Below are 57,671 nucleotides of genomic sequence, written 5' to 3'. Positions count from 1 at the left end.
AAACGAAACTTTTTAACGGATCTGGAATATGTGACTTTGACTGAAGAGCCCATCGAACTGGATTATCATCCTCCTTTCAAGACAGGCCGCCAAAGCCGTTATTTTGGGGAATATGTTCGCCAGCAAGTTCAGCCCTGGCTGGAAGAAAATGGTTATGATCTTTACAAGGATGGACTGGTAATTTATACCACCATAGACTCAAGGTTACAACGTCATGCCGAACGGGCTGTTAAAACCAAGCTGGATTCGCTGCAAAAGATTTATGAAGATGAATGGACTTCTCCAGGTGGCGAATACATGGATAAATTCTGGAATGAGAATCCACTATTCCTTCGGCAGTTTTTACGGGAAACCGATCGTTACAAAAATGGTTTTTCTCAATACGACACCAAAATTGAAAAAGTCGTTTTTGACTCCCTGTTTGCAGACACTGCTTTTGTAGACTCTGTGAAAAGAGCAAGAACCAAGCTTGAATCAGGTTTTGTGGCGATTGAACCCAGCAACGGTAAAGTATTAGCATGGGTTGGAGGAACGGACTACGGGAATGTCCAATATGATCATGTCTATCAATCCCGACGGCAAGCTGGTTCTACCTTTAAACCATTTGTGTATGCAGTAGCTATTGATAATGGATATAAGCCATATCATAAGTTTTCCAAGTTTCCCGTCACCTTTCGTGACCGGGCTGGCAAAATATGGAATCCTAAAGATGAATCGGTTCATGATGGTCCGATCAATGTATCTTTAAGAGAAGCCCTGGCACGAAGTATGAATAATGTTACCGTTCGTTTGCTTCCGGAAATTGCCGGAGCTCCCGGAACAAATAAACTCTGGGAACTGGACCCTGCTGCCCGCAAAATTAAAGCAATGGCGTCCAATCTTGGTATTGATATGAGTAATACTCCTGCCTACCCTTCCATTGCGTTGGGAACAGCGGAAGTCTCGCTCCTTGAATTAACAAGTGCCTATACTACTTTTGCCAATAAAGGAGTTCATATTGAGCCCATAGCGATTACACGTATTGAGGACAGAGCAGGAAATATTCTAAAGGAATTTTATCCTGATTATACCAAAGAAGTAATCAGCCAGGAAACAGCCTATATCATTACTGATATGTTGCGTGGTGTAATCCGTGGTGGTGAAGATTTCTACGGAACCGGAGTTCGATTAAGAAATGTATATGGTGTTCGACAGGATGTGGCGGGTAAAACAGGGACCACTCAAAACAGTGCTGATAACTGGTTTGTGGCCATGATGCCTCACATTGTAATGGGCGCCTGGGTAGGTGGTGCCGACCGCAGAATTCGTTTCCCTGAAGACACTTATATAGGTCAGGGTGCCCGTTCTGCACTTCCAATTGTCGGAACTTTTATCAACTACGCAACTGCAGATGATGAGGCGTACTGGAAGTATGATGCCTTCGATCCACCGCCGGGATTTGTAATGCCAGAAGACCCTGATAAAACTCAAAATGAGCTGGTTAAAGATAAAGACAAAGGACGTATAGGCTGGTAATCATTACCGGCCTTCATCCAGCCAATGTATAATATTCAGTAAAAATTGCAGGTTCTGCGGAGCCAGGTTTTCGTTATTGAGCCCAAACTTAAATTCCCCTTGTGCATTGGTAATCTTTTGAGCGGTGAACATAGCGGCTTCTCCAAAAACGGCTAACCGTCCCTCCCCATACTCCATTATTGCCCCCTGAGTATATCCTGTAAGGTCTACTGTTTTAGTAGTATCTGAAAACTGCCAGGCTATCTCAGGTTCCAGGCTACGATCTCCTTCTTTGAAAACCATGACTGGCGATGCTTTCGAAGGATACTTAAAGGCCGAACCTGTAAAGGAAGTTACCGAAGTAATTCCATCTGTAACAGCACTCGGCTTCAGCCTGTCATTTTCCAGGCTGAAAATGTCTGGAGTATTTCCCTCTTTATTCAACTGGGCAAACCCATTACTGAATTCGAATCCAAAAGCTTTGGCCAGACTTGAAGCTGCTCCCGGAAATGGCATATGATCGGCTATGAGGAAAAGACGACCTCCTTTATCAACCCAGTCTCTGATAGTGTCAACTTCTTGATCAGAATAAACCGGAGGATTCGGAAGTTGCCAATTGCCAAGATTACTTTTATGAAGCGGATTCACTGTTAGGTAAATATCGCAGGTTTCCAGTTTCTTTTCATCTTCCGCTGGTTCGGGAAAAGCTACTGTTTGATACCCATCTTTTCTAAGTATATAGGCTGTGGGAGCAAATCCTCCATTCAGTGTGTGAAAATTATTATGCGCCGAATCAAAACATATTACAGGTCCTTCGCCTGCCTCATAGTAAGGTGTATCAATATTAATCGTAAAAGAGGTATCGGGTTGTTGCTGAGCCAGGCTGATAAGCGGCATAAGCGCAAAAAACGGAAGGCAGATAAATCTCATGGGAATTATTTATTTAGTTACTACTACCAATATAGTATATATCACAAATAAAAAAGCCGATGTTCCCACCGGCTTCTTAACACTAAATAATAAATGGTGTCAGAATCAGGCTTCTTCTACAGATTCTGCCAACAATGTGAGTTTGTTGTTATTAACTTCAACAAATCCACCGGAGATCGAAAAGTTTGAATCTCCATCATTCTTACGCACCAGTACGTTCCCTTTTTCCAAAGTAGAAACAATAGGCGCGTGATTTGCCTTGACTTCAAAACTGCCCTGTGTTCCAGGTAACTTCACTCCTGTTACTTCTCCCTCAAATAGAGATCCGTTTGGAGTTAAAATTTGTGCATTAAATGTGCTCATGAAAATACCTGATTGATTTAAGCAGCTTCTTCTTTCTCGGCTTCAGCAAGTAACTTCTCGCCTTTCTGAATAGCTTCATTAATATCTCCAACCATGTAGAATGCATTCTCTGGAAGGTGATCAAGTTCACCGTCAAGAATCATCTTGAAGCCTTTCACGGTTTCATCCACCTTCACATACACCCCTGGCTGACCTGTAAACTGCTCGGCCACGTGGAAGTTCTGTGACAAGAAACGCTGAACACGACGGGCACGGTGTACAACCTGCTTGTCTTCATCAGAAAGTTCATCCATACCCAGAATGGCAATAATATCCTGAAGGTCTTTGTAGTTCTGAAGCAGACGCGTTACACGATTGGCAATTTCATAATGCTCTTGTCCCACAACTTTAGGATCCAGAATGGTAGAAGATGAATCCAAAGGATCAACCGCTGGATAAATACCAATCTGTGTTAATGCACGGGAAAGTACCGTTGTTGCATCAAGGTGAGTAAAGGTTGTTGCCGGAGCAGGGTCAGTCAAGTCATCGGCAGGCACATACACAGCCTGAACCGAAGTAATAGATCCGTTTTTGGTAGAAGTAATACGCTCCTGAAGGTCACCCATCTCAGTAGCCAATGTAGGCTGATAACCTACCGCTGAAGGCATCCGTCCCAGAAGTGCAGACACCTCGGAACCGGCCTGGGTAAACCGGAAAATATTATCAATAAAGAGCAGGATGTCCCGGGATACTTCATCACGGAAATACTCGGCTACTGTTAGTCCGGAAAGTGCTACTCGTGCACGGGCTCCCGGAGGTTCGTTCATCTGACCGAATACAAGCGTAGCCTGAGATTCTTTTAATTTCGTTTTATCTACTTTGGAAAGGTCCCAATTCCCTTCTTCCATAGATTCTTTGAATTCATCGCCATAGTTAATAATACCAGACTCGATAAATTCACGGAGAAGGTCATTACCTTCACGCGTACGCTCACCAACTCCGGCAAATACAGAAAGCCCACCGTGCTGCTTCGCAATATTGTTAATCAACTCCTGAATCAGTACGGTTTTACCTACACCGGCACCACCGAACAACCCAATTTTACCACCCTTGGCATACGGGCAAAGCAGGTCAACAACTTTAATGCCTGTTTCAAGCATCTCAGTTGAAGTTGCAAGCTGATCAAAAGCTGGAGCTTGTCGGTGAATAGGATATGAATTCTTTCCTTCCGGAGCATCAATCCCATCAATAGATTCACCCACTACATTAAATAGTCGGCCTCGGATATCTTCTCCCACCGGCATTGAAATAGCTTTTTCGGTATCAACAACTTCCATTCCGCGAACAAGCCCGTCGGTAGAGTCCATCGCGATGGTACGCACACGATTTTCACCAAGGTGTTGAGCTACTTCGAGAGTTAGGGTTGAACCGTCCGTCATTTTAATCTCAAGAGCGTTGAGAACAGCCGGAGTTTTACTTTCAGAAAAATCAACATCAACTACAGGTCCAATTACCTGCGCTACAGTTCCTTTATTCATGTGCTATATCGCGATTTTGTTAGTTTTGCTTTGATGAATTAGTAGCCTTAATTATGCACTACTGCAAAGGCTGGTAAAGATAGGCAGATACATAAAGAGAGGCAATCAAAATTCTTATGAAATGTTTCGCCTCTTACTCACACAAAAATGTGATGCTAAGTTACCGCAAAAGGTTTTAACCTTAGATAGTCTGTTAAACATTAATCATCTGCTATATGAAAATAAATATCTTTCCTTTTCTAATAATCATCCCCACCCTATTTTTTCTTTCCGGTTGTGTAACACCTGAGCCAATCTCTTTATTAAAAGGAACTGAAGAACAACAGCGTTTCTGGCATCAGGGGCAAGAATTCCTGACACAATCTAAAGGTGGGATAACTGTAGAACTTACGTACGATCGCGAAGTTGGCGATTATTACGTTTTTGATATGGGAGTTTATAATGAATCTGAGACTGAGCTTAATGTAGATCCTGAAAAGTATTTTTACAGACCTGTTATGATGCAGAAAGACTCTATGAAAATTGTGAAAGCTGAGAACCCGGAAGAACATTTACTCGAGATTGATAAGAAACTTTCCAGGTTGCAAGCTGAGGAAATAAATCAAAGCATAAGCTCAGCTCTGCTTACTACAGCAGAAATAACTATGTCGGTAGCAGCTGAAGTCAGCGATATGAGTCAGGATAAGAAAAACGAAATGTACAGAGCCCATCAGGAAGACCGTTTTTACAGAAGCTATCAGGCAGCAGAAATAGAATACGACCAGCTTGATACCCAGCAACAGCGAGAATATTGGAAAACTCAAACGCTAAGGAAAACAACTCTCTTACCTGATAATTATATAACGGGTAAAACTTTTTTCAGAAAAACACTAAAAGCTGATGAAGTAATTCTTTACCTGCCTTTAAACGATGAAATATTCTCTTTTAAATACAACCAAAAACTGGTTGAGGTTGAGTAGTCTCTTTTTTTATAAGACAATAATAGCCTGAGATTTTATTAGCGTAAAAATTCAGGATATTTCTTATTCCAACCTCAATGTTGAATAACTAACTTTAATTAAGAAATTGAATCTATGAATATCCTCTTCTTTGCTCTGTCTCTATTTTCTGCCATGTTCACTCCAACAGATTCTATTATGGTTTCTTCAGATGTTGAGGAGGTTACCGTTTTCAGGCAGCAGGCACAGATACAGCGCATAGCTGATGTGAACCTAAAAGCCGGAAAGAATATTATCGTTTTTAAAAAACTCACTTCTGCAATCAATCAAAATAGCATTCAACTTAAAGCAGATGGAAAATTCACCGTACTATCCATCACTCAGAGATATAATTATTTTACCAGTCAGCAAAAGAACCCGGCTATTATTGAACTTGAGAACCAGCGGGATACACTTCAACAACAAATAAACTTTCTGAGTTCTGACCGTAATGTTATACAACGTGAGATTAGGTTGCTGGAAGGCACAACGGCCATCGTTGATAATAATGAACTAACTGCAGCTGAGCTGACACAGTTTCTGGATCTTTACCGTGAACGGGCTACTAAACTTGAGAGAGAGCAAATTACTATTAATCAAAAGATCAATATTAAGCAGAATGAATTAAACAAAATCAGTGCGCAACTAAGAGAATTAAACAGTGGGCAAAGAGAACGTTTTTCTGAAGTGATTGCTGAAGTTAGCTCAGATCAGGACCAAACCTTGACATTTTTCCTTAGTTATTTGGTTCGATCGGCGGGCTGGACTCCGTCTTATGATGTAAGATCGGAAGGCATTTCATCACCAATAAACATACACTACAAGGCAGAGGTCTACCAAAACACAGGAGTGGATTGGGATGATGTAAATCTAACCATAAATTCCGGTAATCCTGCGGCCAATGCGACATTACCCAACATCTCTACTACCTACGTAGATTTTATTGAAACGCTACCCCCACAGGCTAAACAAAGAGCACTAAGTGAAGTTGTGGTAACCGGATATTCAGAAGCTGATGCTCTCATGGAAGCAGAAAGGGCACTGCCTGCCCCACCTCCTGTTGAAGAAATGGAAAGCCAAACTTCATTCAGTTATAAAATAAATACACCATACTCGGTTCCATCAGACGGAAAAGCACATACTGTTGAAATTAAACGAGCAGAAGTTGATACCGATTACTCCTATTCCACCATACCTAAGTATTCTCCCTATGCTTTCCTGATTGGAAAGATGTCGAACTGGGATGATCTTAATTTAATTGCCGGAGAGGCTAACATCTATTTTGAAAACAGTTTTATCGGTACTACCCGAATTAACCCCAATTCTTTTAATGACACTCTTTCCGTTTCACTTGGGCGGGATGAAAGCATCGTAATTGAACGAACTAAGCTCCGGGATTTTGAAGAACGGAATTTCTTTGGAAACAGAGTACGTGAGAAAAATGCCTGGGAAATCAATATCAGAAATACAAAGTCAGAGACAATCACAATAACTATTCAAGACCAGCTTCCTGTTTCCAGAAACGAAGATATTAAGGTAGAAGCTAATCGCATTTCTGGCGGAACCCTGGACAAACAAACAGGTATAGTAACCTGGACAATAACCCTTGCTCCCAAAAGCTCTGAATCCGTGCAATTCGGCTATCAGGTCGAGTATCCCTCAAATCAGCAAATCAGATACTAAAATTCTGCTAAAAGAGTATACTTACATTAGCAACTCCCCTGTTAAAATTTTATCTTTACAAGCTATTGAGCCGCGCCTAAAACCGTGGCTCGTTTTATTGCATCATCCATAGCATGAAGGTGACGGAAATCACCTTTTTTTGTAGCAGGCAACCCCAATTTAAAAACTCGACTCCTTTGGAAACTGAATTATCAGAACGCTCGGTAAGTGTAGACATTCTTATAAACTTTGATGAGAATCAAAAGCTGGATTATGACCAGGCCAATGAACTGGAACCCAGAGAACGTGCACAGGTCCGTGAATACGTTCAGAATATTTTACGCAAGCGCAGCTATTTGGATTTTTTGATTGATGAATTTTCCAGCGTTTCTGTAGCTGAAATGAAGCCCGGATTAAAGAATATACTCCGGTTGGCTATTTATGATATGCTGTTTATGGACAGCACCCCTGATTATGCCGCTATTAATGAAGCTGTCGAAATTGCTAAAATGAAACTCGGTTCTAAAACCGGTGACTTAGTGAATGCCATCATGCGAAATTTACAGCGTGATCGCGAGAAACTTCCTAAACCAGCATTCAAGGATCGCAACAAACTGGTAGCTACTACTTTCTCTCACCCCGAGTGGATGGTAGAACGATGGAGAAAGCGTTTTGGGGAACGTGAAGCCTTCCAGCTTATGCAAGCTAACAACACCAGACCACATTACTATGTGAGAGTTAATACCCTGAGAACCAAGCCGGAAAATTTTGAGCTCCGCCTGGAGAAGATGGATGTAGTAGCAGAACCAAGCAATTGGCTGCCTTACTATTATAAGGTCGAGTCTGTTCAACCTTTTATCGAAAAGGGACTATTGAGTAAAGGAATTTGTCTGGTTCAGGATATTGCAGCCGGATTCGCTCCTACTATTTTGGATCCTCAACCCGGTGAAAAAGTGTTTGACCTTTGTGCTGCCCCTGGTACAAAGTCGATTATGATGGCTGACCTGATGCAGGCAGAAGGCGAAATTCTCTCTGTAGATATTTCTTCTCCAAGATTAGAGAAACTGGCCGAAAGTGCGCTTAACTATGGGGCTGAGAATATAAAAATACGCCGAGGAGATGTACTTGAAGTCTCTCTCGGACTGGCAGATGCCGTTCTTTTAGACGCACCTTGTACAGGTACCGGTGTTCTGAGTAAACGAGCCGACCTGCGCTGGAGACGTGACGAAGAAGGATTAAAAAACGCAGTTGAGCTTCAGGAGCAGTTGCTGGAAGAAGCTGCCAACATGGTGAAGCGTGGTGGACGTTTGGTATACAGCACCTGTTCACTTGAGCCGGAAGAGAATATGGAGCAAATCACCAAGTTCCTTGAAAAGTACGACAACTTTGAACTCGAGCCGCTGGAAGACTACCTGCCGGAAGAAGTACTGGCTGAAGAAGGTAAAGCCTATCAAACATTCCCGCATAAGCATGGATGTGACGGTCACTTTGGTGTACTCCTTAAACGAGTTAAATAATAAGTTTACAAACAATCGCTCCAACGCAGAGCGTGTAGAGCGAGGCTTTATTAATACATTCAACCATAGTAAACTGGTTCCGCACGCTCTGCGTCGGAACCAATTAGTTTAAATAACTGAAGTTTTGAGTAAAGAAATTCCCGCACAATACGACGCCTCTAAAGTTGAGGATAAATGGTATGCCTACTGGATGGAGAATAACTATTTCCATTCTGAACCGGATGAACGAGAATCTTTCACCGTAGTTATCCCTCCTCCCAATGTTACCGGTGTGCTCCATATGGGACACATGCTGAACAATACCATTCAGGACGTTCTGGTTCGCCGCGCCCGAATGCAGGGCTATAACGCCTGCTGGGTTCCCGGAACCGACCATGCCTCCATTGCCACAGAAGCAAAAGTAGTACGCAAACTTCGCTCAAAGGGAATTACCAAAAAAGACCTGTCCCGCGAGGAGTTTCTGGAACATGCCTGGGAATGGACCCATGAGCATGGGGGAATTATCCTTGAGCAATTGAAAAAGCTGGGAGCCAGTTGCGACTGGAATCGTACGGCTTTCACTATGGATGAGGATTATTCGGAAAGCGTGATTGATGTATTTATCGATCTGCATGAGAAAGGTAAAATCTATCGTGGTGAGCGAATGATTAACTGGGACCCTGCTGCCCAAACCACACTGAGTGATGAAGAGGTGATTCATAAAGAAGTGGATTCCAAGCTCTATCACGTTCGGTATAAGATTGTGGGTGAAGATGAGTATGTAACCATCGCTACTACCCGACCAGAAACCATTTTAGGTGATACCGCAGTTTGTGTAAATCCCAATGATAAGCGCTATAAACAACTGCACGGGAAAAAAGTGATTGTGCCTTTGATCAATCGTGAAATTCCCGTTATTCAGGATGATTATGTGGATATGGAATTCGGAACCGGTTGCCTTAAAATCACTCCTGCTCATGATGTTAATGACTATGAAATTGGTCAAAAACACAGCCTTGCAACCATCGACGTGCTGAATGCCGATGGCACCATGAGCGAAGCAGCTCAGCTATACATAGGTGAAGACCGTTTTGACGTTCGCAAGAAAATTGCCAGCGATCTGGAAGAAGCTGGACATCTCTTAGAAGTTGAAAACTATAAAAACAAAGTGGGCTTTTCAGAACGAACTGATGTACCCATTGAGCCCCGCCTGTCACTCCAATGGTGGGTGGATATGGATCAGCTCAGTAAGCCGGCTCTCGAAAACGTGATGGACGATACGGTTGAATTTCATCCCGCAAAGTTCAAAAACTCTTATCGACACTGGATGGAAAACATCCGCGACTGGAACATTAGCCGGCAGCTTTGGTGGGGACATCGCATACCCGTTTATTATTTTGGTGAAGGCCATGATGATTATGTGGTTGCTAAATCTGAAGAAGAAGCCCTTTCTAAAGCCCGGGAAAAATCAGGAAATGCTGGCTTAAAAGCTTCTGACCTTAAGCAGGATGAAGATGTACTGGACACTTGGTTTTCTTCCTGGCTATGGCCCATTTCTGTATTTGATCCGGAGTATATCCGAACTGGTAAAGCCAATAAAGAACTTCAGTACTACTATCCAACCAAAGATCTGGTTACTGCTCCTGAGATTATGTTCCTGTGGGTAGCACGAATGATTGTGTCCGGGTATGAATACATGGATGACAAACCCTTCGACAATGTGTATTACACCGGTATTGTAAGGGATAAAAAAGGTCGAAAGATGAGCAAGAGCCTTGGGAATTCTCCTGATCCACTGGAGCTCATTAAGAAGTACGGAGCCGATGGAATCCGGATGGGAATGCTATTTGCGACTCCGGCCGGTAACGACCTGCCTTTTGATGAAAAACTTTGCGAACAAGGCAGGAACTTCTGTAATAAAATTTGGAATGCCTTCCGTTTCCTCACCTTGAATATGGAAGCTGGAGTGAAATATGAGCCTACACTGGAAATCAACAAAGATGATATTTCAGACCGATGGATGGCGGCCCGCATTCAGCAAACCATTCAGGAAGTTAATAAGGACTTCGACAACTACAAGCTGAACGATGCCCTCAAAAAAGTATATTCCCTGATCTGGGATGACTTCTGTGACTGGTATATCGAATTGGCAAAACCTGAGGTATACGGTGAGAAAATCCCTGTTGATAAACTGAATACCGCACTCGGCTTCTTCGAGCAGCTTATGAAGCTCCTCCATCCTTTCATGCCGTTTATCAGCGAAGAAATTTATCAGCATATTCAGGAAAGAAGTGCAGAAGAAGCGCTCCTCATTTCTGAATGGCCTGAGGCCGATGAATCGAAATTGAATGAAGCTGACATTAAGCTTTTTGGCACCCTGCAACAGATGGTTTCTTCCCTCAGAAATATTCGCTCCGAAGTAAATGTTTCGCCTAAAGAAGAACTTGATGTATTGATCAGTACTAAAGAGCAGTCTACTGCTGAGTCCATTCTGAAAAATAAAATTGTGCTTCAGAAGCTGGAAAGTATTCAGTCATTAACGGTTTCAACTGGTATTGATAAACCAAAAGTTTACTCCTCTTCTATTGTGGATGGAAACGAAATTTTTGTTCCGCTGGATGGACTGGTTGATTTTGAAAAAGAAAGAGAGAGAATTCAGAAAGAGATTGATCGACTCGAAGGATTCCTGTCTGGTATCGAGAAAAAGCTCGCAAATAAAGGGTTTATAAATAATGCCCCCGAAAACGTCGTTGAACTTGAAAAGAAAAAGAAAGCCGATACAGAAGACAGTCTGGCTAAACTGCGTGAGCAGCTAAAAGATTTTGAAGGATAACCACGGCTTTACATTATTAGTGGTTAAAGCATCATTTTTATGAAAACATTTTCACTTCCATCTGAAGAACCTAAAGGAAGGCCTGATTTTCTTTCAGGGCTTAATAAACAGCAGAAGCAGGCCGTCACCCATACCGATGGCCCACTGCTTATTGTAGCTGGTGCCGGTTCCGGAAAAACAAGGGTATTGACTTACCGGATTGCTTATCTCCTTCAGCAGTACAAAGCAGCACCCGAACAAATTCTGGCACTTACCTTTACCAATAAGGCCGCCCGGGAAATGAAAGAAAGGATTCAGAACCTGATTGGTGATAAGGCCAAAAAACTCTGGATGGGCACCTTCCACTCTATCTTCTCCAAGATTTTGCGGTTTGAAGCCGATAAAATAGGGTTTGGTTCTGACTTCACCATTTATGACACCAGTGATTCACAAACGGTTATTAAGCAGATTCTTCAGGAACTGAACTTTGATCCCAAAGAGATCAAGCCAAAAACTATCCATAACAAGATCAGTGACTCCAAAAATCAGCTTATTGAAGCGGACATGTATCAGGATCGCTTTGTGAGCAGCACGCTGGATGACATCACTGCCCGGGTCTATAAAATCTATAACAAGCGTTTGAAGCAGAGTAACGCTATGGATTTCGATGACCTATTGGTGAAGCCTATTCAGCTATTCGAAGAGCACCCGGAAATTCTGGAAAAGTATCAGGACCGTTTTAAGTATATCCTTATTGATGAGTACCAGGATACCAACCATGCACAGTATAAAGTAACCAAGCTCTTAGCCGCCAAGTACGAAAATATCTGTGTGGTGGGTGATGATGCCCAAAGTATTTACTCTTTTCGCGGAGCTGACATCTCTAATATCCTGAACTTTAAGGAAGACTATGAGAACGCCACTCAGGTTCCTCTGGAGCAGAATTATCGTTCTACAAAAGCTATCCTGCAGTGTGCAGATTCTATTATCAAGCAGAATACCAAGCAACTGGACAAAACCCTATGGACCGAGCAGGATTATGGTGAGCGCATCACCGTTCTGGAAAACTTTGACGAACGTGATGAAGCCAATCGTGTAGCCAGCCATATTCAAAATCTGAATATCAAACATGGCTACAAGAACAATGATTTTGCTATTCTGTATCGGACGAATTATCAGTCACGTGTGTTTGAAGAAGCGCTTCGGCGCAAGGATTTAGCTTACCAGTTAGTGGGCGGGCTATCCTTCTATCAGCGTAAAGAAATCAAAGATGTGCTGGCCTATTTGACGCTTCTGGTTAATCCTCATGATGAAACCAACTTGCTTCGAATCATCAATGAACCTTCCCGTGGGATTGGTAATAAATCTATTCAGGACTTGATCAAGCAGGCCCGGGAAGAAAGCAGTTCTATCTGGAATATCATTCAGGACATTGAAGACCTTGACGTCTACAAACCAGCAAAAGCTCGCGTACGTGAGTTTGTGGATATGATTAACCGCCTTAGAAGCAACCTCGAAAACGGCGAAAGTATTATGGACACCGTGAAGGCCATGCTGGAGCAATCGGGTTATATGCGGGCACTGGTTGAAGAAAATTCTCACGAATCGATGATGCGAAGGGATAACATCATTGAACTTCAGAATGCGATCTCTTATTACGAAAAAGGAAAAGAGAAACCCTCTTTAAGTGCTTTCCTTCAGGAGATAAGTCTGATTACCGATACTGACAAGTTTGATGAAGATAAACCTGCCATCACTTTGATGACAGTTCACGCTTCTAAAGGACTTGAATTCCCTTGTGTATTCATTGTTGGACTGGAAGAAAACCTCTTCCCTATGGGCGCCCGGGATAATTTTGATGTGGATATAGAAGAGGAACGACGGTTATTTTACGTGGCTATTACGCGGGCTGAAGAACGTTTATACTTCAGTCATTGCAGAAGCCGTTTTAAATTTGGTGAAGAAATGCGTCAGGGACGTTCCCGCTTTTTGGATGAAGTTGACGCTGGAGTTGTACAGACAGAGACAGGCGCAACCATCACTCAGAAAAAAGATCGGTTCGAAAATAAATCATCAGGCAATTCTGACACAACCATAGAATACGACTGGAAACAATCTCACACAAAGAAAACCTATAAATCCCCCTCCGCTACCATTCATTATGATTATGAAGATGGGGAAGATCCTTTCCAGGTTGGTACCAAGGTAATGCACTCCAAATTTGGCCCGGGAAAGATCATTTCCAGATCAGGATTAGGAACAGATGCCAAAGTTGTTGTATTTTTCAAAAATAGAGGACAAAAAAAGTTAATGCTCAGAGCAGCACCTTTGCAGGTAATTGATTAGTAAATAGCACATTACCCCACGTTAGCTCAATAAAATTATGTACAGTAGGCAGGCTATATTTATATTTCTATTCCTGTGTTTAAGTACCGTTTCCGTGCTTGCACAACCTGTAATCACTCCAAGAAACATGGCTCTCGGAGGTGGTGGAAGTACCTACATTACCGATTATAATGCTAATTTTTATAACCCTGCTAACCTCATGATCAGAGACCGGGAAGGAAACTTCTCAATCGGAGTTGGTATCGGGGGGTTTTTCTTTAATCCTTTTCAGAATTTTGACACTCCAAATCTGCAATATGAAAATGCCCGGGATTATCTGGCTGCCTACGAATCCGGTAATATGACCTCATTTGATTCGAACCGGGATGAAATATTGGATGAGAATTATCCACGTAATGCTTCGCTCTCCAATAACACCACCCGGTACGACGCCACTATTCTTGGCATGAAATGGAAAAGAGAAAATCATTCTTTTTCGCTGGCAATCAGAACACGCACTTCCTCGAACTTTCGTGTTGGCAAGGGTTGGTATTTAAATGAATTTCAGGAAGATAGAGACGGGAATACCGTACTTGATCGAACCTTAATCCACAGATATCAGACATTGCATGAAGTCTCTTTTGGATATGCTGAGTCTTTCCAATTTTTAACAGGGTTAACCCCCCGGCTCGATAATTTCATTATCGGAATTGCTCCAAAAATTGTAGTTAGTGGAAATTACCAGAATGCGGCATGGGAAAATGTTTACGAACAGCAAGAAAATTCCATACAAAGAATTCAGTCTTTTTCCTACGATGCCACCGGGGAATTTGCTTCATCTACCCAAGCATACCTGAACGGTACCAATATTGAAAATGCCAATGCCCGCGCTTTTAATAACGACTATTTCACTTTTGACGGAGTTGGTGCCGGGTTGGATATCGGTGTTACCTATCTGCTCACTCTTGGAAATGATCTTTCTGCCATTCGTCCTGATCAGCAGCCAACCCGAAAATCTCTACGGTTGTCTTTTGCCATGACTGACATTGGCTTTGTTTCTTATAACAACAACGAACTTACGATATCTACTGACCTCGACACTACCAATAATGCTGTAGTGCCGAATACTGTCAGTAATGAAATGTTTACCGGCACCAAAGGGCAGTACATTTCTTTTATTGAACAATATGCTGAAAATAACCCTTTCCTGAATACGAACAGAAACAGAACTTCTTTCTCCTCGCTTTTACCGATGGCCGTTCATGGAGGTGCCTTGCTTGAAATAAACCGATTAAAGCTGATGGGTGATGTAAGTATCGGACTCACAAACAATGCTTTTAATTCAACCCAAATAATTTCCTCTTTTGGAATTGAACTGCGCCCCTTAAAGTTTCTGCCGTTCCGGGGCGGTGTACAGTTTAAGGCTGAACGTCCGGATTTTCTGAGTGTAGGTACAGCTATTGAAACAAAGAACTGGGATTTTTCGGTTGCCGCCCTCTTTACACCCAACTCACTCACAAATCAACCCACAATAACCGGAGTTTCGGTAGCTACCCTTCAGTTCCACTTTTAAAGACTGCCACTTTGCCCTACATTACTGACAGGCAGCGGGTGTTTCTGACGCTTTGTTTTGAGTGAATGATATGGCTTCGTATTTGCATTCTAAACATCAAACGAAAAAACTGCAGATATTTTTATTTATGAAACAGCGCTTTGATTTTTTTGAGAACTTCGACCAGTCTGACGATAATTTTGATGACTTTGAGCAGGCTATACCTCTGATGTCGGAAGAGGAAGAAAAAGAACTGACGGAAGCCGAAATCCCCGATTCCCTACCTATTCTCCCTTTAAAGAACACTGTATTATTTCCTGGGGTTGTTGTGCCTATCACTGTTGGCCGAGACCGTTCTCTGGCTTTGGTTAAAGAAGCCTATGATGGGGACAAAACAATTGGTGTTGTCACACAAAAGAATGAGGACATTGAAGAACCAGAGTACAAGGATCTTCATAAGATTGGAACCGTTGCCCAAATTCTGAAGCTTATTAAAATGCCCGATGGCAGTAAAAGCATCGTAATTCAGGGCAAATCCAATTTTAAGGTTAAAAAATTCACTCAAAGCTCCCCCTACTTTAAGGCAGATGTAGAACCTTACAGTAAAGAAATGGATATCGAAGGACTGGAGCTGGATGCTTCGGTTCGAAACATAAAAGAAACGGCTACCAAGATTATCAACATGTCTCCGAATATTCCTTCTGAGGCATCTATAGCGGTCAACAACATCAACAGCCCTACCTTCCTGTTGAACTTCATTTCTTCCAATTTGAATGTATCCATATCAGATAAGCAGTCACTGCTGGAGATTCGTAAGTTTTCTGAGAATCTTGATAAGGTTATGGAATTCCTCGAGAAGGAAGTTCAGGTGCTGGATATGAGTGAGAAAATCCGTACTAAAGTAAAATCGGATATTGACGATCAGCAGAGGGAGTTCTACCTCCGCCAACAAATGAAGGCGATTCAGGAAGAGCTGGGTGAAGATGCTGAACAACAGGATATCGAAAAGCTTCGGGACAAACTTAACGCTAAAAAACTTCCAGACGAAGCCAGAGAAACTGCTGAAAAAGAATTGCAGCGATTGGAGATGACTCCAAATGCATCCCCTAACTATGGTATAATCTATAGTTATGTGGAATGGATTTTAGATCTACCCTGGGAAGAATTTTCTGAAGACAAGCTTGATCTTGAATACGCCCGTAAAGTGCTGGATGAGGATCATTACGGACTCGAGAAAGTTAAGAAACGTATTGTCGAATACCTGGCTGTGTTAAAGCTAAAACAAGACATGAAAGCCCCTATTCTTTGTTTTTACGGCCCTCCGGGTGTCGGTAAAACCAGTTTAGGTAAATCCATTGCAAGAGCGTTAAATCGAGAATTTGAGCGATTTAGTTTAGGTGGAATTCGTGATGAAGCCGAAGTTAGGGGTCACCGCAGAACCTACATTGGGGCTCTCCCCGGACGAATTATCCGGGCCATGAAGAAAGCCGGGAAAGGAAATCCGGTTATTATGCTGGATGAAATTGATAAAGTTGGTGCCGATTACAGAGGCGACCCTACATCTGCCTTGCTTGAGGTACTTGACCCTGAACAAAATGATACATTTACTGACAATTACCTCGAGCTCGAATATGACCTGTCTAAGGTGATGTTCATTGCTACGGCAAATTCTCTGGATACCATTCCGGCTCCGCTAAAAGATCGTATGGAAATCATCAATATTAGTGGATACACGCTGGAAGAAAAAACACAGATTGCCAAAAAGTATCTGATACCCAAGCAAATTGAAGAAAATGGACTCAAGAAAGAGCAGATTTCTTTCACTGATGAGTCAATAGAGCGTCTCATCGATCAATATACCCGTGAATCCGGGGTACGTAACCTGGAGCGACAAATCGCTGGTTGTTGCCGTGGTGTAGCTGCCAAAATAGCTTCTGGTGAAATCGAAGAATTTGATGTTGAAGCGGATGATGTAGAAGAATTTCTTGGCAAACGAAAATTCTTTAGTGATGCAGCAGAACGAACTACAGTCCCTGGCGTTGCTACCGGGATGGCCTGGACACCATACGGTGGTGATATCTTATTTATCGAGGCCAGCGTGTCGAAAGGTTCGGGCAAACTCAATATCACCGGTCAGCTTGGTGATGTGATGAAAGAATCAGCTATGTTGGCTGTTTCCTATCTGAAAGCACATTCCGAAGAAATTGGTATTCCCGAGGAAGCTTTCAAGTATTGGGATTTACATGTTCACGTACCAGCCGGAGCAGTTCCAAAAGACGGACCCTCTGCCGGAGTATCGCTAATGTCAGCCATTGCTTCTATTTTCACTCAACGTAAAGTGAAAGGCACCATTGCCCTTACCGGCGAGATCACCCTTCGCGGACTTGTTCTGCCTGTTGGTGGAATCAAAGAAAAAGTGCTGGCGGCCAAGCGTGCCGGAATCAAGAAAGTGTTACTTCCAAAGAAAAACGAAAAGGATGTAGCTGAGATCGAAGAAGAAGTACTTGGTGACCTGGAAGTAGAATACCTGGAGCGCATGGATCCATTGCTGGACATCATCCTTGAAGATGAACCCGTACAGGATGCTTCTGATTTCTTTAAAGTAAGTGAAGCCCACAAAGCTTCAGTAACTGGTAAAAATGGTAAGATGCCGGCTAAAGACGTTGACGTAGTTAGTCGAGATGATGACTAGTCAAAACAAATGCTAAACTAATCTTAAAGAGCGGGCATAAACCCGCTCTTTTTTTATTCATATAAAGCAATCCAGCCCATCAAGTGCCATATGAATAAGTAGCCCTAGCCCTGCCACCTGTATCCAATGATTCCACTTCCCCGCTTTTTCCGAAAGCTTTTTAGACTTCAAAAAGAAAGGAACCATGAACATTGACATGTAGAACAATATTGCCCAAACCGTATGTAGAGGGTGAAAACCGATCGAACACCGGTTCGGATCATACACGGTATTCGCTAATAAATGATCCACATCTACGATCATTGTTGCTATCAGAATAAGAAAAGCCGATTTCCACTTCTTACGAAAGAATACCCAAGCAACAATCAGCGGAATAATAAAATGAAGAAGTATGTGCAGCATTAAAAAAGTATATGAGTGAAAACCAAGATAGTGATATACGGGATCTTCATCTTTTGATAAAACCATATTGTTAATCTCTTTTCCTTCCTTATTTTTGTCACATGCAAAAAGGACGAGTCATACAATCTACCGGCAGCTGGTACCATGTGGATACCGGAGATGAGATTATAGAATCACGCCTCCCGGGGCGCTTTCGATTAAGTGAAAAAGAAGTAACCAATCCCATTGCCGTTGGTGACTGGGTTGAGTTTGAGCTTAACGATGACGGAACCGGTAATATTGAGGAGATCCATGACCGGGACAACTACATCACCCGTCAGGCTACTCATGGTAAAAAAGGCGAACAGATACTGGTTGCAAACCTGGATCAGGCATGTGTTGTGCAGTCCATTAAAAAGCCAAAACTAAAGGAAGGCTTTATAGATCGCTTTTTGGTTACTTGCGAAGCTTATGAAGTAAAACCGGTTATTATTTTGAATAAAATTGATTTAGCCAAAAGTGGCGGGCTCGAATTTGCGGAAGAACTCTCAGATTTATACACAGAATTGGGTTATACTTTTTTAATTACCAGTATTAAAGATGAAAGCTCCCTGCAAAAGTTAAAAAAGCTTCTCAAGAACAAAACATCAGCTTTTATTGGTCCCTCTGGTGTAGGTAAAACAAGTTTGGTAAATGCTATTGATCCCTCCTATGACTTAAAGGTGAAAGAGATTTCTGACTTTTCAAACAAAGGAAAGCACACCACTACTTTTGCTCAGCTTATTCCTCTTAATTTTGGCGGATATATAGCTGATACACCTGGTATCCGCGAATTTGGGTTGGTGAATATCGAACCCTGGGAATTATCTTTGTTTTTTCCCGAGATGCTGGAACCCAGACAGACGTGTCAGTTCAGCAACTGCACGCACGCTCATGAACCGAAATGCGGTGTAGCCCAGGCATTTGAGGAAGGTAAGATAGCAGCCAGCCGGTATAATTCGTATCTGAACATGCTGGAATCCCTTTAAATCTATATTATGAGATACCTCAATATGGGTATTCCCTCTCTGCAAAATTATATAGATATTAGAAGATAACACTCAACAAATATCAAGGAGTACGAATGTTTAATAATTTCAAAAAAATAATCAAAGGCTTATGTGCCTTATCTGTCATAAGCCTAGCTACAGTCGGGAATGTACAAGCACAACTCGGGGATGCAGGTGCTATTTTAAGAGGTGGTGCTGCAGATGCCAATATCTTAATGGAAAACTTCCTCGCTCCTTACACAAAAGGTTTTGGGGCAGATTTAAACACTGGTTGGTTTAATACGGCTAAAGCACACCCAACCTTAGGATTTGATATCAGTTTAAACGTATCAGCGGCAGTAATTCCATCAAGTGACAAGATGTTTGATGTAACTGCTTTGAATTTAAGCCAACTGGAGCTCACTTCCGGTAGTGCAGAGACACCCACTATTGCTGGTGATAAGAGCACGAACACCACTATGGGTGTATATCTGGAAAACCCACAAACCGGACAAGAAGAGCTGGTAACAGAATTTGGCTTACCTGGTGGCACTGGTTTTGCTTACGCTCCAGCCCCTATGGTACAAGCCAGTATTGGGATTATCAAAGACACAGACCTTACTATAAGATTTGTACCTGAATTTACCGCCCCTGTTGTAGATGCTGGTGTTGGAATGTTTGGAATTGGAGTTAAGCATGGCATTAACCAATGGTTGCCTGGTGGAAAACTCCTTCCAGTAGACCTTTCGGTACAAGTTGGTTATACAAAGTTCGATGCCAACGCCAATTTCAATGTAGATCCAGAAGTTCCTCAGGGTGGAAATGCAGAAATTGAAAATACTTTCCCCGCTTCAACCTGGGACGACCAAAGCATAGAGCTTGAAACAACGGCTACTACCTTTAATGCTATTGTAGGAAAAACACTTCCATTTATCTCCGTATATGGTGGATTGGGATATGAGACTTCAAAAACTACGTTAGCTACACCCGGAATGTATCCTATCACTTCATTCAATCCTGATTATCCAAATGATCCGGTTAATGAGAAAGAAAAAAGAATTGAAGCAATTGAAGCTCCAATCGATTTAGAGATTAAAGGTGACAATAAAATCCGTGCATTTGCCGGTTTAAGACTTAGCCTTGCAATCTTTAGAATTTCAGCCAGCTATACACAATCTGCATACTCTGCATTTAATGTAGGTGTAGGTTTTGGCTTGAGATAAGCTGATTAGAAATATTTCAATAATAAAAAAGGCGCTCAATTGAGCGCCTTTTTTTATACACGTTTTGCTTCTGGCAAATTAATGATCGGCCAACAAAGGCTTTTCTACTTTTTCATCTGATTCAATAATACCGTCTCTGAGCCGTACAATTCGACGGGCGTGATCAGCAATCTCTTGCTCGTGCGTTACCACGATAATGGTATTACCCTGACGGTACAGTTCTTCAAACAATAACATAATCTCTTCCCCGGTTTTAGTATCCAAGTTACCGGTAGGCTCATCGGCAAGCAAAATAGATGGACGGTTCACAAGTGCCCGCGCAATAGCTACCCGCTGTCTCTGTCCACCAGAAAGCTCGTTAGGCTTATGGTCTATCCTATCCCCTAACCCTACCTTAGTAAGCACCTCTTTAGCACGTTCTTTACGTTCTGCTGACTTCATTCCGGCATAAATTAATGGTAACTCAGCATTGGCCAAACAGGATGTTCTTGGAAGTAGATTAAACGTCTGGAATACGAATCCGATTTCACGGTTTCGCACTTCAGCCAATTCAGCATCATCCATTTTGGAAACATTGCTGCCATTCAGGATATAATCACCCGTAGTTGGTGTATCCAGACAGCCAATCATATTCATTAATGTCGACTTCCCAGAGCCCGAAGGCCCCATAATAGCAATGTATTCATTCTCTTTTACATCAAAAGTTACACCAGCAAGGGCATGAACTTCGGTATTACCCATCTGATATACTTTTGTAAGATCGGTTATTTCAATAACTGGTTTTTTCGACATAATGATTTATTGGTAAGGTGACTTAATTGAAAGTAGCCGTTTTATTATTGACAGTGACATTATCGCCATCATTAAGAAGATTAGAAAGTGTTCGGTAACTCCCGATCACAATCTCCTCTCCGGCATTGATTCCGGAAAGAATCTGTATGTGCGTGTTGTCGCTAATACCAGTTTCAACTTCTTTACGCACTGCTTTGCCATCTTCAACTACAAAAATGACTTTTCTTATGTCCTCTTCTTTAATAATCAGATCATTATCATCCTGAGAACTAGCCAATGTTATTTCAGCTGAATCTGATTCAGCTTTACCTGTTTTCTCATCCTTGGCAAAATCTCGTACAGTTACAGCCTGAATTGGTACTGATACTACATTAGTAGCCGTCTGAGTTTCAATATCTACGGTAGCAGACATTCCTGGCCGGAATTTTGGAACAAACATTTCTTCAGGATCTTCAGAAGCCTCATTTCGCACAAGTCTTTCAGGACTGCTATCCAGATTATGAGGAGTAATAATTCTAACTTTTACCTGATAGTTAGTAACCTGTTCATTAGTCCCGCTTCCTGTTACCTGCGCTGAGTTAGCAATTTCGGTAACCACACCATTAAACCTTCGTTCCGGGTAAGCATCCACTTCAATCCGGGTAGTATCAGCAAAGTCAACGTTAACGATGTCGTTCTCATTAACTTCGACCAAAACTTCCATTCTATCAAGCAGAGAAACACGCATCATTTCGGTTCCCGCCATCTGGGCGTTACCTAAAACCCGCTCCCCTTCTTCCACGGCAAGTCCGGTTACGGTTCCATCCTGTGGTGCCCTGATGACCGTTTGCTCCAGTTCTTCCTTAGCCTGTCGCAACTGAGCTTCTGCACTTTGAATTTGATATTCAGCTGCTTTCAAATTGGCCTTTTGTGATTCCCACTCAGATTTAGACTGAATGTAGTCCATCTCGGAAATCAGATCTTTTTCATACAGTTTTTGATCTCTTTGGTAGGCTGCTTCTGCCCTAATCAAAGAAGCTTTGGTTTGTTCCATCCTGGCTTTTTGTGTTAGCAAGGCAGCATTCAGATTATCAATTTGAGCCTGGTAAATATCCGGCTTGATACGAACAAGTAAATCACCTTCCCGAACAAAATCGCCTTCTTTTACAGCCAGCTCAATGATTTCTCCGGAAACATCCGGGCGAATAATCACCTCAATTTCTGGCTGGACTTTACCTGACGCCGATACGAGCTGAGTTATCGTTTTTAGTTTTGCGGTAGCTGTTTCTACCTCTTTACCTGTATCAGAATTACCAATTACTCCGGTGAATCGAAGGGTAAGTCCCAAAGCAACAATAACCCCAAGCACTCCTCCGATCCATATCAACAATTTGCTTGTTGAAGATTTCTTTTTAGCCATTTTCCCTTTCCTATCCCTATGTAATTAAATGGTGTTTTATTAAAATTCTACGCTGTCGCCACTTAGTTTTCCTAAGTAATAATCCAACAGCTTCTCCTGAAAAATCAGGTTATACATCGCCTGCGTATAGTTTGACTGGGCCTCCACATAGTTAGCCTGAGCCTGACTTAGTTCAATCAGCGTACTTGAACCTACATTGTAACGTTCCTGTTGTGTTTCAAATGCTCTCTCACTAGCTCTTCTCGATTTCTGAGATGCCTGTAGTTGTTTCGCATAGGATGTATAATCGTTGTATGCTTGTGCTACTTCCTGGATCACCTGGAGCTTGGCATTATCAAATGAAAGCTCTGCATTTTTCAGCTGTATTTTTGAAGACTGAATATTGTACATCCGGTTCCAATTCTGGAAAATTGGAATATTCACAGAAAACCCTAAAGAACGGTTTATTCGCTGATCAAAAAACTGTTCTGAGAAAGGCACTTTTTCTCCCGCTAAAGTATATTGATCTCCGTATGAAGTAGATAATCCAGCACTGGCCGAAACTGAAGGATACAAGCTACCTTTCGCGATCTTAAGCTGGTATTCTAAACTTTTGATGTTGGCAATGTCGCTTTTAAGATCCGACCGATTCAGCAAAGCCTGATCAATAAGTTCACTAAGCATTACATTATCAGTCATACTAGCGGACTTTTCATCCAATTCTGCTTCCGGTACTGTAAATTCATACTCTCCCAGTGGGTCAATTTGCAGCTGACGAACCAAAACAAGCTTGCTGAATTTAAGAGCATTTTCTTGCTGAGTAACAGATAATTCATCACTTGCTACCTGTGCCTCCTGATTATATAGATCTACTGAAGGACGGGACCCCACTTCCACCTGTGCACGAACCTGTTCAAGCTGTTGTTGGGAATTTTCCAGATTCTCCTGTGCAATTTCCAAAAGCTGGAGATCCAAAAGAACTTGCAGGTACCGCGAAGCAGTGTTGAAAATCACTTGCTCTCTAGCTCTTTGCAAACTTTCTTCTGAAGAGATCTTAGACTGCTGACTAGAACGTAATGACATAATGTTATTAAACCCGTCAAATACTGTAATGCTTGCACCAACTCTACCACTTACTCCCTGGCTTGTAGTATTGACAAATGGATCCAACCCTTCATTAAACCTATCCTGAACAAATTGCTGTCCTGTAGTCCTTGAACCATCAAAGCTACTGTTTATTGATGGTGCAAAATCAGCATACTCACTCGTTATACTTTCATTAGCTAGATCCAGGTTATTCTTTGCCTGCTTAAGCTGATAGTTATTTTCAAGAGCAATTTGGATTGCCTCCTGAATAGAAATTGTTCGTGCTTCCTGTGCTGATATAGAAGTTGTAAATAATAGAAGTGCAAGTAGCGTAGATGAAAGTATTCTTTTCATAATTATAATTCGTTTTTGTATTAACGGGTTTGTACACGAGAATGGACGAAAATAGTTACAGTTTAGTTGCCCTATTTTCGAATTTTATATCCTTTTACAGAGAAGAGCTAAATAGTTGTAAAATCAATCGTCAGAATCACGGCCTTTCTCCTTCAATGCCGCTACTTTGTTGTCGATATAATCAAGAACTAAACTAAGTCCCTTTTTTGCAAGCATTCGCTTTATCTCTTTTGAAATAGCCGAATCTGAATGACTCCGGGTATTGTATACTTTTGATGACGTGGATGAAGAATTCTTTCGGTTTGAACCGAGTAAAAACCCAATAACTATCGAGGCTCCCACTATAGGGAGCGGGTATTTTTTGATCAGGTTTTTTGGAGCTATACTGGTTGATACTTCTTCCTTAACTTCATCAATAGACTTATCAAGCCCATTTTGAATATTGGCTAACTCTTGCTCAAGCTCTTTTTTCTTTTTTTCGAGATTTGATAACTTTTCTTTAGCCATTTTTATCTGATTGTTTCTTTTTGTTTTCTTTCAGTGCAAGCTGTTCTTGTTCTTGCTGTTGATTTGGAAGTGTATCCAGAAACTCTGCAAGAATCTGTTGTTGAATTTTACGGGCAATAGATTTTGGTTTGGCTACAACAAAAATCAACCCCAGAAGAATAAAAGGAGAAGCAACAATTGCATAACCAGCCCATTCTTTATCCAAAACATCACCCAGGTAAATGGAAAGTGCAATCATACCAAAAATTAATCCCAGTCCAAGTATGGTATAACCAAATAACTGTTGAATGGACTGCCCGATCAGGTAACTGATTTTGTCACTAATGTTAAGCACACTTAACTCAATACGAGTCTCAACATAATGCTTAAGTTCCCGGGTAATCTGTTTAATTCTGCTTCCTACATCTTCCATGGGAATCTAATCTTCTGACTTGAATATTTTTGCAGCTATAAATCCCACAGCAAATCCTATAGCAACAGAGGCTAATGGATTTCTTCGAATAGTATTCTCAGATCGTTCTCTTATCTCTTCCAGACGAACCTGCAAGTCTTCGTCTTCAAGAATTTCCCGGCCTCGGTCTATTGCACTGTCAAGGCGTTCATTTAAATTTTGGATGATTTCTTCGTTCATAATGCCCTTTGTTTTATTTCAATATAAGAAATTGCATTGGATGCATAAATCATTCCATTGCAAAAAGTTATTCGTAGCGCAAACTTTCTATTGGGTCAAGTTTAGCAGCTTTGAAAGCCGGATAAACACCAAAAGTAAGACCTACAATTAACATCCCAAAGAAACCAAGAATTACTGACCAAACTGGTATAACTGCTTCTGTTTCAATCCAAACCGCCATGAGATTACCAACTCCAATTCCTAAAATCATGCCGATGATTCCTCCAATCTGACATATGAAAATGGCTTCCATCAAAAATTGACTCACAATAGCTTTCCGGGTTGCTCCTACTGCTTTCCTTACTCCAATTTCCCGGGTGCGTTCCGAAACAGAAACCAACATTATGTTCATAACCCCGATTCCAGCACCAAGAAGAGTGATTAAACCAATTGCAAAACCACCTAAATAAAGAGCTCCTGTAAAAGCGTCAAAAGTACCGGAAAGAGAATCATTTGTTGAAATTTCGAAATCGTTATTTTCACCCGGGCTTACCTTTCTTATTACTCGGAGTATTCCTGTAATCTCTTCTACTGTTTCCGTAATAAAATCTATCTCCGGGGCACGCACTTGTATACTGATATTTCTATTTCCCCCGTATGCATTTAAAGCTGTTGTATAGGGAATGAGAACGTAGTTATCAAAAGACTGCCCGAATATCTGTCCTTTAGATTCCAGAAGCCCAATAACCGTGTATGGCTTTCCATCAAAGCGGATCTCTTTACCAAGCGGGTATTCGTTTTTGAACAGTGCATTTTGAACATCTTTACCGATTATTACCACATTCCTGCCATACTGTACGTCATCACCGGTGAAGTTCCGGCCGTCTTCGATTTCGTAGGAATTGTTGGCTAGGTAATTTTCATTACTTCCTCTTACGCCCACATTGGGCTCTGTCTCTTCATCGCCGAATTTAATTTTTGTGGTATTAAAGTACTCGTCGGGACTCATTCCTCTCCCAACTCTCATCATATCCTGTAATCTTTCAGCCGTTGTGAAGTCGATATCTTTGCGGTTACGAATGTCGTCGCTTAAAGAACCCATTTGAACTGCAGGAGTTTTAGATACATTAATAACATCGCTCCCCATCAAACTCATGGTATTCTTGAAATAGTTATCCAGAACTGCCACAGCAGTCGTTGAAACTATTACAGCAAATACCCCAATCACTAAAGCGAGCAGGGTTAGAAATGAACGAAGCTTATTTCCCCTTAGGGAATCCAGCGCCTGAATTGTCGTCTCTTTGATATGCATTTTATTCAAACCTCAATGATTCAATAGGATCTGATTTAGCCGCCCGGTAAGCAGGAATAAAGCCAAATATAACTCCAACCATCGTACAAATACTGAAAGCCAGAATCACTACACTTACATTCATAACAGCTACAAAGGCCTGATTAATCAGCAAAGTTAAACCACCGGCAAGGGCTACACCAATAACTCCTCCCAGTAAACAAATGGCGATGGCCTCGAGAAGGAATTGAGTTAATATTTCCCATGCTTTGGCCCCCACTGCTTTTCGAATTCCTATTTCTTTAGTGCGTTCACGTACCGATACAAACATAATATTCATGACTCCAATACCACCAATCAAAAGTGAAAGACCACTTAAAATAAAACCTACCGTATAGATTCCAGCTTTCATTCCCTCCAACTGCTGTTTAAAGGCTTCGGGTTTATTCAGTGCAAAGTCGTTGTCTTCGGTAGCATCAAGCTGGCGGATTCTTCGCATAATGCCTTCCAGTTCATATTCACCCTCTTTCAACAATTCCTGATTGGGAAATTGAACCCCAATTTGAATCCCATATCTCAAGCCATAAATCTGACCATATGCTGAGATCGGAATAATTATGCGGTTATCAGTGTCTTCAAGACCCAGGAACTTACCTTGTTTTTCTAACACACCTACAATAGTGAATTTCTGCCCTCCTACTCTTATCTGTTTTCCAAGCGGAGTCTCAAATTCGAAAAGTGATTCCATCAGGGTATTCCCAATAACGGCAACTTTCGAACCAGAACGGACTTCCTGTTCAACAAACATTCGCCCCTGAGCAATATTCAGTCCCTGTATTTCCAGATAATTAGCTGTTGTTCCACTCAGACCAACTCCTTCTGCACTCTTTTCCTGATATCGAACAGCTGTTCCCCGGTTTGCTGATGCCGTCACATTTTCTGCATAGCGACTGTAGTCCCTGATTTGTTCTACATAATCAAGCTTCATTTCCTGTCGGTTGCGGTATTCCCACCATTTGTATTCGCCTCCCATTCCCCAAGGCCATTTTTCCACATATACCACATTTTGCCCCATCATAGACATACTCTTTTCAAAAGAAATGTCCATACCGGTAGTAACTGCGTCGACTATGGTTACCATGGTAATTCCGATGATAATACAAAGAGCCGTTAGCGTAGACCTGATTTTGTTGATTTTAAGTGCCCGAAGAGCAATCCGGAAACCTTCTAAGAAACTGTTTACTATTCTCATGAAATTATTTGAGGTGAAAAGACGTCTCTGTTACGTACATATTTTATTTTCGTTGCATCATTTTTAAAAAATAAATGCTCAAGGCTTCAGACTTATGGAAACTGAAAATATTCCTTATTTTGAATAAAAAATTGCTTTTATGAAATTAGACGTTCTTGTTTTTGCCTCTCATCCTGACGATGCTGAATTAGGTTGTGGAGGAACTATCGCCTCTCTTACCTCTTCAGGGAAAAAAGTGGGCATCATTGACCTCACTAAAGGTGAAATGGGTACTCGCGGAACTCACAAAACCCGTGCACAGGAAGTTAAGAAAGCCTCAGAAATACTAGGTATTTCATATCGTAAAAATTTAGATCTCGGCGATTCACTCCTCCCCAATACCCGGGAGAATCAGCTTAAAATAATTGAACAAATTCGATTAACCCAACCTCATATATGCCTGGTTGGTGCTCCCTTCGACCGACACCCGGACCACACAAAAGGCACCAGCCTTGTTCTGGATGCCCTTTTTTATTCAGGATTGAAAAAGCTGGAAACCAAAGACCAAAACGATAAATCCCAGAAACCCTGGCGTCCGTCGCATATACTTCATTATATGCAAGACCGGCCTATTGAACCAGATTTTGTTTTTGATATTTCTGAACATTGGGAAACCAAGAAGAACTCTATGTTGGCTTTTAAAACTCAGTTTAATGTGAATGAACCCGGAGACGAGCCTTCAACTTACATTTCTACCGAAAATTACTTTAAGCAACTGGAAGCACGAGCCCGGTATTTTGGGCACCTTGCCGGATTTGAGTTTGGAGAAGTTTTCAAATACTACCTTTCTCCTGCGCCACTGAAAAACTTTACCGCCTTTTTTGACAGCGCCCCGCCAAGATAGTTTAACAGGCTAATCTGGTTCTATACTTACGAAGCGTTCAATGTTCCGGGACATTTCAATGCGGGTTACCAGAGATTTGACCACTCTTTTATACAGCTCGTCACCAAGAATTTTATCCTCTACTCCGGCATCTATATTAGGATTATCATTCACCTCGATCACATACACTTTGTCGCCAAGCATTTTCAGGTCAACTCCATAAAGTCCGTCTCCCATTAGTGATGCTGCTTTTGTAGCTGCTTTAAGTACCTTTGCCGGCACCTCATTGAGTGGTATAGTTGATGCATCACCAGACTGATCTTTCTTTGGGCCTTTCCAGTTATAAATCTGCCAATGCCCTTTGGCCATAAAATATTTACACACAAACAAAGGCTGGTTATCCAAAACCCCTACTCTCCAGTCAAAATCCGAAGGCAGAAACTCCTGCCCAATCACTAAATCGGATGATTTAAAAAGTCGGTTTAATGATTCTTCCATCTCTTGAGCATCCTTAACCTTAGTCACTCCCAACGAAAAAGCACTATCCGGTTGTTTAAGAATCATAGGATATTTAAGTCCAGCAAAATCCTTTTCTTTCATCATTCCTTTGTAGAATACTTTTGTCTCTGGTGTAGGAATGTTGTTCATTTTCAATCGCTCGTGGAGGTAAATCTTATTTGAACAGCGTAAAATTGACCACGGATCATCAATCACCGCTAATCCTTCAGCATAAGCTTTCCGAGAAAACTGATAGGTGTAATTATTCACATTGGTAGTTTCACGTATGAACAGGGCATCGAATTCAGAAAGTCGGTTATAATCTTCTTTTGTGATGTATTCTGTATAAATGTCCAGGTCATCAGCTGCATCTTCCAGTTTCTTGAGCGCCCTTTTATTAGAAGGCGGATTTTCTTCTTTAGGATTAATGAGTACAGCCAGATAGTATTTATAATTCTTAAGCTTGGTTCTCTGAAATCTCTTGGTTTCAAAATAGCTTTTTGCAAAACCCTGAATGTATTCCAACTCTTCAGCGGGCACTTTATTCATGCTGAGCGGGGCGATTTTCTTTATATCCCAACGATTGTTCTTTATAAAATGAACCTGAAATATTGGAGATTCAAACATTTGATATAGCTTTTGTCCCAATGGCTTATAGCTATCATCTACAGTTTGTCCAAAGTAAATATTGAGAACCAGTTTATCCTCTTTACACTTTTGAAGAGCCTTCTGAATAGTTTCGTCAATATCATCGGCAATGGAACGAATCACTCCTACATCACGGAAGTCCCTGATGGTGGTAACATTGGGAATTGCACGGTGAGCCCGGGCTGAAGCCAACAATGAAACATAGTACCCAATACTTTGATACTTATAGGAATTACACAAATTAAAAACCCTTAGAGGGCGATCAGCATACTGTTCGTTATTTGCTGTATAATCTCTGGATGAAACCACTTCAACATTCGCAACTTCAAGCTTCCAGTTTTTTGGATTATCGACCACAATGACGTTCGAGATGCGTGACTTTCCCTCCTGATGAGGAAGTTCAAAAACCATTCTTAATCCATCCCTTCCATATTCGTAATAATCACTTAGCAGTTCTGTAGACTCAAAGCCAGCTTTTTTATACCAATCGATCAACTTCCGATCATCGGCATTCACTTCCAATGATATTCGTTCAGCACCTTTTTCTGCAGCTATTTTTTGCACATGGCTAAGCAATTGCCTGCCAATTCCATGCCCCTGGTAATCGGGATCAACTACAATGGAAAAAATTCTGATGGTTTTTTTATACATGTAAAGAATAAGACTGCCCGCTGTTTTGAGCGTATCACCATCATAAAATTCAGCAATCCATACTTGCTGAAATGTACTCTTCAGGCTTAAATCAAGCGTTCGGCGCGGACTTTGCTGGAAATAAGGAAACGCTTTTTGTTCAAGCTGAAGCAAAAGATCGAGGTCTTCCAATGTTGATCTTCTGATAGAAATATCCATTAGGTAAGTAGTTAGTTAAACTCCAAGTTACGCTATTTTTTATTTGATAAAATAACCTTTCAAAAAATCTTTTCAGCCTTTAAGCTCATCCTGTTCAAAACATTGCTGAATTTCGTTCAACAAAAAGGCATGTACTGATTTATTACCAGCTATAATGCGTTGTCCGAATAACCACTCTCCCTCTCCTTTCCAATCGGTAATCACTCCTCCGGCTTCTTTAATAATCAACACGCCAGCAGCTACATCCCAGGCACTTAAACCATATTCATAGAATCCCTCAAACCGCCCACAGGCCACATTGCATAAATCCCAGGCGGCAGAACCCGGACGACGGACCCCATGGGTTTTCTCCATCATTCGCTTGAAAAGCTTGAGGTAGTTATCCACCAGATTCAGGTTATTATAAGGAAATCCCGTCCCAATCAAAGAGGAAGTAGGATCATTGTTTTGCGAAATGTGAATGCCTTCTCCATTCAAAAAAGCCCCCTCACCTTCTGTAGCGGTAAACAATTCATCATTGGCTACTTCATATACCAACCCAACTTTAGGCTGTCTGTTTTCCCATAAAGCAATAGAAACACAATACACAGGGAAAGCATGCGCAAAGTTGGTAGTACCGTCGATGGGATCAATAATCCAGATACGTTCTTCTGGAATAGAAGATCGCTTCTGTGATTCCTCAGCCAGAATATAATCATCAGGAAAAGCCTGCTGTATTACTTCTATAATCTTTTTTTCTGAATTCACATCGGCATCGGTAACGAGGTCGTTCTTACCTTTCAGTTTCACATCAAAAGAAGTTCTTCCGGCATAATCGCGGATTATTGATGCTGCTTGTTTTGCTGCTTGTTTTGCGACTTCTAACTCTTTAGAATAATTCAATTTCTAACCCTGAATTTTGATTGAATGAGTGATTCATTAAAGATAGAGATTAAAATGCGGGATTTCCTTCCTGGTCTCCTTTAATATCAACCAAATTTTGTGGATATTTGGAGCCAATTTCTTACCTAAATCAAAGATTTGATGATCATCCCTATTGCCAGCGATCATGCCGGATATCCTGCAAAGGAAACTGTAAAAAAAATACTGGAAGAAATGGGTCATACTCCCGTCGATTACGGAACGCATTCCGAAGAATCCGTTGATTACCCTGATTTTGCTATAAAAGTATCTGAGGTTATTAACAGCGGCGAACATGAACAGGGAATTCTGGTTTGCGGAAGTGGTCAGGGTGTTTGCATGACAGCTAATAAATACCCTAAAGTTCGGGCAGGATTAGTCTATTCGACCAAAGCAGCAAAAATGACCCGACTTCACAATAATGCGAATATAATGTGTTTGCCTGGCCGCGAATTAAATGAATCTGAGATTAAAGAAATAATGGAAGCTTGGTTTGCCACTAATTTTGAGGGCGGCCGCCATGAGCGACGAGTCAATAAAATCGAATCATTAACTAAAAAGTAACTGCCGCCAATGAAATCTCTTCAAGAGCAAGATGCCCAAATTTTCAGCCTTCTTGAAAAAGAAACAGACCGACAAAACTATAACCTTGAGTTAATTGCCTCCGAAAATTTTGCCTCTAAAGCTACTATTGCAGCGATGGGCAGTGTACTTACCAACAAATACGCAGAAGGCTATCCCGGTAAACGTTATTACGGAGGCTGCGAAGTAGTAGATGATGTTGAGGATATTGCCCGCGACCGAGCTAAGAAATTATTTGGAGCCGACTGGGTTAATGTACAGCCTCATTCAGGTGCAACAGCTAATGCAGCTGTATATCTTGCTTGTATGAAGCCAGGTGAAACTTTGTTAGGCTTTGATCTGTCACACGGTGGTCACCTGACGCATGGTTCACCCGTAAACTTTTCAGGTATAAATTATAACGCTGAATTTTATGGTGTGAATAAGGAAACCGGTCGTCTTGACATGAATATTATCCGTGACCGTGCGCTCGAAGTTAAACCCACCATGATTTCCATTGGTGCATCTGCTTATCCAAGAGACTATGACTATGAGGCATTTAGAAGCATCGCAGATGAGGTTGGTGCTTTACTTTGGATGGATATGGCACATACGGCTGGTTTGATTGCAACCCGAAACCTGAAAGATCCTCTTCCCCACGCGCATGTGGTTACAACCACTACTCACAAGACATTGCGAGGCCCAAGAGGCGGAATGATTTTAGTGGGTAAAGATGGTGAAAACTCAATCGGCGTGACGGCTGCTAAATCTGGAAGAACAAAAAATTGGGGTGAAGTATTTGACTCAGCCGTTTTCCCGGGTACTCAAGGCGGACCGCTCATGCACGTGATTGCTGCTAAAGCCGTTTCCTTTGGTGAAGCTTTGCAGGATGATTTCAAAGCATATCAAACACAGACACAGAAAAATGCCAAAGCCATGGCAAATAAGTTTCTGGAAATGGGATATAACCTTGTGAGTGGAGGAACGGATAACCACCTGATACTCATCGATCTTAGAAATAAAGGTTTAAATGGCAAAATTGCAGAGGATGCTTTGGGGCAAGCAGCTATCACCGTAAACAAGAATATGGTTCCGTTCGATACTGAAAGTCCATTTGTCACTTCCGGAATTCGAATTGGCTCCCCTGCTATGACCACACGAGGCCTGAAAGAAGCAGAGTTCGAGCAAATCGCTATTTTAATTGACCGCGTACTTCAGAAACCTGAAGATGCAGACACACATAAGAAAGTAGAACAGGAAGTGCGTGATTTATGTGACCGTTTCCCCCTCTATGATTTTGTAACCGCATAAGCAGGAATAGAATTGGAACAGCGCCAAATCATGCAAGGTGAGCCACCCAAGGCTAAAAAACCAGCCGATCGTACCGATACTATGTCTTTTCTGGATCACCTGGAAGAATTACGCTGGCGTATCATCAAAGGGCTGATTGGTGTTTTAGTTGGGGTTGCCATAGCCTTTGTCTTCTCTGATTTCTTCGTGGAAGAAGTGATGCTTGGTCCTACCCGGGCTGACTTTTTCATGTATGATCTACTACGGGTTGATGCGGTCAATTTTGAGCTCCAAAGCCGCCGGTTGCCCGGTCAGTTTTTCACTTTCTGGGGTACCCTTTTTGTAATGGGATTTGTGATCGGATCTCCGATTTTCATTTACCAGATATGGGCTTTTGTTGAGCCAGCGCTCGAGTCAAAAGAAAAGAAGAAAACCTTCTTTAGCACATTTTTTATCACCTTTTTCTTTTTACTGGGGGTTACCTTCGGCTATCTCATACTGGTGCCCTTTGCCCTGCAGTTTTTTGCACAGTTTCAAATATCGGACATCATCCGTAATGATTTTGATATTAATGAATACTTTAGCTCCGTTTCGATGTGGGTGGTAGCATGTGGTATTATATTTCAAATACCTGTAGTGAGTTACTCGCTATCCAAAATTGGGTTGCTGACGCCGGATTTACTTAAAAAATACCGGAGACACTCAATTATTTTTGCTTTGGTAATATCGGCCATGCTGACTCCACCTGATCCAATTTCACAGGTTCTTATTGCCTTGCCCTTAACGGTACTTTACGAACTTTCTATCTGGATTAGCCGGTATGCCATGCGAAAAAGAAAGAAAGAACTGGATGAAGCTATTTCAGGAACATCAGATTCCAACTCTTCAAGTTGATTTATCTCCTATATCATATGGTTTTAAGTCTGCGAAGCTTTATCTTTGATCGAAATAAAATGAAGGTAGCTTAGTTAATACGTTATCTAATCAAATTAAGAGAACACTATCATCTCAATGAATAATACACGCTTAAAAAGCTCATTTTTACTTACTTTTTTTGTCACACTTTTTCTCGCTTCCTGTGATACTAATGACCCCAGAAGAATAGATTTTTCTGATGTTCCTGAGCCCTTTTCTACCACTGATCCGGTTAGCGTTGACACTACTGAATCCGGGCTTATTATTTATGTTATAGAAGAGGGTGAAGGTGAGTTTGAAGTTGGCCCCCGTGACGAAATTGAGTTTTATTATACCAAGCGATATAAAAGTAACTTAGACCGAATAATCTCCAGCTCCTATGCCAACGGAGTTACAGAACCAAGACAAGAATTGGTAACAACAAATGGCAGCAGATTTGATGTTATTGTTGAAGCACAGTTCAGAGAAGGTCTCATTGGAATGAAGGAAGGAGAAAAAAGAGTGCTGATACTTACCCCTCCCATAATTGGATATTTGGGGCGTTCCTTTACATATACAAGTGATACCGTTTGGGTTGATATCGAACTCGAGAATATTACTTTCTAAATATATTCTCTTTCCACTTTTGGGTGAATAGAAGTTGTAATTTCATACGGAATAGTCCCTGCTTTTTCTGCCCATTCTTTCGCAGATAGGTTACCACCTCTCAAAATCACAACGGATTCCCCTTGTTCCAGTTTATCATTCTCAAGGAACACGGCCATATAGTCCATACTAATGGTACCCACCTGTTGGTATAATCGACCTTTTATTTCAACTTTTATTTGGCCACTCAGCGTTCTGAAAACACCATCTGAGTATCCAACCGGTACAATACCCAGCCACCCATCTTCTGGAGCTTGCCACCGGCTTCCATAGCCCACTGCATCACCTTTCCTGATTCTCTTTACCTGCAATAAATGTGATTTCCACTCAACAGCTGGCTCCAACCCTTTAATCTCTGTGTCACCCGGGGCATAGCCATACAAAGAAACCCCAAACCTAACTGCGTCAAAATGGACATTTTCATCACTGTAGAAAAATAATCCCCCACTGTTACAGGCATGTGCCATAAGATGGTCGGGGAAAAGTTCACGAATGGTGTTAAACATCTCAAGCTGTTGAATAACTCTGGGGTTACCCGGATCATCAGCGTTGGCAAAATGCGTATAAATTCCAGTGTAATTAAGGCGTTCAAACTCCTTCATTTTCTGAAGAGCAACTTCAGCATCTTCTGGTAATATCCCCAACCGGAACATGCCGGTATCAAAGTGAAGATGACAATCCGTTCCCGGTTCAAGCCGCTCAAAAACCGATAAGTCAGAAACACTTGCGGTAATGCTATACTGCTTGTATAAAAGCTCACTGCCCCTGGGAGGAATCTCAAATACGAGAATGGGTTTCTTTATACCAGCCTCTCTGAGCTCGATAGCTTCCACCAGCTCAGCCACACAAAAGTAATCAACTTTATCCTTCAGGCGCTGAGCTACCTTTACTGCCCCATGGCCATACGCATCATCTTTAATGACGGCCATTTTCTTTATGTGCTTACCCACTTTTTCAGAAATCACAGTTAAATTATGCTCAATCTTTGCCAGATTTACATGCAGTGTCGAACTCAATGAATTTACCTCAGCTGAATGAAAAGAATTTCTTTTTGTTGTTTTTCAGGATAACCTGAGCTGCATTATGTCCCGCAGCCCCAAACACGCCTCCCCCGGGATGGCAGGAAGCGCTGGCTAAATATAAATTTTTAATAGGAGTTTCGTACTGACTCATTTCAGGAATTGGACGAAACATGAACATCTGATCAAAGCTCATTTCGACATGCATTACATTTCCACGAAGTAATCCGTGCTTCCGTTCTATATCCAAAGGAGACTGAATATACCAGTCAATGAGTTTATCTTGCATATTGGGAGCATACTCAGTTACCACGTCATAGATTTTTTGAGCCTCCCTTTCCCTGATATCATCCCAGTGCAACCCATTAGCCAACTCATAGGGATGCCACTGCGCCCAGGCAAACAAAGTATGTTTTCCGTCTTTGGCTACATCAGGATCAATTTTTGAGAAAGTCATACACAAAACAGCGGGTTTCTCAGGCGGACGTTTTTGCATGTAGTCTCCAATCGCATTGTTCATGTACTGAACCGAAGGCGCCAACAACTGAATCCCATTATGAATATCAGGATCTCCGGGAGCAGCAGAATATTCAGGCAGCTCTTCAACTGCGCAGCGGATTACCATCCCGAAACCATTTCCTACATTGATATCTTCCACTTTCTTAAACATGGAGTCGTCTAAATGTTTCCTTCCCACCATTTTCATCATTGTGGTTTGCACATGCGCATTGGAAACAATCGTACCAGCTCTGAATTCCTCCCCTTTTTCGGTCCGAACTCCAATCGCTTTGCCGTTTTCAATCAGGATTTCTTTTATGGGGTGATCCGCCCGAACCTCTCCGCCATGAGCTTCAATCATATTCTTCATAGCCTGAGTAAGCATACCACTTCCCCCACGCGGATGTTTAGCTCCACTCTCATGCAACATCGACTGCCAGCCAGCAAAATCGCCTGTAGCAGAGTGATCGGGCAACGGGCCAGACTGTGCCGCAAACCAAAGTATAGCTGCCTTCATATGCGGACTCTCGAACGCGTTATCTACTACTTTTCCGTAGCTAGACAAGATTTTCTGAAGTCCTGCTGCCTGTTCCCCTTTTCGAAACATGGCTCCATCTTTAATCTGAGCTTTGGTCATCTCAGCCATGATGCTTCCCGTCGAAGGCTTCGTCATAAATGCCTTCAGCACTCCCTTATTGATCTTTCCCCAAAATTTGATAAACTCTTTATAGTTCTCAACATCTTCCGGGGCTACTCTTGAGATAGATTCCAGTGTTCGCTCCACATCTTTCCAGAAATGGATCACCCCTTTCCCTGTTGGAACCGGGTACGACATTATCGGATCCATATCGATATACTCCAGCCCATATTTTTCAAGTTCCAGATGCTCTATAATTCCAGTTTGATGAATCATAATGTGAACCGAGGAGCCCACATCCATCCTAAAGCCATTGGGGTTTTCTTCAGATTCAAACATGGTCTCAGTGCGAACTGCACCGCCGATGGTAGAATCGCGCTCAAGAACGAGAACTTCGTATCCGTTTTTTGCTAAGTAACAGGCTGTAACCAGGCCATTATGTCCCGATCCGATGATGATAGCGTCGTATTTCTTCATAGATGCCAAAGATAAAATGAATTGCTTGAAAGCAAAGATTTTTTAAGTTACACAAACTGATTAATCATTCTATTAATTCACTGTTTATGAAAGTAGGCCGGTTTGAAATTGAGCAGCTCAGCGAAGGAATCTTTGAAGTTTTCGATGACGGTATTTTTCAGAAAATAGATTCTGCTGATATCACGGCACGTCAACAAAAGTCAGATATCAAAAAAAGATCTTCTGCCATTGGCATCAATCCGATTCTGATCCGGGATGGAAAACATAATATTTTACTGGATACCGGGCTTGGCTGGGGATTAGATTATAAAAGTTCTTATACAGACACTTCAAATTTGCTTACCAATCTCGATATTTTTGGCCTTTCCCCATCAGACATTACGCATGTGGTTCTCAGCCATCTTCATTTCGATCATGCTGCCGGATCTACCTTTGTGGATAGCAATACTTCCACTCAACCCACCATGAGCTACGCCAATTATTTCATTCAAAAGAAAGAATGGTATTATGCTCTGGAACAGGTTGACAAAAAGAAGCACATATTGGGAGCAGGTTATGAGCTGGATGAATTCTATAAACTTGCTGCCGACGATAAACTGGTGATGATTACTGACACTTATTTTGAGCTGCTTCCGGGTATTGAATTAATCAGAACAGGCGGACATACACCAGGCCATCAGATTGTGAAAATTCAGGATGCTGGTGAAACGGCCTATTTCTTGGGTGATCTGGTTCCTTCCGAGCATCACCTGAACCACTATGCCATGCGCCATATGGATATTGATCCCATTCAATCCAAGAAAGCTAAAACTCTTATCTTAAGGCAGGCTCTGAAAGAGAACTCGCTGCTGCTTTTCTATCATTCGGTTCACGCCAAAGCAGGAAAACTCGAACAGGACAAAGACAAAAAGTTCATACTGAGAGAGATCAATGGATAATCCGATTTATTTCAGCACAAAAGCCTTTCTTCTTTTTCTAATTATGGCAGCAGCATCTTTAGGTTGCACCTCGGAAAAGAGACCAACACCGATTGAAGACACCAATAGTCATACTTCGCAGAACTCCCTTGATGTAACCGGCACATACGTTGGAATCACCCCCTGTGCATCCTGTGAAGGTATTGAAACCAAAATCGAAATTTCTGATTCTACCTACAAACTTACGATGATTTATTTGGGTGAAGAAGAACCTAATCAAATCAAGAAAACAGGCAGATACAGTTGGAATAAAACTGGAAATCAAATCACTCTTGAAAACAATGAACCCCCCAATCAATATTTTGTTGGTGAAAATGTTCTTATTCACCTTGATCAAAACGGAGATCGGATAACCGGTAATTTATCAGATAAATACAGGTTGAAAAAACAACGTTAGAATCATTTCTAACCTAAAAACCACTCTCCAAAACTTCGCCAGGTGGGAATAAGATGAAAGGTAAATACCGAGGTGTGATATAGAATCAGCATAACCAGTACCACTGGAAACACATCTTTTCTTTTGTTTGATTTCCAGTCCCAGAAAGTGAATCCGGCTACTATGACATTTGCCAGCAAAAACCCAAAGAAAGGAACCACAGGAGCCCCATCTAAGGTTGGAGCAAAATCAACCAACGGACGAAAGTAATTGTAAATAATTCGATCAGTTATGGGTGTAAACATCGGAAAGATGGTGCAAAACATGTACCTGGCGTGAGTAAGAGCATCTTTTTTATGATAGATTGCCAATCCGTAAATAATGAGAAATAGCAATGTGGCATTGATCATCAGTGCCAGATCTGAAAATACTTCACTGTTATAGGGAGTGTTTTCATAAAGGCTGGAATGCGTTAAAACCACTGTTGAACCTACGATAAAAGGAACTAATACATAGGAAGCTTTCCCAATATACCTATGAATGGTCCGCTTATTAATTTTAATAAGGTAAGCCTGAGAGATCAGCATCAAACACCAGAGTGTCATCCCAATGCCATGAAGATGAGTTTGCAGAGAATAGTCTCTGGATACATCAGAATAATAGCTGGGCCAGAATCCCCAAAGCGCAAAGCCAAAGAATAGAGCGAAATAAATCCAACTCTTCTGGAAAAGAAATTTATTGATGTTCATTACAGTAAACAGTTAGCAGTAATCAGATTGTCAGTGGTCAAATAGAGATTTTTTTGAACACTGACAACTGTTAACTGTAAACTAACATCATTTGTTCATTGAGATAAGAAACTCTTCGTTGTTCTTCGTGCCTTTAATTTTCTCAAGCAGAAAATCCATGGCTTCAAACGGACTCATATTGGTTAGATACCTTCGCAACAAGACGACCTTTTCGCGTTCCGCATCCGAAACCAACAGCTCTTCGCGGCGGGTTCCGCTTCGGAAGATGTCGATAGCCGGATATAAGCGGCGATCAGAAATTCTGCGATCCAGGTAGATTTCCATGTTACCGGTACCCTTGAACTCCTCAAAGATCACGTCATCCATTCGGGAGCCAGTATCAATCAAAGCAGTAGCAAGTATAGTAAGCGATCCGCCGTTCTCGATATTTCGTGCAGAACTGAAAAGCTGTCGCGGTGCTTTAAGTGCTTCAGAATCTACCCCACCTGTCATGGTTCGTCCTTTGTTGGATGCCGTAATATTGTAAGCCCGTGCAAGGCGGGTAATGGAATCCATCAAAAGCAGTACATCATGTCCGCTTTCGACAAGACGCTTGGCTTTTTCAAAAACTATTTCGGCAAGCCCAACATGATTTTCAGGGCGTTCGTCAAAGGTAGAAGCAACCACTTCTGCCCCTTTCACGGTACGCTCCATTTCAGTGACCTCCTCCGGCCGCTCATCAATGAGCACAATCAAAATTTTGGTATCAGGATGATTGGCAGAAACGGCATTGGCAATGTTTCTCAGAATAGTAGTCTTACCGGTTTTGGGCTGAGCTACAATCAAGCCTCGCTGCCCTTTTCCTACCGGTGCAAACAAATCAATAAGTCGGGTGGAATGATTAGTTGCCTCAAATTCCAGTCGATACCGCTGGTCGGGATGAACCGGAAGGAGTTCCTCAAAATCCTGACGATTATCCATATCGTGAGGAATACGTCCATTTACCCCTTCGATACGGAGCAGAGCAAAATAACGTTCTCCAACTTTCGGGGGACGAATTACACCAATCACCACGTCTCCCTGCTTCAGGCGAAAACGCTTAATCTGAGATGGCGACACGTAAATATCGTCCGGACTGGCTTTGTAATTGTAATTTACTGAGCGAAGAAAACCATACCCATCCGGGAGGATTTCCAGTGTACCTTCATTAAACAAATATGGCCCAAGATCTGGCTCTAGTTCTTTAATACGCGCTTCCAGAGAGGTCGCATCTGATTCAGGCAGCTTATTATGCTCATGACCTTTTCGGCGGGTGTTACTGTGCTTATGCTTTTTCTTTTTTGAATCGTCCTTCTTCTCTTCATCTTTCTTTTTGTAAGAAACGATGTGATCCTGCCCCCCATAATTCTTCATCTCTGAATCTTTCTCAGAGGAATCATTTTTTTGCCGGTCATCTTTTTGGTCTGAAGCTTTGCTATCAGAGGAATCCTGTTTTTGGGCTTCTTCCCGTATTTGTTCAATCAGCTGAACTTTACGTACTCCGGTAACCCGTTTAATTCCAATTGACTTGGCTATTGTTTGTAATTCGTGAAGCTTTTTACCCTCTAAGGATTCTAACTCCCCGGCCGAAATTCCGGCGGTTTCATTATCTGACATAAAATGTGGCTGTTATAAATATATGATTCTTACTGAATTTTGGGGTGAACATCAGGCTGCCCTATTCCGGCAACAACATTGGATATTCAATCAGGTAAGGAAAAATAGGCGGTGAGATATTATGATACGTTTGTTGTCCACCGCTTAACGATGGGATAAAAGTAAAAACTTCCCATAAAAATTACTAACTCAGTCTGTAATTCATTTAAAATAATTTCTTTTCCCTTTTCAGTGATTAATTCTGCCTCAATTAATTTTCGGATATCTTCAAATTTTGCCGCCCTTTCGCCTTCCTGTTCAACAAAGTATGCTTTTTTAAACCCATGTAACTGCCCTATAACATCTGGAGAGAGTTTGTCTTTCATGCCCGAAAAAACCAGAATGCTCTCCGACTTAGACTTCATATCCTCCACTGCTTTGAGAGACGATTCCAATGCCTGAGCATTATGAGACCCGCTGAAATACCATTCAAGTTCAGGATGCAACTTCTCAAACCTGCCCGGAGCACCCGAAAAAGATTCTATAGAATGTATAGCCTGCTCTTCATCAACTTTAAATTTTTGTCTGAGGATTTCAATCACTTTCCAGACGCAGGCAACATTCCATTTATTAACCGATTCCCTGAATGTTGTTTTAAATTTAATAGAGCCATTTTTAAGTGAAATGATTCCACCTTCGTATTCCGGTTCAAGTGAAGCGGTTCTATAAACAGTCGATTCTTGTTCTTCTGCGATCCGTTCGATTTCATGAAGTGGGTTTCCTGTGATATTGCCCAGCACCACCGGTTTGTTTTTTTTGATGATGCCTGCTTTCTCCCGTGCGATCTCCTCCAGGCTATCTCCCAAAACATCTTGATGGTCCAGGCCAATGCTTGTGATGACGGATACTTCCGGAGTGATGATATTGGTTGAATCTAGCCTTCCCCCCAATCCTGTTTCAATGATAGCCAGATCTACTTCTTGCTGTGCAAAATACCAGAAAGCCAGTGCCGTACTGATTTCAAAGTAACTCAGCTTAATTTCGTCCAGCAGTAAATTTGCCTCCTGAAAAAACTTCAACAGTTGTTCATTACTTATTTCTTGTCCATTTATTCTAACCCGCTCGTTGTAGCGTAAAAGATGTGGAGAGGTGAACAGTCCGGTTTTATAGCCTGCATCAGAGTAGGTTTTCTCCAATAAGTAGCAAATCGTCCCCTTCCCATTGGTTCCTGCAACGTGAATAGATGGGTATTTGTCCTGCGGATTACCAAGCCTTTTACAAAAAGCCCGGATATTGTCCAGCGAGAAATTAGCGGCTGAGGTCCCGGATTTCTGAAACATCGGGATGGATTCAAGATAGGCCCACACATCTTCAATACGATCAAATAACTTCATTTCTGAAACTCCTGAACCTTGTATTGCTCAAATCCGACTTTAATTTTCATGCTCAACGGATGGTTAACTTCAAAACGGATATCATCCAGTGAGATCACTTCCACAATTTCAATGAGTGAATTCGTGCAGAAAACAGCCTCAGCCTTTTTGACCGACGAAAGATCGTAAACTGATTCTTCAACCGGGATTCCCAAGCTTTGAATAACATCCATAACCATAGACCGGGTTACACCAGGAAGTAAGTCACATTCTTCTGACGGAGTATGCACCTTACCTTCTTTGATCCAGAAAATATTGGCCGATGTAGTCTCACTCACTTTATCATCAACGGTAAGCATCAAGGCATCATCACAGGAACGTTCCCCGGCCTCCTGAGCGGCTTTAATATAGTTCAGTCCGTTACTCAGCTTATATTTGCGCTCGAGGGCTTCAGAAGGAATACAGCGTGTTTTGGCTACGGCAAGCTTCAGTTCTTTTGCTTCGTTTTGAAGTTTACCCGCCTGTACCATCCAGCTGGCTTTGGTGGAGTCTGGCGTATACCCTCTTTTTCCATCTCGCCAACACTGAATACGGATTATAGCTTCCGTGTTTTCCAGTTGATTGTGATTAAGAAGAGTGCGGATATGACTTTCCAATTCGCGAGGAGAAACCGGGCATTCCATATTCAGATATTCCAAGCCCGATTTTAGTCGCTCAACGTGATTGCTCCAGCCCAGAAATTTTCCTGAGTAACTTCGCAGCGTTTCAAAACATCCATCCCCATACATCAATCCGCGATTGAGTGGGGAAATAGCAGCGGCAGATTCTTCTATAATCTGACCATTCAGAATCATATATGCTGATTTACTCATCTAAATAGACCTTGAGGGAATCGTTTCCTGCCCCTTTCTCATATCCAATTTGAGAGGTAATTACATTGCTGTTTTCATCAAACAGGATATAGCTTGGGAAACCCGGCACTTTCAGGTGATTAAATAAATGCGTGCCATCCAGGTATATGAAACCGGGGTACTCGGGGATGTCTGGCAGCGATTCTTCTGCATCTTTCACCAGTCCTGCGAGGACTACCAATGAGTCATTTTCCAGTGTATATACCTGAATTTCATTTAACATCGAGGTAGACTTATCGGACCAGCTGGCCCAGAATACCAACAAGGTCTTATTTCCTTTTTGTGCTGCTATTGTTGTTGAATCCGGACTATTGAGCATTCGCAACGAAATCATTCTCAATGAATCCGATGTGGCGATATTTTCATTGAACCTCGTCCGTTGCTTTCGCTCAAAATTAAAGGAAGAAAACACAATAACAAGCATTGTAATGATTGCCACTGCTACCATAAATGGAACAAATTGCTTTTGTTCTAAGCGCATCTTTTTTGAGGAAAGATAGAGAAGATTTAGCTCTTTAATGAACCCATTATCAAGGATTAAAGAGCTATTTGGAACTAAGCTGACTGTTCATCTACATCATCCACAAAATACATGGTTGCCGCTGCTATGATCATCACAATGCCCCCAAGTACTAAAGCGTACACCGCTTCCCCACCGAAATAGGTTCGGGTCACAAAGCCAAGAATAGTTGCTGCAAGCAACTGTGGAAGAACAATAAAGAAGTTAAAAATGCCCATATACAAGCCCATTTTCTGAGCTGGTAAGGATCCGGCTAAAATCGCATAAGGCATAGCCAAAATAGATGCCCAGGCAACACCTACACCGATCATCGAAATGATGAGCATCATTGGATCAGAAATAAAATAAATCAGTATCAAACCAATGCCGCCAAGCACTAAAGATAATGCATGGACCCATTTGCGGCTCAGTACTTTAGCCAAAGGAGCTAAACCAAACGCTACAATGGCAGCAACTCCGTTATACACCCCAAACATCACTCCCACCCAGTCGGCGCCTTCATTGTAAAGCATGGAGGTTGTATCGCTGGTACCATAAATATGAGCCGTTACTCCGGAGGTGGTATAAATCCACATAGCAAATAAAGCAAACCAGGAAAAGAACTGAACCACAGCCAGCTGCTTCATGGTCTTTGGCATATGGATGAAATCGTGCATCACCACGACCAATCCGTGTTCAGTTTTACCGCCTTTCTGAAGCAGTCCGGCTACCAAAGAAACCAGACCCGCAGCAATCAAACCGCCCGTTGCCACATACACTTCTTTCTCAAGTTCGTATGCAAAAGTGAGATAGGTAGTGATTGCACCGACGACAGCAAAAATAATCCCAAGGTTGATTTTATTCTGCCCCTTACCGGCTTCAATAGGTACTTCGCGAAGCACAGATTCATCTACTATTTCTTCTTTCTCCGCTTCTTCGAATCGCTCAAGTTCTTCCGGGCTGTATTCTTTGGTCCGGAAAACCGTCCAGGCCACTGCACTGATGAAAGCCACCGCCCCCAGGTAGAACGACCATTTTACGGAGGGAGGAATAATTCCTTCGGGGGCTGTATTTGCCACTCCGAACCAATTACTCAGCATCCATGGAAGAGCAGATGCCACCACAGCTCCGGTTCCGATAAAGAAACTCTGCATGGCAAAGCCTTTTGTCCGCTGTTCGGACGGGAGCATGTCCCCAACAAACGCCCTGAACGGCTCCATAGATACATTTATGGAAGCATCCATGATCCAAAGCATACCCGCTGCAACCCATAATACAGGCGAATTAGGCATAATCACCAATGCAATGGAAGCAGCAATAGCTCCAAACAAGAAATATGGTCTGCGTCGTCCCAATCGTGTCCAGGTTCGATCACTGAAGTATCCAATGATCGGCTGAACCACAAGACCAGTTAAAGGAGCCGCAATCCACAGTATGGGGATATCATCAACGCTAGCACCCAGCGTTTCAAAAATCCGGCTTACGTTTGCATTCTGGAGGGCAAAGCCAAATTGAATCCCCAAAAAGCCAAAGCTCATGTTCCATATTTCCCAAAAGCTAAGGCGTGGTCGTGTGGTTGGTTTTTCCATGCTCTTTCTATAATTAATTATTTAACAAAAATAACCCATTGGTTAGGGCCAAAACTAATCTCTTGCGAGGTGACCATTAAACTGTTAGAATTGTAGGTGGTGTATGATTCATCAACACCTACTTCTGAGAGAGGTACACTTTGCTGGTTGCCGGTAAAATTGAGAACCACAACCACTTCACTATCATCTTTTTGGCGCTTATAGGCTAACACACCTTCTGAACCTTCAGGAACCTGAATGAACTCGAGGTCTCCCCCAAAATCTCCATTCCATAAAGCAGGCGTGTCTCTTTTCAAGCCAACGAGCGTTGTATAAAAACCCTGGTACTTATATTCCTTCCATTCAATTGGGTCTTTTTCAAAGAACTCAAGTTGTTTATCCAATCCTGACTCCTGCCCATTATAAATCAATGGCATACCGGATAAGGTTGCCGACAGAACGGCAAAATTCTCGAAATTATCACCATACATTTCTGGGTCTGTACCATTCCATGAGTTTTCATCATGATTAGATGTGAAATACATCCGATAGGCTGAAGAAGGGAAATTAGCCTCGGTTTCCTGCATCAGGCTGTCCAGATCCTGAAAGGTTTGATGTCCAGCTGCGATCTCCCGAATGGTATGTGCATACTGCCAGGCATAATTCATCTGAAAGGCTTCTTTCACCAGTTCGGGTTCCCCGTCTTCGGCCAGCATAAATACCGGTTTAATGTTATTCAGAGAGTCAATAGCTTCTTTCCAGAAGTCGGTGGGTACCATTCCTGCTACATCACACCGGTATCCGTCAATATTAAAATCGCGAACCCAATATTCGAGGGCATCAATCATCGCTGCGCGCATTTCTTCATTTTCGTAATCAAGCTGAATGACATCCGACCAGTCGGTACCTCTTGGAGGCATAAAGTTTCCTTCTTCATTCAGCTCATACCACTCCGGGTTTTGTGTCCAGGGATTATCCCAAGCCGTGTGATTTGCCACCCAGTCGATAATCACTTTAAAACCCAGTTGGTGCGCTTCGTCTACAAAACGGGCAAAATCTTCTTTGGTGCCAAAATTGGGGTTTACTTCTTTGTAATCCTGAACCGAATAGTAACTTCCAAGCGGGCCTTTTCTGTTCTTTTCACCAATGGGATGAATGGGCATCAGCCATAAAATCCGAACGCCCATTTCTCTAATCCTCGGCAAATCTTTTCTAACCGCCTCGATTGTCCCTTCTTCAGAATACTGCCGGACATTAATCTCGTAAATACTGGAATTCTTACTCCATTCCAGTTGCTCAACTGAACTTACGGGAGCTCTGTCTGAATTTTGTTCGGGTTGATTGCACCCCCCTATAATGATACTTAAACCCAGTAATACCGGGAGAACGTTGGTAAAGAATTTCTTCATGAACATCGTTGTCTTAAAGAGTTAATATTTCAAAACTGTTTGATGGCAGGGTTACTTTGAGTACCCGCTCCTCTATCACAAAATCATTACCGAATTGGGCTTCCAGGTTTGAATAATCAAATTCATTCCGGAGCATTACCTCTACCACTTCTTGCTGATCTGATTTATTGAAAACCGCAATAACCTGATCTTCAAAATAGGCTCTTGAATAAGCGAGAGTGTTCTCGTCAACCACATGAAACCTGAAATCACCATAGGTAAGCGTCATTTCAGTATTTCGTAATTCAGTTAGCTTGCTGTAGATACTTCGGTTTTTAAGCTCTGGCGAACTCAGCTCTTCTTCCCTGAATTCCATCCAACGGCGATTATCCGGATCGTTGGCTCCGGGCTGACCGTATTCATCCCCCTGATAAGTAACAGGAATTCCGGGAATGGTTTGATTAAAAGCATGGAACATACTCAACCGGTCATAGGCAAAGGCCTGAGGATCTTCAATTTCCCTGGTCCAGCCTGCAAGCTTTCCATCCTCACTCCAGCTTACCTCACCACTTGTTAACGTGATGAAACGGGTTTTGTCGTGATTCCCAGAAATATAGCCCATCAAATTGTGATAACCGTAATAATTGAAACTTTCCTGCAGCTGAGTGTGCAGTCCTTCGAAAGAATTGCCTTGTCCAAACGTGTTTAAGCCTGCATCATAGATACTGAAATCAAACTGTGAATTCAGCATCCCAGAATTGATATAACTGGCGATAAGCTCGCGACTGCCATAGGTCTCTCCGATCTGAAAAACCTCTTTTCCGGTCGGTATAGTTACCGAATCTTTAATTTTCCGGGTCAGCGTTCTCCAGAACTCAAGCTGAATATGTTTGGTGGCATCATGACGAAAGCCATCGAGCTCAAATTCCTTCACCCAGTACAAAGCTGAGTCGGTCATAGTATTTATGACTTCTTCTTTTGAAAAATCAAGGGTTGGCATAAAAGTATCAAACCAGGTAGTGAGGCGTTGCTCGTCCCACAATTCGGTATTTAACCGACCATCCGGAAGGTATAAATTCGTTGCCCAGTCAGGGTTCTTTTGGTAAACAGGATGAAGCTCATGAACATGATTGGCGACATAATCCAGAATGACATTCATGTCATTTTGGTGAGCTACATCCAGAAGCTCTCTGAATTCTTCTTCGGTCCCGAATCGGTAATCTACCTTGGAAGAAGATACCGGCCAGTATCCGTGGTAACCTGAAAAGGTTGTGGTGACTCCTCCTTTATCCCACAATCCATACGCCTCTTCAGGATTCTGCGTGATTGGTGAAAGCCAGAGAGTATTTACTCCAATATCTTTAAAGTAACCGCTTTTGATGGTTTGTGTAATTCCGGCAAAATCACCGCCGTAATAATTTGCCTTGGGGTGAATTTGTGGGTCATCTACTTTTTTTGTGTTCGATGGATTTCCATCCATGAAGCGGTCAATCAACACGAAATACATATTCCAGTTGTGATGGTCGTGCCGGGTTAACTCACCGGTATCTCGGATCACATTTCCGTTTGATAATGGAATGAGCACATCATTAGAAAGCTGCCCGTTTTTATACGTCCATGCCCGTATGTGAGAACGTTTTAAGTTCCGGGCATTCGCAGGAATCTCAAAACTCAGAATGTTATCCTGATACCGTGTTTTCAGTTGGTAGTTTTCCCAAAAAACAATGGTGTTTTCAGCAGCTTCTGTTTTTAGATAAACGGACGGCCCCGAATGATCATAGGTTTCCAGGGTTGGCTTTTCAGCCTCCATATCCCCGACAGTTAGAACAGAGTTTGTTCCTCCCATACCATTGCTTACGGCATTGGGATTAGCAGGATCAGGTGTTTCTTTACCGTCCAGCATCAGGATGTACTGATAGACTCCTTCATTCACCAGCATGGTTGTTTTCCAAACGCCATTCTCTTTTGTAAAAGGAGCAGCTGCCGGATTCCAGTTATTCATTTCCCCTTTTAGCTGAACCGATTGGTACTCCTTGCCTTCAGGATCAAAAGTGATGGTCACCTTCTGTTTGTTCGACTTTTTGAGAAGGATATCGTATCCAAATCCATCTACCCATATAGTCATAACGCCCAAGGGATTGTCTAAAGAGCCTGATAAAACCACCTCTTCACTGTCCTGAGACAACACTGCGGACAGTGAAGCTGGCACAACAACAGAATCGATGAGTGAGTGAGAGATAAAATAATCTGCTGTTATAATTGTGGTTTCACCATATTCCAGGCTTACTGGAGAAGCAAGCCCAATAATCTGAGATTCTTTGGGCGCTTCGATATATGCAGAACAACCGGACACTAAAAAGACGGCCGCTACAAGAAAAAATCTGGAAATCTTATTTTTCATTAAATCCTGATTATTATTTAACAAGCATCATCTTTCGGGTAAAAACTTTTTCACCGGCTTGCAATCGGTAGATATACATTCCGCTGCTTAAATTGCCTGCGTCAAAGTTTAGCGTATATGAGCCGGCGGCTTTTCTTTCATTTGCCAGCTGTGCTACTTTTCTGCCTAAAACATCAAAAACTTCCAGCTTTACCACTCCGGCTTTGGCAACATCAAAACTAATGGTTGTAGTAGGATTGAATGGATTCGGATAATTTTGCCGTAAGCGAAAGGAATCGGGTAAATCAGAATCTGATTTTGACTCTGAAGAGGTTAGTAATCCTTCTTCCGGTGTTTCGAACTGTTTTGTGGTATAAATTCTGAATTCACCGGGTTCTAAAGTAAACGTCATATTCGGGTCACCTACTGTAATGGAAGTTCCTTCAAAGAAATTATACCAATCTCCTGAAGCGGGAAATGTCACCTGTGCATCGGTTTCAGTAACCCCAAAGTTTCCGACCACTAATGCATCCGAATCATCATGCTCCAGTACATATGATTTTACAGCTTCACTCAGGGTATAAGACGCACCATCAGGATTAGTAAACACCGGGCTGCTTTTTCTCAGGCTGATTAAAGAGCTCCACGTTTTATAAACTTTCAATCGCTCGTTATCAGTGTAATAATTCCATCTGATGGGCTTCTCGCTTACTCTTCCGGGATCGCTTGCCAGACAATCTCCATTTCCGCTTCCCCCCGGTTTCAGACATTCATCTTCACCCCAACCGTAACCCAGTTCCCCAAATTGCCAAATCATTTTTGGTCCGGGCATGGGAAAGAAAAATGCACCCACCAGTTTTTGCCGGGCAAGTGCGGTACCTAATTCTTTGATATCATAGTTACCTGCTGAATTTCCAAATTTCTTCTTTTTAAGCATCAGCCACTGCTCATCATGACTTTCCATATATCCAACAATGTGGCGTTGCTGAAAACTGGTTCTCGATTCAGCAACTACCCCAACCAGGTTGGATTTCCCGTTCTCATTATACCCCATGGATGCTTCACTGTAGGCAAAATTCATGTTACCCCAAAGCATCACCCCTTTACCTTCATGAACGCGGTAGTTGGCCCACTCTTTTTCTTCGTTTTCGGTTCCCAAATGCTCAAAAATGACGATGAAATCCGGATCAGCTTCCCATTGGTAGTCCGAATATTTTTTCAGCAGGTCAACGCGATCTTGTTGGTAAGCACTGGTACACGAACCATTACTTTCGGTACAATTTTGAGTAAATCCTTTGGTCAAATCCCACCGGAAACCGTCAATCTTATACTCATTGATCCAGTGCTCAATCATACGTTTTGTGTAGTACTGAGTCCCGGAATAAGAGTGATCAAAATCGTTGAATACATTAAATGCGTGTCGCGGCTGTGAGTTGAAATAATATTCGTCATCATTTCCATAGAGCTGATAAAGAGGGTTTGCACCGGTGGCATGATTCATTACCACATCCAAAATAACCGCCATCCCTCTTTTGTGAGCTTCATCCACAAACTTTTTAAAAGCTGTCGGGGTACCATAGAACTTGTCGAGTGCCAGATGATGATTGGGATTATATCCCCAGCTCAGGTTTCCATCAAATTCACTCACGGGCATAAGTTCAATGGCGTTAACACCAAGGTTCTCGAGATAATCAAGTGAATCAGTTAGTGTCTGAAAGTTCTTTGTATCAAGGAAGTCCCGGAGCAGCAGTTCATAAATCACCAATTCCGTCTTCTCCGGGCGCTGGTAGTCGGTCGCTTCCCAGTCGTACAGAGCTTTACCGGGCTGAAGCACGGTAACCCATCCCTGAGTATAGTCAGAAGGATATGGCATCAGGTTCGGGAAAGTAGTGGCGGATATATACTGATCGTTAAAGGGATCCAGAACCAATTCAGAGTATGGATCGGAAACCCGCAGTTCTCCATCCACCAGGTATTGCATACCATACTCCTCTCCGGGTGTTAGGCCGTCAATCTCAATCCAGTGCCAAACGCTGTCTGGATTTAAGGAGTCTTTTTTCATGAGATATTCCTCACTCACTTTCCATTCATTAAAATCCCCGATAGCGAATACATAATCCTTTCCGGGAGCAAATAGAGAAAGTGTCACTGAAGTTCCGTCCTGACTGTAAGTGATTCCATCTTGCAGACCTTGTGGGCGTGCAGCCTCTTCCGGATTTACATCCGGGAGATAGGCAAAAGAAACCGAATCTGTTTTTGTTACCCCTGACTCCGTTACCGCTATGAGTTTTATCGTATTTTCGCCTACTGAAAGTGAGACGGAGGCTAAATCTGTAATAGAGAAAAGCTGCCGCCCTGTATCATAGTTTCCGGCAAATGAGCCTGCTGAAACCCCATTTACAAGATATTCAGAGGCATCTACATCGATAGGATCACTTGCTGTTGCAGCTACAGTTGCCCAGATTTCATCTTCTTCCCCTACAATTTGATTGTTGGAAGGCTGGAGCTGAAAAATAAGCGGGTTGGTTACCTCGATGAATGAGTCGTTATTTTGTCCGATTGCGATATCATTGAGAGGATCGGTGAACCACTGCCATTCCGTTCCACTCGCATTATATTGTTCGTGAAATTTATAGGCATACCCTGAACGGCCCTGATAGCTGGAAGTACCTCCTCCTACAGTAAGACTAACCGTTTGATACCAAAACCCGTTAGCCTGATCCTTCTCCATCAAAGAACCATCTGTTGTACTTATCTGACCGCTGCTATTATTTCCCCAGTTATTGAATTGTCCGGGAACAAAAGCTCTCACTGCATTTTCATTGGCATAATATCTGAATGTAACCTCAATCGTGTTCTGGGCTGATGAATCAATAGCCGTAAAACTGAATACTAACAAAAACAGTAGTGAGCTTAAATACTTCATAGAACTTGAATTAGACATCGATTTTCTTACCGTTTACTTCTGTAGAAGTACGGGTAATCAATTCTGGTGTATAAATTGTTTGAGAAATGGCTTTATCCGGCTTATTCATGCGGTCGATAAGGTTTTGAGTAGCAAAAAATCCCATATCTCTCATTGGCTGACGAATTGTGGAAAGTCCCATGTATTCAGCCAGTTCAATATCATCGTAACCAATAATTGGAATCTGCTTTCCGGTATCCTGCATGGCTTTAAGTGCGCCTACAGCCTGAATATCAGAAGCACAAAAACAGGCTTCCGGTGTAGGTTCCATGGTCAGTATTTTAACCATAGCTTCATATCCAGCCCGTTCTGTGAATCCATCCCGGTACATACTGTCTCCTTTAACAATCAGTTCCTGATCGAAAGGTATATTGAACTCTTTCAGAGCTCTTTTATATCCTGATATACGGTCCTGGATTGGTTTTGAGGTTTCCAGAGCAGATAGCATGGCTACACGTTTATAGCCATCCTGGAAAAGGCTTTTTGCAGCACGGTAAGCTCCCTGGGCATTATCCACACTAACAGAGTCAAAGCCTTCGTAGTGTTCATCTAAAAGGGTAATTGGAACATTATACTTTTGAAGTTTGCTCCAGTTTTTATCGTTAAGATGAATGGAAATGAAAAGATATCCTTCTGCCCATCTTCGTTTCAGGACATGCTCCACCTGTTCCTGAATATCTTTATTGGGTGAGATATTGAAAATACTAAGCTCATAATTTTCTTCGCTTAGTTTATCCTGAATACCGCCCAATACCTCCATAAAGAAATAATTTGAGATAACAGGTACCACAATCATCACCGTATTGCTCTTGCGACTGGCAAGCCCTTGTGCAAAAGCCTGAGGGTGATACCCCATTTCATCTGCTACCGCCAATACTTTCTTCTTGGCTTTGTCAGACACTTTGGCGCTGTTATTGAACACACGGGAAACCGTGGCAATACTTACACCTGCTTTCTTAGCGATATCATATATAGTTGCTGGCAAATCGAGTGGTTTATTTAAGAATACGCAGGTACCGGTCAAAGTACCTGCGAATAAAAGACTTATTAGAGAATAATCAATCTACTTGATTAACATCATTTTCTTGTTCTGAGTAAATGTACCAGCTTCAATTCGGTACAGATACATTCCAGATGCAAGATTGGACGCGTCGAACTGTACAGTATGCTGTCCTGCAGTTAAACGGCCATTTACTAACTGAGCTACTTGCTGTCCAAGAATGTTGTAAACCGTCAACGTAACCTGAGTTGCAGAAGGCAACGTGAAGTTAATGTTGGTTGTCGGGTTAAACGGATTCGGATAGTTTTGGCTCAGAGAGAATTCTTCTGGTGATGTAATGATTTCTTCGTCTTCGTTAGAAACAACTACATCGTTATCACCTTTACCACCTCGGCGAACCACAACTGGTCCTTCTTCCGTGGCAAGGATGTATTCGTCATACAGGTCATCGTATACAGAGTCTCCGCGAACGAAGGCACCAAATACGAATTCTACCTTAGTACCACTAATACGAGTGTTATGGTCAGCACCGAAACCTGCTTCGTTGTCATAACCATTAATACCCAGTTTGAAAGCACCCTGACGAGCATCTCCGGCACCGAAAGACTTAGTCAATGTCCATAGAGAGTCACCGGCAACTGCATCACCATTTTCTCCACTGTCATTGAACTTGAGGTCTTCTGCCCCACCAAGAACAGGTCCCCAGTCTTCCCATCCACCAGCTAACAGAGGTCCGTTACCAGATAAGAATTCAATGGTTGAGTCCTGTCCGCCACCGGCCTGAACATCTGCAGGAAGTGCTAAACTATCTGCCAGGTGGTAATAAGCTGCACGAAGGTCTACTTCAAAGACTACATCAGTATCTTCGGAGAATACATCGTTAGGCCCAATTCCATCGAAATAAGGAATGTTACCATCAGGAGCATTTTGAGCCAGGTATCGGCCTTCAAATAATCCAGCTTCGGTAACGGTAATCATTCTATTATCTCCACTTTCCCAAGTCACAGATTCGTCCGAATTAGAAATCGTGAACTTGTAAGCATACGTACTTGGTATCGGTTTGTCGGTACTGAATGTCACAGAACCTTCGTAGATACCTTCGGTTTGAGATTCGGTCAGGTTGTAAACACCTGCACTCCAATCTGATTCAAAAGCACCTGTCACAGAAACCGACTCATTTTCCGGATCAAAGTTGCCATTAAGCTCCTGGATAGACATATCTACCTCGAAGAATAATTCTACTTCGCCAAATACAGCATTGTTTAAGTCAGAGTAGTCAAACTCAGGCATTGAAGCATCTAATGTTGCATCGCCGCTAACTGTAAAGGTCCGGTTGTCATTACGGGTTTCATATCCGCCAGAAATACGTCCGGTATTAGAATAGATATGGTATTTGTATGCGTAGTCACCTGGTGAAAGAACAAGAGTTTTGGTGTAAATACCATCCTCATCTCCATCAACCAGGGTATCAGCAGCTGTATCCCACCCATTCATAGAACCAGGAATAGTGACAAAATCTTCTCCGGGCACAAAGGCAGCAGAGTCGATGATATCATTCATATTAGCCTGGAAAGTGATTTCATAACCATTAGTATGCATTCCCAGGTCTGAAAAATCATTTTGATCTCTAACAATCCACTCTGATGTTGCAGCATCAGTTCCAAAAGAACCTAACGCAACCGGATTACCTACAAATACATTTGCTTTCCTGATCAATGTCTGTTCATTGGTGGCTTCAGTTACACCAGCTACATCCCAAGCCGAGCCAGGGTCTGTACCTAATTGACCAAAGTGATCAATGATTTCCCAAGTCCCTTCATTATTAACAGCTAAGGCTAAAGCGTCGTCACCGTTATAGAATGTAATCTCATCAGTGGTATCTGCAACACTAAGTATTGCCTGATCAGCACTTGGATTAGCTATTACATATACATTTCCAGCAAGAAGTTCACCGGTCAGGCTAAGGGTATCCTGCCATTCAGCTGAACCATTGTTAGCTCTGTAAAGTCTATAAGCACTTAAATCCACAGTATCGCCAGTGGCGTTATAAATCTCCAGTGCCTTGTTATTACTTGAGCCTTCAACATATTCTGAAAAGAACACTGCTGGTGCTTCAAAATCAGAGAAGTTTGTGTAAGCAGCAAGACCGTTTACACCGTCTAAAGCATACACATTGAATGTTCCATCTTCATTTACTTTTGGATAGGCTTCCCCATGAATAGAGCTAAATGAGTCTGCATCATCTCCCATAAGCGGAGATTCTCCAACAGTAACAGGTGCAGTTGCGTCATTTACATTGTACACATAAACCTGACCTGTTTTGTTACCAGCATTAATACCATCAGGACGGTAGGTATAGATAGAAAGATGACTTTCGCCATTCATTTCAAATGTACTTAAACCGTTTCTTGAGCTGGTAAAATCAGTGGAATTAAACTCACTGTTATCAACATAAGCACCAGCACTGGTATATCTTTTGGGCGCTGTGCCGTTTGCAACAACATAAAAGTCGCTGGTTCTTCCCACTGAGAGTGGTTCGGCATCGGCATTGGCAGCCAGGGCAACATTGGAACCTGAGAGCGTAATTTTCTCCATATCCCAATTTGCTCCCTGATCTGATGTTGTAGCAACATAGATCACTCCAGGATTACTACTGGCGGCAGGCATCCATATTTCGACAGTATTGTCGGCCACAGAACCCTTTACACTGAATTTGTCGCCAAGACGAATAGAATCAGGCAGACTTAAAGTCAATGAATCTGCATAAGCACCGCCTTCTGTTGTCCACCAATAAAGACGGAAAGGGGAAACCGTTGCATTTGTAGTTAGGTTTCCTAAGAAAATAACCCCGTCATCAGAAAGTTCAACATCGTTTAGTGGGTAGGTACCACCACTTACACCCGATAAGTCGAAAGCTGTAGCAGGAGTTACATCTGCTCCGGTAGCTGCGTCCATAACCTGGATTGTATTATTAGTGCGATCAGCGGCATAAATTCTTTCATTACCTCCAACCGTACCATAAGCAATCCCTCGTACGAAGCCTGCATTAAACCAAGTTGGCAGCGGCTCTTCAGCACCGGTACGTGCTGTACGCTCCCAAACGGTATTTAGTACTTGTGCCTGAATATCCAGTGTAAATGCGAGCATTATAAACGCACCTACAAAGACACCCAACAAGTGTTTTTGTATTAATCGTATCATTTGTTCTCCATTGAGTTTAACTTTTGATTTTTGTGTCATCGCTAAAAACGATAACGGATTTAGTTCCAATTTTGAGAAATAGTCAATCCTGAGGATTTTAATATCTGCACTCGAAAAGGCAAATATTGATAACTATTCTGTCAAAATATGAGTGAGTAAATTGTTGTGTATTCTTGTTCTGTTTCTTGTTAAAAATCAATTTGTAATGTCCAGAGAATAGGATCTTCCAGGTACTCATGAGTCATATAAGTGGCTCCAAAGTTTGCCCCTATTCCATTAAAATCATACTTCAAACCGAAGCCAGCGGTAATACTTTGATCTTCCGTTTGGCTGGAAAGGAAGCTCCGGTACCCTCCTCTGAAAAAAACCATGTCGTTGAATCCATATTCAATCCCAATATCTAAGCTTTCGGAATTATCACTGGGGTGCTTCGCGTCGATCGCAAATTCTATTTTATGGCTCTCGATATCCAAAGCATCAATAGCAACCCCAACCTTAAATAATAGTGGCATGGGCCAGGAGTCGGTTGCCAGGTATCCTTCGTTCCGATCGTTATTACCATTTATACCTTCATCCACATCAATAGGCTGGCGAAGGTCATCTCCGGTCATTTGCATTTCATTCCCGAAATTGGTCATAGACATCCCAATTCTCAGGTTTTTAAAACTTGTTCGATACAGAACTCCAAGATCAACAGCGAAGCCGGTTGCTGATTCATTCCAGATTTTTTCCTGTACAAACTTTGTATTTGCTCCTATAGAAAACTGATCGGTTATGAACCGGGAATAGGAAACCGCAACTGCAAGATTGGTCGGACTAAAAACTTCCCCGGTACCTTCGGGTATATCAATGGTTCTCACTTCGATTTCACCATGATCAATAGCACGCACGGAAAGGGCAAAGTTTCCAATATCTCCCCCATGAATAACTACCGAAGCATCCTGAATCTGGGAATCCAGAAACCAGTTCATATTCGAAAAAGTAACGGTGTTGCTTTCAAGCTGAGCCATGCCGGCAGGATTCCAAAACATGGCGCTTCCATCGTTAGCAATAGCTACATAAGCTCCTCCCATTGCACTAGCTCTGGCACCAGAAGAAATGCTCAAAAACGCAGCTGATGTAGTTCCAACTTTATCTTGTGCCTGCACA

General features: G+C 42.2%; 45 protein-coding genes (2 of these 45 running past the window's edge). 17 read left to right on the top strand and 28 right to left on the bottom strand.

The window, feature by feature from the left end; genetic code table 11:
- Window positions 1-1,515, top strand: partial view of a penicillin-binding protein 1A gene (locus RIB15_RS12015; protein WP_350202404.1) — the 3' portion only. The gene continues 807 nt to the left of window position 1, outside the view; 1,515 of the gene's 2,322 nt are visible here — the last part of the coding sequence; its start codon lies off the left edge, out of view; it ends in the stop codon at window positions 1,513-1,515.
- A 3-nt stretch (window positions 1,516-1,518) separates the two neighbouring features.
- On the opposite strand, the gene RIB15_RS12010 is transcribed toward RIB15_RS12015, so the two are convergent.
- The 3 genes from RIB15_RS12010 to atpD form a co-directional block, all read right to left on the bottom strand.
- Window positions 1,519-2,424 carry a DUF4350 domain-containing protein gene (locus tag RIB15_RS12010; RefSeq protein ID WP_350202403.1) on the bottom strand — a complete coding sequence of 302 codons (906 nt, stop codon included), beginning with the start codon at window positions 2,422-2,424 and terminating at the stop codon, window positions 1,519-1,521.
- A gap of 105 nt (window positions 2,425-2,529) precedes the next feature.
- The gene (atpC, locus tag RIB15_RS12005; protein WP_350202402.1) at window positions 2,530-2,787 is read right to left on the bottom strand and encodes an ATP synthase F1 subunit epsilon; all 258 of its coding nucleotides are present in this window, start codon (window positions 2,785-2,787) and stop codon (window positions 2,530-2,532) included.
- Window positions 2,788-2,804: 17 nt separating this feature from the next.
- On the bottom strand, window positions 2,805-4,304 hold the full coding sequence (atpD, locus tag RIB15_RS12000; RefSeq protein ID WP_350202401.1) for a F0F1 ATP synthase subunit beta: 1,500 nt from the start codon (window positions 4,302-4,304) through the stop codon (window positions 2,805-2,807).
- A gap of 215 nt (window positions 4,305-4,519) precedes the next feature.
- Between atpD and RIB15_RS11995 the strand changes: the two genes are divergently transcribed.
- From RIB15_RS11995 to lon, 7 genes are all read left to right on the top strand, one after another.
- Window positions 4,520-5,263, top strand: coding sequence for a hypothetical protein (locus RIB15_RS11995; RefSeq protein WP_350202400.1), 744 nt, complete (start codon window positions 4,520-4,522; stop codon window positions 5,261-5,263).
- A 114-nt stretch (window positions 5,264-5,377) separates the two neighbouring features.
- Window positions 5,378-6,964, top strand: a complete 1,587-nt coding sequence (locus RIB15_RS11990; protein ID WP_350202399.1) for a DUF4139 domain-containing protein — start codon at window positions 5,378-5,380, stop codon at window positions 6,962-6,964.
- A gap of 176 nt (window positions 6,965-7,140) precedes the next feature.
- On the top strand, window positions 7,141-8,460 hold the full coding sequence (rsmB, locus tag RIB15_RS11985; protein WP_350202398.1) for a 16S rRNA (cytosine(967)-C(5))-methyltransferase RsmB: 1,320 nt from the start codon (window positions 7,141-7,143) through the stop codon (window positions 8,458-8,460).
- A gap of 190 nt (window positions 8,461-8,650) precedes the next feature.
- On the top strand, window positions 8,651-11,272 hold the full coding sequence (locus RIB15_RS11980) for a valine--tRNA ligase (protein ID WP_502881379.1): 2,622 nt from the start codon (window positions 8,651-8,653) through the stop codon (window positions 11,270-11,272).
- Between the two features lie 39 nt (window positions 11,273-11,311).
- Entirely contained in the window at window positions 11,312-13,597 is a 2,286-nt protein-coding gene (locus RIB15_RS11975; RefSeq protein WP_350202396.1) for an ATP-dependent helicase, read from the top strand.
- Between the two features lie 94 nt (window positions 13,598-13,691).
- On the top strand, window positions 13,692-15,149 hold the full coding sequence (locus tag RIB15_RS11970; protein WP_350202395.1) for a DUF5723 family protein: 1,458 nt from the start codon (window positions 13,692-13,694) through the stop codon (window positions 15,147-15,149).
- Between the two features lie 127 nt (window positions 15,150-15,276).
- Window positions 15,277-17,820, top strand: a complete 2,544-nt coding sequence (gene lon / locus RIB15_RS11965; protein WP_350202394.1) for an endopeptidase La — start codon at window positions 15,277-15,279, stop codon at window positions 17,818-17,820.
- Window positions 17,821-17,877: 57 nt separating this feature from the next.
- Here the strand turns inward: lon and RIB15_RS11960 are convergent, their stop codons facing one another.
- Window positions 17,878-18,288 carry a DUF6122 family protein gene (locus RIB15_RS11960; protein WP_350202393.1) on the bottom strand — a complete coding sequence of 137 codons (411 nt, stop codon included), beginning with the start codon at window positions 18,286-18,288 and terminating at the stop codon, window positions 17,878-17,880.
- Window positions 18,289-18,323: 35 nt separating this feature from the next.
- On the opposite strand from RIB15_RS11960, the gene rsgA reads away from it, so the two are divergent.
- Together rsgA and RIB15_RS11950 are read left to right on the top strand one after the other, a co-directional pair.
- Window positions 18,324-19,229: a ribosome small subunit-dependent GTPase A gene (gene rsgA, locus RIB15_RS11955; protein ID WP_350202392.1), complete on the top strand. Its 906-nt coding sequence runs from the start codon at window positions 18,324-18,326 to the stop codon at window positions 19,227-19,229.
- Between the two features lie 95 nt (window positions 19,230-19,324).
- The gene (locus RIB15_RS11950) at window positions 19,325-20,452 is read left to right on the top strand and encodes a DUF6588 family protein (protein WP_350202391.1); all 1,128 of its coding nucleotides are present in this window, start codon (window positions 19,325-19,327) and stop codon (window positions 20,450-20,452) included.
- 78 nt (window positions 20,453-20,530) lie between these two features.
- On the opposite strand, the gene RIB15_RS11945 is transcribed toward RIB15_RS11950, so the two are convergent.
- The 8 genes from RIB15_RS11945 to RIB15_RS11910 all read right to left on the bottom strand — a co-directional run bounded on the left by RIB15_RS11945 (window position 20,531) and on the right by RIB15_RS11910 (window position 27,722).
- Complete coding sequence (locus tag RIB15_RS11945) at window positions 20,531-21,244, bottom strand: ABC transporter ATP-binding protein (protein WP_350202390.1); 714 nt, start codon at window positions 21,242-21,244, stop codon at window positions 20,531-20,533.
- A gap of 22 nt (window positions 21,245-21,266) precedes the next feature.
- A complete protein-coding gene (locus RIB15_RS11940; RefSeq protein WP_350202389.1) occupies window positions 21,267-22,643 on the bottom strand; it encodes an efflux RND transporter periplasmic adaptor subunit in 1,377 nt (458 codons plus the stop codon).
- A gap of 39 nt (window positions 22,644-22,682) precedes the next feature.
- Window positions 22,683-24,062 carry a TolC family protein gene (locus RIB15_RS11935; RefSeq protein ID WP_350202388.1) on the bottom strand — a complete coding sequence of 460 codons (1,380 nt, stop codon included), beginning with the start codon at window positions 24,060-24,062 and terminating at the stop codon, window positions 22,683-22,685.
- A gap of 123 nt (window positions 24,063-24,185) precedes the next feature.
- Window positions 24,186-24,569 carry a hypothetical protein gene (locus RIB15_RS11930; RefSeq protein ID WP_350202387.1) on the bottom strand — a complete coding sequence of 128 codons (384 nt, stop codon included), beginning with the start codon at window positions 24,567-24,569 and terminating at the stop codon, window positions 24,186-24,188.
- Window positions 24,562-24,981, bottom strand: coding sequence for a phage holin family protein (locus RIB15_RS11925; RefSeq protein ID WP_350202386.1), 420 nt, complete (start codon window positions 24,979-24,981; stop codon window positions 24,562-24,564). Before RIB15_RS11925 ends, RIB15_RS11930 begins: the two co-directional genes overlap by 8 nt.
- 6 nt (window positions 24,982-24,987) lie before the next feature.
- Window positions 24,988-25,200, bottom strand: coding sequence for a hypothetical protein (locus tag RIB15_RS11920; RefSeq protein ID WP_350202385.1), 213 nt, complete (start codon window positions 25,198-25,200; stop codon window positions 24,988-24,990).
- Window positions 25,201-25,267: 67 nt separating this feature from the next.
- Complete coding sequence (locus tag RIB15_RS11915; RefSeq protein ID WP_350202384.1) at window positions 25,268-26,491, bottom strand: ABC transporter permease; 1,224 nt, start codon at window positions 26,489-26,491, stop codon at window positions 25,268-25,270.
- Between the two features lies 1 nt (window position 26,492).
- On the bottom strand, window positions 26,493-27,722 hold the full coding sequence (locus tag RIB15_RS11910; protein ID WP_350202383.1) for an ABC transporter permease: 1,230 nt from the start codon (window positions 27,720-27,722) through the stop codon (window positions 26,493-26,495).
- A 139-nt stretch (window positions 27,723-27,861) separates the two neighbouring features.
- Here RIB15_RS11910 and bshB1 point away from each other — a divergent pair, with 139 nt between their 5' ends.
- Entirely contained in the window at window positions 27,862-28,605 is a 744-nt protein-coding gene (gene bshB1 / locus RIB15_RS11905) for a bacillithiol biosynthesis deacetylase BshB1 (protein WP_350202382.1), read from the top strand.
- A 9-nt stretch (window positions 28,606-28,614) separates the two neighbouring features.
- Here the strand turns inward: bshB1 and RIB15_RS11900 are convergent, their stop codons facing one another.
- Complete coding sequence (locus RIB15_RS11900) at window positions 28,615-30,579, bottom strand: GNAT family N-acetyltransferase (protein WP_350202381.1); 1,965 nt, start codon at window positions 30,577-30,579, stop codon at window positions 28,615-28,617.
- 72 nt (window positions 30,580-30,651) lie between these two features.
- The gene (locus RIB15_RS11895) at window positions 30,652-31,461 is read right to left on the bottom strand and encodes an inositol monophosphatase family protein (RefSeq protein ID WP_350202380.1); all 810 of its coding nucleotides are present in this window, start codon (window positions 31,459-31,461) and stop codon (window positions 30,652-30,654) included.
- Between the two features lie 141 nt (window positions 31,462-31,602).
- Between RIB15_RS11895 and rpiB the strand changes: the two genes are divergently transcribed.
- The 4 genes from rpiB (at window position 31,603) to RIB15_RS11875 (ending at window position 34,851) form a co-directional block, all read left to right on the top strand.
- Window positions 31,603-32,043, top strand: coding sequence for a ribose 5-phosphate isomerase B (gene rpiB / locus RIB15_RS11890; protein WP_350202379.1), 441 nt, complete (start codon window positions 31,603-31,605; stop codon window positions 32,041-32,043).
- 9 nt (window positions 32,044-32,052) lie between these two features.
- Complete coding sequence (gene glyA / locus RIB15_RS11885; protein ID WP_350202378.1) at window positions 32,053-33,351, top strand: serine hydroxymethyltransferase; 1,299 nt, start codon at window positions 32,053-32,055, stop codon at window positions 33,349-33,351.
- A gap of 12 nt (window positions 33,352-33,363) precedes the next feature.
- Window positions 33,364-34,224: a twin-arginine translocase subunit TatC gene (gene tatC / locus RIB15_RS11880; protein WP_350202377.1), complete on the top strand. Its 861-nt coding sequence runs from the start codon at window positions 33,364-33,366 to the stop codon at window positions 34,222-34,224.
- A gap of 117 nt (window positions 34,225-34,341) precedes the next feature.
- Window positions 34,342-34,851 carry an FKBP-type peptidyl-prolyl cis-trans isomerase gene (locus tag RIB15_RS11875; protein ID WP_350202376.1) on the top strand — a complete coding sequence of 170 codons (510 nt, stop codon included), beginning with the start codon at window positions 34,342-34,344 and terminating at the stop codon, window positions 34,849-34,851.
- On the opposite strand, the gene alr is transcribed toward RIB15_RS11875, so the two are convergent.
- Both alr and RIB15_RS11865 read right to left on the bottom strand, forming a co-directional pair.
- Window positions 34,848-35,906, bottom strand: coding sequence for an alanine racemase (alr, locus tag RIB15_RS11870; RefSeq protein ID WP_350202375.1), 1,059 nt, complete (start codon window positions 35,904-35,906; stop codon window positions 34,848-34,850). The two genes, RIB15_RS11875 and alr, sit on opposite strands and share 4 nt — an antisense overlap.
- Window positions 35,907-35,916: 10 nt before the next feature.
- Window positions 35,917-37,521, bottom strand: coding sequence for a phytoene desaturase family protein (locus RIB15_RS11865; RefSeq protein WP_350202374.1), 1,605 nt, complete (start codon window positions 37,519-37,521; stop codon window positions 35,917-35,919).
- A gap of 86 nt (window positions 37,522-37,607) precedes the next feature.
- Between RIB15_RS11865 and RIB15_RS11860 the strand changes: the two genes are divergently transcribed.
- Together RIB15_RS11860 and RIB15_RS11855 are read left to right on the top strand one after the other, a co-directional pair.
- On the top strand, window positions 37,608-38,459 hold the full coding sequence (locus RIB15_RS11860) for an MBL fold metallo-hydrolase (RefSeq protein WP_350202373.1): 852 nt from the start codon (window positions 37,608-37,610) through the stop codon (window positions 38,457-38,459).
- Window positions 38,452-38,895: a copper resistance protein NlpE gene (locus RIB15_RS11855; protein WP_350202372.1), complete on the top strand. Its 444-nt coding sequence runs from the start codon at window positions 38,452-38,454 to the stop codon at window positions 38,893-38,895. The genes RIB15_RS11860 and RIB15_RS11855 overlap by 8 nt, the downstream gene beginning before the upstream one ends.
- Before the next feature lie 8 nt (window positions 38,896-38,903).
- Here the strand turns inward: RIB15_RS11855 and RIB15_RS11850 are convergent, their stop codons facing one another.
- The 12 genes from RIB15_RS11850 to RIB15_RS11795 form a co-directional block, all read right to left on the bottom strand.
- Window positions 38,904-39,623, bottom strand: a complete 720-nt coding sequence (locus RIB15_RS11850) for a hypothetical protein (RefSeq protein ID WP_350202371.1) — start codon at window positions 39,621-39,623, stop codon at window positions 38,904-38,906.
- Between the two features lie 87 nt (window positions 39,624-39,710).
- Entirely contained in the window at window positions 39,711-41,258 is a 1,548-nt protein-coding gene (rho, locus tag RIB15_RS11845; RefSeq protein WP_350202370.1) for a transcription termination factor Rho, read from the bottom strand.
- Window positions 41,259-41,377: 119 nt separating this feature from the next.
- Window positions 41,378-42,631 carry a bifunctional folylpolyglutamate synthase/dihydrofolate synthase gene (locus tag RIB15_RS11840; RefSeq protein WP_350202369.1) on the bottom strand — a complete coding sequence of 418 codons (1,254 nt, stop codon included), beginning with the start codon at window positions 42,629-42,631 and terminating at the stop codon, window positions 41,378-41,380.
- Entirely contained in the window at window positions 42,628-43,482 is an 855-nt protein-coding gene (locus RIB15_RS11835) for an aminotransferase class IV (RefSeq protein WP_350202368.1), read from the bottom strand. Before RIB15_RS11835 ends, RIB15_RS11840 begins: the two co-directional genes overlap by 4 nt.
- Window positions 43,475-43,855: a TlpA family protein disulfide reductase gene (locus RIB15_RS11830; protein ID WP_350202367.1), complete on the bottom strand. Its 381-nt coding sequence runs from the start codon at window positions 43,853-43,855 to the stop codon at window positions 43,475-43,477. The genes RIB15_RS11835 and RIB15_RS11830 overlap by 8 nt, the downstream gene beginning before the upstream one ends.
- 221 nt (window positions 43,856-44,076) lie before the next feature.
- A complete protein-coding gene (locus RIB15_RS11825; protein WP_350202366.1) occupies window positions 44,077-45,609 on the bottom strand; it encodes an MFS transporter in 1,533 nt (510 codons plus the stop codon).
- A 17-nt stretch (window positions 45,610-45,626) separates the two neighbouring features.
- Window positions 45,627-46,997: an alpha-amylase family glycosyl hydrolase gene (locus RIB15_RS11820; protein WP_350202365.1), complete on the bottom strand. Its 1,371-nt coding sequence runs from the start codon at window positions 46,995-46,997 to the stop codon at window positions 45,627-45,629.
- A gap of 13 nt (window positions 46,998-47,010) precedes the next feature.
- Window positions 47,011-49,377 carry an alpha-amylase family glycosyl hydrolase gene (locus RIB15_RS11815; RefSeq protein ID WP_350202364.1) on the bottom strand — a complete coding sequence of 789 codons (2,367 nt, stop codon included), beginning with the start codon at window positions 49,375-49,377 and terminating at the stop codon, window positions 47,011-47,013.
- A 13-nt stretch (window positions 49,378-49,390) separates the two neighbouring features.
- Window positions 49,391-52,282, bottom strand: coding sequence for an alpha-amylase family glycosyl hydrolase (locus RIB15_RS11810; RefSeq protein WP_350202363.1), 2,892 nt, complete (start codon window positions 52,280-52,282; stop codon window positions 49,391-49,393).
- A 10-nt stretch (window positions 52,283-52,292) separates the two neighbouring features.
- Window positions 52,293-53,306: a LacI family DNA-binding transcriptional regulator gene (locus RIB15_RS11805; RefSeq protein WP_350202362.1), complete on the bottom strand. Its 1,014-nt coding sequence runs from the start codon at window positions 53,304-53,306 to the stop codon at window positions 52,293-52,295.
- A gap of 78 nt (window positions 53,307-53,384) precedes the next feature.
- Complete coding sequence (locus RIB15_RS11800; RefSeq protein ID WP_350202361.1) at window positions 53,385-56,522, bottom strand: T9SS type A sorting domain-containing protein; 3,138 nt, start codon at window positions 56,520-56,522, stop codon at window positions 53,385-53,387.
- Window positions 56,523-56,710: 188 nt separating this feature from the next.
- On the bottom strand, window positions 56,711-57,671 hold the 3' portion of the coding sequence (locus tag RIB15_RS11795; protein ID WP_350202360.1) for a PorV/PorQ family protein. Its footprint extends 17 nt past the window's final position; 961 of the gene's 978 nt are visible here — the last part of the coding sequence; the start codon falls outside the window, past its right edge; its stop codon occupies window positions 56,711-56,713.

The organism is Gracilimonas sp., assembly GCF_040218225.1.
Lineage (GTDB): Bacteria > Bacteroidota > Rhodothermia > Balneolales > Balneolaceae > Gracilimonas.
Note: the sequence above shows the minus strand (reverse complement) of the source record. Positions and strands in the feature narration are given on the sequence as shown.

Bases quoted from the DNA above. Each gene is read 5' to 3' on its own strand.
- RIB15_RS11860 (WP_350202373.1), top strand. From the start codon at position 37,608: ATGAAAGTAGGCCGGTTTGAAATTGAGCAGCTCAGCGAAGGAATCTTT.
- rsgA (WP_350202392.1), top strand. From the start codon at position 18,324: ATGCAAAAAGGACGAGTCATACAATCTACCGGCAGCTGGTACCATGTG.
- lon (WP_350202394.1), top strand. From the start codon at position 15,277: ATGAAACAGCGCTTTGATTTTTTTGAGAACTTCGACCAGTCTGACGAT.
- RIB15_RS11815 (WP_350202364.1), bottom strand. From the start codon at position 49,377: ATGAAAAATAAGATTTCCAGATTTTTTCTTGTAGCGGCCGTCTTTTTA.
- RIB15_RS11980 (WP_502881379.1), top strand. From the start codon at position 8,651: ATGGAGAATAACTATTTCCATTCTGAACCGGATGAACGAGAATCTTTC.
- rho (WP_350202370.1), bottom strand. From the start codon at position 41,258: ATGTCAGATAATGAAACCGCCGGAATTTCGGCCGGGGAGTTAGAATCC.
- atpD (WP_350202401.1), bottom strand. From the start codon at position 4,304: ATGAATAAAGGAACTGTAGCGCAGGTAATTGGACCTGTAGTTGATGTT.
- RIB15_RS11900 (WP_350202381.1), bottom strand. From the start codon at position 30,579: ATGGATATTTCTATCAGAAGATCAACATTGGAAGACCTCGATCTTTTG.
- RIB15_RS11830 (WP_350202367.1), bottom strand. From the start codon at position 43,855: ATGATTTCGTTGCGAATGCTCAATAGTCCGGATTCAACAACAATAGCA.
- RIB15_RS11930 (WP_350202387.1), bottom strand. From the start codon at position 24,569: ATGGCTAAAGAAAAGTTATCAAATCTCGAAAAAAAGAAAAAAGAGCTT.
- bshB1 (WP_350202382.1), top strand. From the start codon at position 27,862: ATGAAATTAGACGTTCTTGTTTTTGCCTCTCATCCTGACGATGCTGAA.
- RIB15_RS11800 (WP_350202361.1), bottom strand. From the start codon at position 56,522: ATGATACGATTAATACAAAAACACTTGTTGGGTGTCTTTGTAGGTGCG.
- atpC (WP_350202402.1), bottom strand. From the start codon at position 2,787: ATGAGCACATTTAATGCACAAATTTTAACTCCAAACGGATCTCTATTT.
- RIB15_RS11960 (WP_350202393.1), bottom strand. From the start codon at position 18,288: ATGGTTTTATCAAAAGATGAAGATCCCGTATATCACTATCTTGGTTTT.
- RIB15_RS11990 (WP_350202399.1), top strand. From the start codon at position 5,378: ATGAATATCCTCTTCTTTGCTCTGTCTCTATTTTCTGCCATGTTCACT.
- RIB15_RS11850 (WP_350202371.1), bottom strand. From the start codon at position 39,623: ATGAACATCAATAAATTTCTTTTCCAGAAGAGTTGGATTTATTTCGCT.
- RIB15_RS11865 (WP_350202374.1), bottom strand. From the start codon at position 37,521: ATGAAGAAATACGACGCTATCATCATCGGATCGGGACATAATGGCCTG.
- glyA (WP_350202378.1), top strand. From the start codon at position 32,053: ATGAAATCTCTTCAAGAGCAAGATGCCCAAATTTTCAGCCTTCTTGAA.
- RIB15_RS11925 (WP_350202386.1), bottom strand. From the start codon at position 24,981: ATGGAAGATGTAGGAAGCAGAATTAAACAGATTACCCGGGAACTTAAG.
- RIB15_RS11935 (WP_350202388.1), bottom strand. From the start codon at position 24,062: ATGAAAAGAATACTTTCATCTACGCTACTTGCACTTCTATTATTTACA.
- RIB15_RS11835 (WP_350202368.1), bottom strand. From the start codon at position 43,482: ATGAGTAAATCAGCATATATGATTCTGAATGGTCAGATTATAGAAGAA.
- RIB15_RS12010 (WP_350202403.1), bottom strand. From the start codon at position 2,424: ATGAGATTTATCTGCCTTCCGTTTTTTGCGCTTATGCCGCTTATCAGC.
- RIB15_RS11910 (WP_350202383.1), bottom strand. From the start codon at position 27,722: ATGAGAATAGTAAACAGTTTCTTAGAAGGTTTCCGGATTGCTCTTCGG.
- RIB15_RS11915 (WP_350202384.1), bottom strand. From the start codon at position 26,491: ATGCATATCAAAGAGACGACAATTCAGGCGCTGGATTCCCTAAGGGGA.
- RIB15_RS11920 (WP_350202385.1), bottom strand. From the start codon at position 25,200: ATGAACGAAGAAATCATCCAAAATTTAAATGAACGCCTTGACAGTGCA.
- rpiB (WP_350202379.1), top strand. From the start codon at position 31,603: ATGATCATCCCTATTGCCAGCGATCATGCCGGATATCCTGCAAAGGAA.
- RIB15_RS11875 (WP_350202376.1), top strand. From the start codon at position 34,342: ATGAATAATACACGCTTAAAAAGCTCATTTTTACTTACTTTTTTTGTC.
- RIB15_RS11820 (WP_350202365.1), bottom strand. From the start codon at position 46,997: ATGAAGAAATTCTTTACCAACGTTCTCCCGGTATTACTGGGTTTAAGT.
- RIB15_RS11825 (WP_350202366.1), bottom strand. From the start codon at position 45,609: ATGGAAAAACCAACCACACGACCACGCCTTAGCTTTTGGGAAATATGG.
- RIB15_RS11940 (WP_350202389.1), bottom strand. From the start codon at position 22,643: ATGGCTAAAAAGAAATCTTCAACAAGCAAATTGTTGATATGGATCGGA.
- RIB15_RS11855 (WP_350202372.1), top strand. From the start codon at position 38,452: ATGGATAATCCGATTTATTTCAGCACAAAAGCCTTTCTTCTTTTTCTA.
- RIB15_RS11945 (WP_350202390.1), bottom strand. From the start codon at position 21,244: ATGTCGAAAAAACCAGTTATTGAAATAACCGATCTTACAAAAGTATAT.
- RIB15_RS11950 (WP_350202391.1), top strand. From the start codon at position 19,325: ATGTTTAATAATTTCAAAAAAATAATCAAAGGCTTATGTGCCTTATCT.
- RIB15_RS11995 (WP_350202400.1), top strand. From the start codon at position 4,520: ATGAAAATAAATATCTTTCCTTTTCTAATAATCATCCCCACCCTATTT.
- RIB15_RS11810 (WP_350202363.1), bottom strand. From the start codon at position 52,282: ATGAAGTATTTAAGCTCACTACTGTTTTTGTTAGTATTCAGTTTTACG.
- RIB15_RS11840 (WP_350202369.1), bottom strand. From the start codon at position 42,631: ATGAAGTTATTTGATCGTATTGAAGATGTGTGGGCCTATCTTGAATCC.
- RIB15_RS11975 (WP_350202396.1), top strand. From the start codon at position 11,312: ATGAAAACATTTTCACTTCCATCTGAAGAACCTAAAGGAAGGCCTGAT.